The following is a 53,167-nucleotide window of genomic DNA, read 5'->3' as shown; positions in this document are numbered from 1 at the left end:
TCGTCGAGCGAGAGATCCACGCCGATGCGCCCTGCGATGGCCAGCAGGTGAATGACGAGGTTGGTGGAGCCGCCGATGGCCGCATTGACCTTGATGGCGTTCTCGATCGCCTGTCGCGTGAGGATCTTCGACATGTGGAGGTCTTCATGGACCATGTCGACGATGCGCCGGCCGGCCATTCGCGCCAGCACGTTGCGCCGTCCATCCACGGCCGGATAGGTTGCGTTGCCGGGCAGGCCGATGCCCAGCGACTCGACCATGCAGGCCATGGTGCTCGCGGTGCCCATGGTCATGCAGTGGCCGTGGCTGCGGTGCATGCAGCTCTCGGCCTCGAAGAAGTCCTGCAGCTTGAGCGTGCCGGCGCGCACCTGCTCGCTCATCTGCCACACGCCGGTGCCCGAGCCCAGCTCCTGGCCGCGCCACTTGCCCGAAAGCATCGGGCCGCCGGAGACGCCGATGGTCGGCAGGTCGACGCTGGCCGCACCCATCATGAGCGCGGGCGTGGTCTTGTCGCAGCCCATGAGCAGCACCACCCCGTCGAGCGGATTGCCGCGGATGCTTTCTTCCACGTCCATGCTCGCGAGGTTGCGGTACAGCATGGCGGTGGGACGCAGCAGCGTTTCGCCGAGCGACATCACCGGGAATTCGAGCGGGAAGCCGCCCGCTTCATACACGCCGATCTTCACCTGCTCGGCGAGCGTGCGGAAGTGCGAGTTGCAGGGCGTGAGCTCGCTGAAGGTGTTACAGATGCCGATGACCGGACGCCCGTCGAACTGGTCGTGCGGCACACCCTTGCCCTTGACCCAGCTGCGGTAGATGAAGCCGTCGCGGTCATGGCGGCCGAACCATTGCTGGCTGCGCAGGTCTTCGGGTTTTTTCTTGGGGGAATTGCTCATCGGTTTGTCTCCGTTTACGACCGCTTACGGCCCCAAACCTCAGGGTTTGTCCTGCCGATCGGCCATTTCAATCATCATATGATAAGTGCGAACAACATGCCGGACCCTTAGTGTTTTCGAGCGTCGGCATAGCAAATTTCACATCACGCACATGATCAAGAACATCCACGGTCGCACGCTCGAACTGCTCGGCGAAGCTGTCGTGGCCGGCCGCTATGCGATCGGTGCCTCGATCCCGGCCGAACCCATTCTGGGCGAGGAGCTCGGCGTGAGCCGCACCGTGGTGCGGGAAGCCATCAAGTCGCTGGCGGCCAAGGGCCTGATCGTGACGGGGCCCAAGGTGGGCACGCGGGTGCTGCCGCAGGACAAGTGGAACTGGTTCGACCCCGACGTCATCACCTGGCAGTCGCGTGCCGGGCTCACGCCCGAGTTCCTGCGCGACCTGCAGGACCTGCGGCGCGTGGTCGAGCCGGCGGCCGTGCGGCTTGCGGCCGAGCGGGCCAGCCCGCAGGACATCGAGGAAATAGAGCGCGCCTACGCCGGCATGAAGGAAGCCGTGGAGAACGGCGGCGACTACGTCACCTTCGACCTGCGCTTTCATACCGGCCTCTTGAGCGCGGCGCGCAACCGCATGCTCGCGCAGATGAGCAAGGCGCTCAACGCACTGCTTCGCACCAGTTTCGAGATATCGACCAGCAAGCCCGACGGTCCCGCGCTTTCGCTGCCGCTGCATCGCGCGGTGCTCGATGCGGTGATTGCACACGATCCGGCCAAGGCCGAGCAGGCGGTCATCCGCCTCATCGACGGCGCGCGGCAGGACATCGAAGACGTGATCGGCTCGCGCCGCCGGCTGCCGCGGCTCGGCCGTCCGCCGCCGCGGCTGAAGGCCCACTAGCCGGGCCCGGGGCCAGGTGCGAGCCCGCGCAGGTCGCAACAGATTTTTTCACCCACGCTCGTGTTCGAGCATTTCCACCGAAGAAGAAGGAGACACCATGAAAGTCGTCAAGTCGCTGATAGCGCCGACGTTGTTCGCGCTGGGGTTGTTGGCGTCGGCAGGTCCCGCCGCCGCGCAGGAAAAGCTCACCGTCTGGTGGGTGAAGGGCTTCTACAAGGCTGAGGACGATGCGCTGTTCGCCGCCATCAAGAAGTTCGAGGAGAAGAACAAGAACGTGAAGATCGAGCTGTCGCAGTACCCGATCCAGGACATGATCCCCAAGACCGTGTCCGCGCTCGATTCGGGCAGCCCGCCCGACGTGGCCTATGCCGACGTGTACGACTTCCAGGTCACCGGCAAGTGGGCCTTCGACGGCAAGCTCGAAGACCTCGGCAGTGTGCTCACGCCCATCAAGGACCGCTTCGCGCCCAACACGATCGAGACCACCTACCTCTACAACGACCAGACCAAGAGCAAGGCCTACTACGCCTTCCCGATCAAGCAGCAGACGATGCACATCGAGTACTGGCGCGACATGCTGGCGGAGGCGGGCTTCAAGGAGTCGGATATCCCGACCACCTGGAAGGAGTACTGGTCGTTCTGGTGCGAGAAGGCTCAAACCGCCAGCCGCAAGGCAAGCGGCAAGCGCACCTTCGGCATCGGCATGCCGATGGGCGTGGATTCGAGCGACTCGTTCTATTCGTTCCTGACCTTCATGGACGCCTACAACGTCAAGCTGGTGGACGACAACGGCAAGCTGCTGGTCGACGACCCGAAGGTGCGCACCGGCCTGATCGGCGCGCTGACCGACTACACCACGCCCTACACCAAGGGCTGCACGCCGCCGTCGTCGACGAGCTGGAAGGACCCGGACAACAACGTCGCGTTCCACAACAAGACGACCCTGATGACGCACAACGCGACCATCTCCATCGCCGCCAAGTGGCTCGACGATTCGGACAATGCCTCGCTCACGCCCGAGCAGCGCGAGGAAGCGCGCAAGAACTACACCGAGCGCATCCGCACGGCGGGTTTCCCGAGCAAGCCTGACGGCAGCAAGATGGTGTACCGCACGGCCGTGAAGACCGGCGTGGTGTTCAAGGACGCGAAGAACAAGGCGCGCGCCAAGGAGTTCGTCTCCTTCCTGATGCAGGAAGAGAACCTGACGCCGTACGTCGAAGGCTCGCTGGGCCGCTGGTTCCCGGTGACCAAGGCCGCGCAGCAGCGCGATTTCTGGAAGGCCGATCCGCACCGCCTGTCGGTCTACAACCAGTACGCCGCCGGCACCGTGACCTTCGAGTTCACCAAGAACTACAAGTTCACCGTGCTCAACAACGAGAACGTCTGGGCCAAGGCCATGAGCCGCGTCGTCACCGACAAGGTGCCGGTGGACAAGGCCGTGGACGAGATGATCGCGCGCATCAAGACGGTGGCGGCGCAGTAAGCCGCGCACACGCGACACCCGAAACCACCAGCAGCTGCATGCCATGAGCGCCACTGCCACCGCCGCCGCGTCGACCCCGACGCCTGTCGTCAATCCCGGAGCGCGGCATGCGCGCTGGCAGTTCTGGGGCGCGGTCATGGTCGTGCCCTACCTGCTGGTGTTCGTGGTGTTCGTGCTGTACCCGGTGGGCTACGGGCTCTGGCTCGCCCGCCATCCGCAAAGCTACGTGAAGCTGGTCGAGGACCCGATCTTCTTCCGCTCGGTGATCAACACGGCCATCTTCCTGGTCGTGGCGATCAATCTCAAGATGCTCGTGGCCCTGGTGCTCTCGGGCTTCTTCGTGACATCGCGCTGGTGGATCAAGATCGTCTCGGCGATCTTCATCCTGCCATGGGCGATGCCCTCGATTCCCACCATCCTGTCGATCCGCTTCATGCTCAACCCCGAGTGGGGCGTGATCAACAGCACGATCTTCCGCCTGACCGGCGCCGACGGCCCCAACTGGCTCAACGATCCTGCGCTGGCCCTGGCCTTCGCTATGGTGGTCCATGTATGGAAGTCGCTGCCGTTCTGGACCCTGATCCTGGTGGCGGGGCGGCTCGCCATCCCATCCGAACAATACGAGGCGGCCTCCGTGGACGGCGCCTCGTCGTGGCAGAAGTTCCGCTTCGTGAGCTGGCCGGCGCTGAAGACGCTCTACATCACCTCGACCATTCTCTCGATGATCTGGACGCTGGGCGACTTCAACAGCGTCTACCTGCTGACCGGCGGCGGACCCGCGGACTTGACGCATGTGCTCGCCACGCTGGGTATCCGCTATCTGCGCCTCGACCAGGTCGACCTGTCGATGGCGTCCATCGTGGTGGCCTTGCCGCTCGTTCTCCCGCTCGTGTACTTCATGATGAAGAGGCTCTCGAAATGAAGCGCTGGACTCCGAAAGCCGTGCTCACCGAGGCCCGGCTGCTGCTCATCGGCATACCGGTGCTGCTGTGGACGCTGATTCCGGTCTACCACATGGTGCTCTTCGCCATTTCGTCGAAGGACTCCGCGACCTCGGGCCACCTGTGGCCCAAGAATCCGACGCTGGACAACTTCCGCATCGTGTTCCAGCAGAAGCACTTCTACCTCGACCACTTCTGGCTGCAGCTCGGGAACTCGCTGCTGATCGCGCTCACGGTAGGGGCGCTGACGCTCTTCGTCGCCACCACGGCCGCCTTTGCGATCAGCCGGCTGCGCGTGCGGGGCGGCCGCACGGTGATGAACCTGGCGCTGTTCACGTACTTCATTCCCGCGGCCTTCCTGGCCGTGCCCATGTACAAGACCATGGGCAACTACGGCCTGCTCAACAGCCAGTGGGCGCTGATCCTTGCCATGGTGACCATCGCCTCGCCGTACTGCATCTGGGTGCTCAAGCAGGCCTCCGACAAGCTGCCCTACGAGCTCGACGAAGCCGCGCGCATGGACGGCGCTTCGCCGCTGCAGCTGTTCCGGCTGGTGTACCTGCCGCTGATGGTGCCGTCGCTGGTGGCGGTGGGCACCTATTCGCTGCTGCTGGCATGGAACGAATACCTCTACGCCTTCCTGCTGCTGTCGAACGACAGGAGCGTGACGCTGGCGGTGGCGCTCGGCAACTTCCTTTCGGCCGACGATTCGCCGTGGGAACTGCTGATGGCCACCGGCCTCATCTATGCATTGCCGCCCGCGGCGATCTACTACGCCTTCAAGCGCTACATGGTGGGCGGACTCACCGCCGGTGCCGTCAAGAGCTGAGCGAACCCTGGGAACAAAAATGGCATCCGTATCCTTTCGCAATATCCAGAAATCCTTCGGCAAGGTCCAGATCATCCAGGGCCTGAGCTTCGACATCACCGACGGCGAGTTCGTCGTGCTGGTCGGGCCTTCGGGCTGCGGCAAGTCGACCCTGCTGCGCATGCTCGCGGGCCTGGAGGACATCAGCGGCGGCGAGATCATGATCGACAGCCGCGTAGTCAACGACCTCGAGTCGAAGGACCGCGACATCGCCATGGTGTTCCAGAGCTACGCCCTCTATCCGCACATGACGGTGGGCGAGAACATGGGCTTCAGCCTGCGGCTGCGCAATGCCGAGAAGTCGGTGACCGACGAGCGCGTGTCGCGGGCCGCGAAGATCCTCAACCTCGACGCGCTGCTCGGGCGCTATCCGCGCGAGCTGTCGGGCGGCCAGCGCCAGCGCGTGGCCATGGGGCGCGCCATCGTGCGCGACCCCAAGGTGTTCCTGTTCGACGAGCCGCTATCCAACCTGGACGCCAAGCTGCGCGTGGCGATGCGCGCCGAGATCAAGGCGCTGCACCAGCGCCTGAAGACCACCACCGTCTACGTGACGCACGACCAGATCGAGGCCATGACCATGGCCGACCGCATCGTGGTGATGCACGACGGCATCGTCGAGCAGATCGGCACGCCGCTCGACCTGTACGACCGTCCCGACAACCTGTTCGTCGCGCAGTTCATCGGCTCGCCGTCGATGAACGTGATCGAAGGCACGGTGCGGCGCTCGGGCGGCGAATGCCATGTCGAGGCGCATGGCGCGCGCTGGCCCGTGCCGCCGGGCACCTCGGCGCCCGACGGCCAGCCGGTGCACTACGGCATCCGCCCCGGCGACATCACGCTGGGCGGCGGCAGCGGCGTCGATGCGCGGGTGATCGTGGTCGAGCCCACGGGCGCCGAAACCGAACTGCTGGTGCAGGTCGGCGAAGCGAAGCTGGTGCTGGCGGTGCATGGCCGCGTCGACGTGCAGCCCGACCAGACCGTGGGCCTGGCGATCGATGCCGACCGCGTGCACCTGTTCGACCGCCAGAGCGGCCGGCGCATGCCCTGAACCTTGCCCGTCAGCCGGTGCGCAGCCGCAGCAGCGCGCGCACGAAGCCGTGGTCCGAGCGCGAGCGGTCCCGACCTTCGTGCAGGTGGTCGTTGAAGTAGTCGACCCGGCGCACGTCGCCCAGGCTGCGCCGGCTCGTCGCAACGAACTCCTCGCTCACGAAGATCTGGTCGAGCACGGCCGGAAAGCCCTGGTGGATGTGCGAATAGGCCACGTCCTTCTTGAGCGCTGATTCGCCCTGCATCTCGTAGGCGTTGAACAGCGCCACGTCGCGCGCGGCCTTGTCGTAGGCCACTTCGGAGGTGGCGGCCACCAGTTGCGTGGTGACGCTGTGCGGGTCGTCGTTGAAGTCGCCCATCACCACCAGGGGCGTGCTGGTGCCCTGCAGCAGGTCGATCACGATGCAGCGCAGGGCCGCCGCCTCGACGCCGCGCATGACGAGCGAGCGCAGCGAAGCCATCACGCCGACCTTGCGGTCCTCCCGGTCTTCCAGGGCATTGCCCTGCGCGTCCTGCAGGAACTTCGGCCGCTTGGACTTGAGGTGCACCGTGAGCACGTGCACCTGCTGCCCGTGCTTCATGCGCAGCGTGGCCAGAAGGGGCGGGCGCTCGAAGCGCATGTGCGGGCCCAGGCCCGGCACCTCGACCCCGAAGCCAGGCGGAAAATCGACGAAGGAGCGGACCTCGTCCACCTGCAGCCGCGTGGCAATGCCGACCCGCGGCGTGCCCTGCGCGCCGTTGTGCGGCGGCGTGTTCTCCGCGCCGGGAACCGAGACGAAGTCGTAGCGCAGCCCGCTGCGCGCAATGGCGGCCTTCAGCGCGCTTTCGTCCCAGACCTCCTGCACCGCGAGCACGTCGGCATTGAGCGCATGGAAGCGCTCGCCGGTCCAGGCGATCTTGCGTTCGTAGTCGCGTTCGTCGTAGGCGTCCTGGTTCTCGTAATACACCCGGTGCGGGTTCGCGAGATTCAGCAGGTTGCAGGTGGCAACGAAGAGCGTGGCGTAGTTGGGCGGGATGTCTTGCATGGCACGCGATTGTGTCCGCAGCGGGCGGCAGTCGGGAGGCGCCGCGCCGGCGGCGCAAAAGACAAAGGGCACCGAAGTGCCCTTTGTCTTTGTCGCGGGGCAGATGTTCCATCTACCCGCTGCGCCGGTCAGCGCCCGAACGAGCGTCCGCCGCCGCCGGAGCGGTTGCCACCGCCGCCGCCGCCGTAGCCGCCACCACCCGAACGGCCACCACCGCCGGAGCGGTTGCCGCCGTAGCCGCCACCGCCGCCGCCCGGGCGTCCGCGCCCGCGGCCGCCACCCATGTGGTCGACGCTGGTGCGCAGCGGATCCGGCTGGCCGTCGCCGCCGGCGACCGCTTCGGCGCGCAGGTGCGCGACCTGGTTGGCCTGCGTCGGGCTGTGGCTGTTGCCGTGATGGCGCGGCTGGCGCTCGTCATGCGGCAGGTGATTTTGCGGCGCATGGTGCGGCGCGCGTGCCGGGCCTTGCGGTCCGCGGCCTTGTGCCGGGCGGGCGCCCTGGCCGCGCGGGCCCTGGCCCTGTCCCTGGCCGCCGCCGTTGGCATTGCGGCCCTGGCCGCCACCGCCCTGGCCGCCACCGCGGCGCTGGCCGTTGCCGCCACCACCACCGCCTGCGCGTTCGCCGCCGCCCTGGCCGGCCTTGTTCTCGCGGATGCGCTGCAGCATCTCGGTGCGGGCAGCCTTGGCGGCCGCCTGCATCACGTCGCGGCTCGGCGGGCGGCCGGCACCGCCCCAGATCGTCTGGCGACCCATGGCGATCGGCTCGGCGCGTTCGCCTTCCTCGGGGCCGAAGCCTTCGACGAACTGCACCGGAATCGTCTGCTTGGTGAAGCGTTCGATTTCCTGCATGAAGCCTTCTTCGTCCATGCAGACGAAGCTCACGGCCTCGCCGCTCGAACCGGCGCGGCCGGTGCGGCCGATGCGGTGCACGTAGTCTTCGCTGACGTTCGGGATTTCGTAATTGACGACGTGCGGCAGCTCGTCGATGTCGATGCCGCGGGCCGCGATGTCGGTGGCCACCAGGGCGCGGATGTCGCCGCTCTTGAAGCCGGCCAGCGCCTGGGTGCGGGCGCTCTGGCTCTTGTTGCCGTGCAGCGCCATTGCCTCGATGCCGTTCTTGGTGAGGAATTCGGCCACGCTGTTGGCACCGAACTTGGTGCGCGTGAACACGAGCACCTGGCTCCACTTGTTCTCGTTGATGATGTGCGCGAGCAGCGCCTTCTTCTTGCCGCGGCCTACCGGGTGGATCACCTGGGTGATGCGCTGCACGGTGGTGTTGCGCGGCGTGACCTGGATGCTCTGCGGGTTCTTGAGCAGCGTGGCGGCCAGGTCGCGGATCTCGTCGCTGAAGGTGGCCGAGAACAGCAGGCTCTGCTTTTCCCGGGGCACCAGCGCCAGGATCTTCTTCACGTCATGGATGAAGCCCATGTCGAGCATGCGGTCGGCTTCGTCCAGGATCAGCATCTGGACCTGGCTCAGGTCGAGCATGCCCTGCTGCTGCAGGTCGAGCAGGCGGCCGGGGGTGGCCACGAGGATGTCGACGCCCTTCTTGAGCTTGCTGATCTGCGGGTTCATGCCCACGCCGCCGAAGATCACGGTGGAGTCGAGCTCCAGGTACTTGCCGTAGGTGCGCACCGATTCTTCGACCTGGGCCGCGAGTTCGCGCGTGGGCGTGAGCACCAGCGCGCGGATGCCGATGCCGCCGAACTTGTTGGTGGCGCTCGCGCCCACGCTGAGCTTGTGCAGCATGGGCAGCGTGAAGGCAGCGGTCTTGCCGGTGCCGGTCTGGGCGCCGCCCAGGAGGTCGTGGCCTTCGAGGACCGCGGGAATGGCTTGCGCCTGGATGGGGGTGGGGGTGTCGTAACCGTGCTCGTGCACAGCCTTCAAGATGGCGGGAGCCAGCTTCAGTTCGTCAAAATTCATTGGAAACAATAAGCGCCATACACGGCGCAGTGGCATCGGCCCGCTTGGCGTCTTTTGTGACGCCGAGCCAGTCAAGGCTGATGAAGGTCAGGGGTGGGAGCCGGAAAGTCCGCCCTCGCAAGAGGGTTGAAAGGCGCTTTCTTCGTCCCCGGCAGAGAGCCGGTGTTGCGGGCAACTGGACCCGGCAACGGTGCCTATTGTCGCATGAGTCGATAATCCATGGTTTGCCGCGTCCGAAAGCTTCTTCGGGCGCCCGCGCTTTTCCCCCAATTTCCGCTACCCAAGGTAAGTATTCACAGATGGCTCAATACGTCTATTCGATGAACCGCGTCAGCAAGACCGTGCCGCCCAAGCGGCAGCTCTTGAAAGACATTTCGCTCTCTTTCTTCCCCGGCGCCAAGATCGGCGTGCTCGGCCTCAACGGCTCGGGCAAGTCGACGCTGCTCAAGATCATGGCGGGTGTGGACAAGGAGTTCGAGGGCGAGGCGCTGCCCATGCCGGGGATGACGATCGGCTACCTGGAGCAGGAGCCCAAGCTCGACCCCGAGCACACGGTGCGCGAATCGGTCGAAGAGTCCATGGGCGCGGTGTTTGCGGCCAAGGCGCGCCTCGAAGAGGTGTACATCGCCTATGGTGCCGAAGACGCCGACTTCGACGCGCTGGCAGCCGAGCAGGCCCAGCTCGAAGCCATCATCGCCACCGCCGGCACCGATTCCGAACATCAACTGGAAATCGCCGCCGATGCGCTGCGCCTGCCGCCGTGGGACGCGAAGATCGGCCTGCTGTCAGGCGGCGAAAAGCGGCGCGTGGCGCTGTGCCGCCTCTTGCTGTCCAAGCCCGACATGCTGCTGCTCGACGAACCCACCAACCACCTGGACGCTGAATCGGTGGAGTGGCTCGAAGTGTTCCTGCAGCGCTTCACGGGCACCGTGGTGGCCATCACCCACGATCGCTACTTCCTCGACAACGCGGCCGAGTGGATCCTGGAAATGGACCGCGGCCGTGGCATTCCCTGGAAGGGCAACTACAGCACCTGGCTCGAGCAGAAGGGCGAACGCCTGGCGCAGGAGCAGAAGAGCGAGGAAGCCCACGCCAAGGCGCTGAAGAAGGAACTGGAGTGGTCGCGCCAGAACCCGAAGGCGCGCCAGGCCAAGAGCAAATCGCGCCTGGCCCGCTTCGAAGAGCTGAGCGACATGGAATACCAGAAGCGCAACGAGACGCAGGAAATCTTCATTCCGGTGGCGGAGCGGCTGGGCCAGCAGGTGTTCGAGTTCCACAACGTCAGCAAGTCCTTCGGCGACCGCATGCTGATCGACAACCTGAGCTTCACCGTGCCGCCGGGCGCGATCGTCGGCATCATCGGCCCGAACGGCGCCGGCAAGTCGACGCTCTTCAAGCTGCTCGCGGGCAAGGAAAAGCCGGATTCGGGTGAGGTCGTCATCGGCCAGACCGTGAAGATGGCCTTCGTCGACCAGCACCGCGACGAGCTCGCCAACAACAAGACCGTGTGGGAAGACATCTCGAACGGCCTGGACATCATCAACGTCGGCAAGTTCCAGATGGCGAGCCGCGCGTATGCGGGCCGCTTCAACTTCAACGGCGCCGACCAGCAGAAGAAGGTCGGCACGCTGTCGGGCGGCGAGCGCGGCCGGCTGCACCTGGCCAAGACGCTGATTGCGGGCGGCAACGTGCTGCTGCTGGACGAACCGTCGAACGACCTGGACGTGGAAACCCTGCGCGCGCTCGAAGACGCGCTGCTCGAGTTTGCCGGCACCGTGATGGTCATCAGCCACGACCGCTGGTTCCTCGACCGCATCGCCACGCACATCCTCGCGGCCGAAGGCGACAGCCAGTGGACCTTCTTCGACGGCAACTACCAGGAGTACGAAGCCGACAAGAAGAAGCGCCTGGGCGAAGAGGGTGCCAAGCCCAAGCGCATGCGCTACAAGGCGCTGAAATAGGCTGGCCCCCAGTCTTCGCGCACTTCGTGTCGCGCGCGCCTTCCCCCTACCGGGGGCAACACCGGAGGCCCGGCAAAGCCGGTTCCTCGGTGTTTCTGAAAGAGACCTCAGGGTGCCTCGACAAGAGCGCGTGGTTCCGCAAGGGGCGGCGCGCTTTTTTCATGGGGCGGGCAAGCCGGCGTCTCAACGCGGCCGCGCCAGCCGAAAGGCCGCATTCGCTCCCCATGTGGCGACCAGCAGGTTCCCGTCGGGGGTGCGCGCAAGGCCCACCGGGCTGGACAGGCCGTCGGCCAGCACGACGCGGCCTCCTTCGCGGTCGATGCGGCTGACTGTCGTGCCGCCGTAGTCGACCACATAGGCGGCAGTGCCCTCGGGGTCCGCGACGATGCCGGGGCCCGGGCTGCGCAGCCCGTCGTGGATGCTTCGCGCGCGTCCGTCCGGCCCGACCAGCGAGATGCCGCCCGCGATGTTGCTGACCATCAGCTCGCCGCCCGGCAGTTCGACCGCGCCGACCGGCGATTGCAGTCCCTGCGCCGCGACTTCGATCCTGCCGTCGGGATGCGCCGCGAGGATCTCATTGGTTCGGCGGTTGGCGATCAGCAGCCGGCCCTTGCGGTCGAAGCTCAGGCCCGCCGGCGTTGCCAGGCCGCTCACGAACACGCTCTGCCTGCCGCCGGGCGTGAAGCGCCACACCAGGTCCTGGCTGTACGACGCGACGAAGATGTCGCCGGAAGGGCTGATCGCCAGCCCGCTGGGGCCGCTCAAGCCCGATGCGAACACCGAGCGGGCACCGTCGGGCGCAAAGCGCAGCACCGTGCCGGCCGACCAGTTGGCGACATAGAGATGGCCTGCCGCGTCGTAGGCCATGCCGACCGGCGAGGACAGCTCGTCGTGCGCGGGGCGTTTTTCCAGCGTCCAGGCCGGCGGGGCGGGCGTTAGCGCCGAGGTGGTCGCATGGGTCGCGGTCGCAAGCAGCGCGAGGCCGAGCAGAGGCAGGCGGATGCGAAAACTGCGGTGTTTCATACGGGCTCTCCCACCGGGGCGTCGGCAGCAAACACCTCGCGCGCGGCCGCGAGGCCGTTGAGCGCAGCCGGAAAGCCCGCGTACACCGCCATCTGCATGATGGTCTCGACAATCTCGGTGCGCGTGACGCCGACATTGAGCGCGCCCTGGATGTGCACCTTGAGTTGCGGCGCGGCATTGCCCATGGCCGTGAGCGCGGCCACCACCGCGATCTCGCGCGAACGCAGGTCGAGGCCGGGGCGCGAGTAGATGTCGCCGAACGGAAACTCGATCAGGAGGCGCGCGAAATCGGGTGCGATGCCGGCCAGGCTCTCGACCACCTTGACGCCGCCTTCACCGTCGATCTGCTGGAGCTTGGCGAGCCCGCGCTCGTAGCGCAGGTTGTTGTCGTTGTGGCTTGCTTGTGTGTTGGTCATCGCTCGTCTTTCCTTCGGGGGCTGTGCCCGGTGACGAGGGATGCTTCCTGTCGATGGCGCGGTAGTGCGCGATCTTCAGCGACAGCGCCTGCATGGATTGCTGCAGCGCCGCCACCTTGGCCTGGACCTCGGCCAGATGCTGTTCGAGCATCTGCCGCCGCTCTCCGACACTGGCGTCCCCCTGGCTTCGAAGCCTGGCGAAAGCCTGCATGCCCTGGATCGGCATGCCGGTCTCGCGCAGGCGCAACAGGAAGGCCAGCCAATCCATGTCGGCGCTCGCATAGCGGCGCTGGCCGCCCGGTGCACGGGGCACCGCGGCGATCAGTCCGATGCGTTCGTAGTAGCGCAGCGTGTCGGCCGTGAGGCCGGTGCGCCGCGCGACTTCCGCAATGGTCAAGTGGGCTTCCATGGCGGGAATTCTCGAAGTTGGAGCGCGCTCCAAGTCAAGCGCTTTTTGCGGTTTCCGCGGAGGGCGCGGTCCGGGGCGCGAAATCGCCGGGCTGCGGCCAGCGCATCTGCACGCGCTTTTGCACCGTGTGGATGTTGTTGCGCAGCGCATAGAGCTCGTCGGCATACGACAGCGGAACGGCCACCTTGTTGACCACGCGGTCGAGCTCCTCGAGTTCGTCGAGCAATTCGTCGCGCCCGCCCTGGCGTGCATCGACCTTGGCCTCGATGTCGCGCAGCCGCGCATACCAGCGGAACACGCGGCGGCGCACGCGGAACTGGTAGAGCGGCGGCACCACGCGGCTCAGCGGCAGCATCAGCACCAGGAGGCCGCCGAGCACCAGCCACATGCGCTCGATCAGGTTGCTGGCCCAGAACGGCAGGTAGCGCTGCCAGAACGGCGGCGTGCCGTTGATGGCGCGGTCGCCCTCGGGGCTCACGGGCAGTTCGCTGGTGCGTGTGTTGGGAAAATCGCGCGCGCGGTTGAACCAGCCGGCGTCGCTGTGCACGCTTTGCGCGGCCTGCGCGAAGAGCTGGCGCAGCGCGGAGTGGGTCTTGTCGCGCGAAAGCAGCGAGGTGGTGGCCGCGAGCAGCGAGACGTCCGTAGGCGGCAGGTCCTTCGACAGGTCGACCACGCCGCGCGGCAGCGTGACCGCCGAGAGAAACGGAAAACGCCGCGTGTACGCATCGGCCTGGCCGAAGTCCATGAGCTTGATGTCGGGCGCGCGCAGCAGCCGCTGCACCTGCGGCGACTGCGGCGCCGAGGACAGCACGATGGCATCGAGCAGGCCGGCCTGCAGCGCTTCGGCCGCGGCCGCCTGTTCCAGGTTGGAAAGCAGCAGCGCATCGGGCTCGAGGTGGTTGGCCTTGAAGAGCCTTTCCATGATCTCGGGCAGGCCGCTGCCCGCCAGGTCGACGTTCACGCGCAGGCCGCGCAGCTGGGCGAGCGAAGTCAGCGTGGCCGTCTTGCGGTCGATCTTCTGCGCGCTGTCGGCGCGGTAGAAGAGCCAGATCGGCTCGAAGAACAGGCTGCCGAGCGAGGTGAGGCCGGCTTCCTCATCGGCCACCGGGTCGGCGCTGCCGCCGCGCACGAAGCCCACGTCGGCGCCGCCGCTGCGCAGCAGTTCGAGGTTTTCTGAAGAGCCCGTGGTGGCCTTGAGCTCCACCTCGATGCCGCTCGCCTTGAGCAGCTCGGCATAGCGCTTGCCGAACTGCGAATAGGCGCTGCCGGTCGGCCCGGTTGCCAGCGTCACGTGCTTGGGCGGCTGCGGCTGCAGCCACCAGTAGGCGGCAATCAGCAGGCCGATCACGAGGAACACGACGGGGCCGGCCGATGCGATCAGGTCGCGGATCGACAGCAGGATCAGCTTCAGTGTCTTGGGCATGGCCATGGGGTACTCAACCTTTCGTTGCGGCGAAGTCGGCCGCGCATGGCACGTGCAGCTCGCCGACGGTGATGGAGCGCGCCGCCAGCACCGCGCGCAAGGTGGCACGCGCCACCGCCTCGGCGGCCATGGTGCCGAGCACGGTCATGCCGGGCCTGGATTCGGAAGAAGGGCCTTCGAGCGGAATGCGGCCGGTGGCCAGCGCAAACAGCGTGTCGCCGTCGCTCATCGTGTGCACCGGGTTGATGGCGCGTGCCAGGCCGTCGTGCGCCACGCTCGCAAGGCGGTTGGCCTGCACCTTCGTCAGCACCGCGTCGGTCGCGATCACGCCGAGCGTGGTGTTGGTGCCCGCGAGCAGCGGCTGGGGCAGGTCGCCGCGCAGCAGGGCGCGGCGGGTGTCGAGCAGCGCAAGGCCGTCTTCGGTGCGCGCGCCGGCCACCGGCTGCGCGGTGTCGGGGTCGATCACGTCGCCCAGCGCATTGACCGCGATGAGCGCGCCCACCGTCACGCCGCCCACGGTGACCGAGGCGGTGCCGATGCCGCCCTTCATCGCGCGGTGCACGCCGAAGAGCTTGCCCACGAGCGCGCCGCTGCCGGCGCCCACATTGCCTTCTTCCGGCGCATCGCGGGTGGCCGCCTCGCAGGCCGCATAGCCGGCCGCGGCATCGGGGCGGATGCGCGCGTCGCCCATGGGCAGGTCGAACAGCACGGCGGCCGGCACGATCGGCAGGGTGCCGAAGCGCACGTCCATGCCGATGTTGCGTTCCTCGAGCCAGCGCATGGCGCCTTCGGCCGCGGCCAGTCCCCAGGCGCTGCCGCCCGCCAGCATCACGCCGTGCACCTGCTGCACCAGGTTGCCGGGCGAGAGCAGGTCGGTCTCGCGCGTGCCCGGTGCGGCGCCGCGCACGTCGACCCCGGCCACCGCCCCTTCGCGCGCGAGGATCACGGTGCAGCCCGTGGGCCGGCGCGTGTCGGAAAAATGGCCGACTTCGATGCCGGCCACATCGGTGATGGCGCCGGAAGACGAAGCAGGAGAAGAGGAAGCGGATGACGGAGCGGGCATGGCGGCCGATTATGGGACCGCGCCCTCTACGATAGGCCCCCATGACAGTTGCAAGAAGTTTCTCCGCCGAGGGCGCGGGACGCCATGTGGTCGTGATCGGCGCAGGCGCCGTGGGCAGCGCGACCGCCATCGAGGCCTTGCGCGCCGGCCTGCGCGTGACGGTGGTGGAGCCCGGCGAGCCGGGCGGTCCGCAGGCCACGAGCTACGGCAATGCGGGCTGGCTCTCGTCCCATTCCGTGGTGCCGCCCGCGCTGCCCGGTGCCTGGCGCAAGGTGCCGGGCTGGCTGGCCGATCCGCTGGGGCCGCTCGCGCTGCGTTGGCGCCATCTGCCGCGGGCCTTGCCCTGGCTGCTGCGCTACCTGGCCTCGGGCTGGACCGAGGCGCGCGTGCAGCGCACCGCCGACGCATTGCGCACGCTGCTGGCCGATGCCCCGGCCCTGCATGCCCGGCTCGCCGCCGAGGCCGGGGTGCCGCAGCTCATCGAGCAGCGCGGCCTGCTGCATGCCTACCGGTCGCGCGAGGAGTTCGAGGGCGACGCGCTCGGCTGGCGCGTGCGCCGGCGCACCGGTGTGCAGTGGGAGGAGTGGCCGGCGGCTGAATTGCGGCAGCGCGAACCCGACCTCGACGCGCGCTACACGCTCGGCATCTTCGTGCCCGAGGCCGGGCACTGCCGAAATCCGGGGGCCTATGTGGCGGCGCTCGCGCGGCATGCGCAGGAGGCCGGTGCGCAGCGCGTGGCGGCGCGCGCCACCGGTTTTCGCATCGAGGGCGGGCGGCTGCGCGCGGTGCGCACCGAGGCCGGCGAGATCGCCTGCGACGCCGCCGCCATCTGCGCCGGTGCGCGCTCGGGCCCGCTGGCAGCGGCGGCCGGATCGCCGGTGCCGCTCGAATCGGAACGCGGCTACCACGTGGTCGTCGAAGGCGCTTCGGCGGGGCCGCGCACGCCGACGATGGTGGCCGACGGCAAGCTCATCGCGCACTGGATGGACGGTGGCCTGCGCGCGGCCGGCCAGGTCGAGATCGGCGGGCTCGAGGCCGCGCCCGACTGGCGGCGCGCCGAGATCCTGCACCGGCACCTGCGGTCGATGTTTCCGGCGCTTGGCACCCAGCCGCCGGAGGCGGTGGCCGTGAAGCACTGGCTCGGCCACCGGCCCAGCCTGCCCGACGGGCTGCCCTGCATCGGCGCATCCGCGGCCAGCACGGACATCGTGCTGGCCTTCGGGCATGGGCACGTCGGCCTGTGCGGCTCGACGCGCACCGGCAGGCTCGCGGCGCAATTGCTCGCGGGCACCGCGCCCGAGACGGCACTGGCCCCTTTCGATCCCGCCCGCTTCAGCTGACGCGCGGCGCGGTCTTCCTCAGCGGTAGCTCTGGAAGACGCGGCTGCCGCCGTCGGCCAGCACCAGCAGAACGTCGTAGGGATCGTGCCGATCGCCGTAGGCGGCGCCGTCCATGCCCGGCGATCCCACCGGCATGCCGGGCACGGCGAGGCCGATGGCTTTGGGCTTTTCGCGCAACAGCCTGTGCACCTCGCGCGCGGGCACGTGGCCTTCGAGCGCATAGCCGCCGACCAGGCCGGTGTGGCATGAGCCCAGCCTGGCGGGAACGCCGAGCCGGGTGCGCGCGGCGCTGTTGCCAGCGTCGTGCACGCGGGTGGCGAAGCCGTTGGCCTCGAGGTGCCTGACCCAGTCCTGGCAGCACCCGCAGTTCGGGTCCTTCCAGATCTCGACCATTGGCGCGGCGGCCGATGCGGCCAGCGGCCATGCCGCCGTGGATGCGAACGCGAGCAGCGGGGCGGCGCGCAGAAGAAGGGTGCGTCTTTGCATGGTTTGTTTCTCCTCAGGACGCCAGCTGCGCGCGGGCCTTGCCGGCCCACACCTGCAGGTTGTCGAGCAGGTCTTTCTGGCTGAAGGAACAGCTCTCTTCGCTGAACAGCGCGCTCGACTCGAGCCGGTCGAGCAGGTTCAGCAGCACCTCGCCATAGCGCGGCGGCAGCGCCGCGAGCAGTTCGCTGCTTGCACGCGCCTCGTTCGAGAGCGCGGCGACCGATCCGCCGCCGCCTTGCAGCGCCGCGATTCCGCTGCTGACGGCTTCGAGCTGCCGTGCGGCGGTGCTCATAAGGCAACCTCCGCGCTACGCGCTGCGGTGCGAGCCCCCTTCGGAGCGGCCGGGCGGGGGCTCATGACGAAGCCTTTCCAGGTGGCGGCAGCGAGAGGCCGCGTTCGCGCATCAGGTCGCGCAGCACGTCGGGGTAGTCGGTGATGATGCCGTCCACACCCCAGTCCATCAGCCGCAGCATGTCGGCGCGCTGGTTCACGGTCCAGGGCAGCACCTTGAGGCCGAGGCCCTGCGCTTCCTTGATGGCGGGCCGTGTCAGGTCGTTGTAGGCGGGCGACCAGATGACGGGCCCGCCCGCCGTGCCGGCCGCGGCCTTGACCAGCTGCGGCGTCGAGGCGAACTGCGCGGCGTCGAGGCCGGCCGTCCAGCGGCTGTCCTTGAGCGTGCGCGGGGAGCTCAGGTAGGCCCGCGGCAATTGCGGCGCAAGCTGGCCGACCAGCGCGAGCGTGCGCCAGTCGAAGCTCTGGACGGTCACGCGGCCGCCCATCTGCGCCTTGTCGATCTCGGCGAGCAGGGCGCGCACCATCGGCTCGGGCGCGGCGGTCTCGTCGGGCTTGGTGGGATCGATCTTGGTCTCGATGTTGAAGCGCACCGTGGCGGCCGCGGCGCCGCGTGCGCGCACCTGCTCGAACAGTGCGGCCAGGGTCGGAATGCGCTCGCCGTCGCGCGGCAGCTGCAGCGCGAACTGCTTGCCGTAGCTGCTCGCGGGGTTCAGCCGGCCGACGTCGTAGCGCTGCAGTTGCGCCAGCGTGAGAGAACGGAGGGTGGGGCCGGTCTTCGATGCGAGCCAGGCGCCGTTCGCGTCGCGTGTGTGGTCGGCGTTGAGCGCGGTGTCGTGCGAGATCACGACCACGCCGTCGGCCGTAAGCCCGATGTCCAGTTCGAGCGTGCTCACGCCCAGGTCGATGGCGTTGGAGAAGGCCGCCAGCGTGTTCTCCGGCGCGAGCCCGCGCCCGCCGCGGTGCGCCTGCAGGTCGAAGTGCTGCTTGGCCGTGGGGAGAATGGCCGCGCAGCCCGCGATGAGCAATGCGGCGGCAAGCAGTGGGTATTTCATTTCAGCTGCACCTTGATGCCGTCGTCCTGCACCGTGATGTCGCCGATCTCGTAGGTCTTGCGTCCCACCGTGAGCTCGTCGGCCGTGAAGCTGCGCAGCACCTGCCCCTGCAGCAGCTCCTGCGCCACCACCGCGCCCACCTGCTGCAGGCGTTCCGCATCGCGGCCCTGCACGCCCTGCAGCTCGAGGCGCTCGGCCTTGGGCCGGTCCAGGCGCAGCGCGCGCGCTGCGGCGTCGTAGCGCAGCGCGCTGCTGACCGAGACCACGCCCTGCACCGGCGAGGCAGCCAGCAGGGGGCTGGCAATGGTCAGCGTGGCCGTGATGGCCGCGCGGTTGCTGCGCGCGTCCAGGCCCAGCTGCGGATCGCGCAGCCCGACCATGAAGATCTCGGCATAGCGCTCGGCCACCGGAAAGCGCTTGGCGATCTGCGCCTGCAGTTCGTCGCGCGTGGCGGTGTATTCGCTGGTGAAGAAGTTGAAGCCGGCCAGCGCGCAAAGCGGCGCCTGCAGGGCCGCGGCGCCGCACAGCGCGCGCAGCATCCAGCGGCGGGAAGTGGTGAAGGGCAGGGAGCGGATTTGCATACTGCTCGGAGCTTGCCACAGCCCGCGGGGTTCCGGGGAGTCCGGGCCTCCGGCCGGCGCGCCGGGCGCATGCTGCTATGCGGACAGGAAAATCTCCTACGCCACGGCGCCGTTCGGCAGGCCACGTTCGAGGCTCCGGAAAAAAAGACCAACGATGCAGGGCACGACGCGAATCGGGATCTCTGGCTGGCGCTATGCGCCATGGCGCGGCCGCTTCTATCCCAAGGGGCTCCCGCAGCGGCTCGAACTCGACTTTGCCTCCCGCATGCTGCCCACCATCGAGATCAACGGCTCGTTCTATTCGCTGCAGCGCCCGGTGTCGTACCAGGCATGGCACGACGCGACGCCCGACGGTTTCGTGTTTGCGGTGAAGGGGCCGCGCTACATCACCCACAACCTGCGGCTCAAGGAACCGCACGGTGCGCTGGCCAACTTCCTTGCATCGGGCGTGTTCACATTGGGCGCCAAGCTGGGCCCGATTCTCTGGCAGCTGCCGCCGTCGTTGGCCTACGACGCCGGTCGGATCGAGGAATTCCTGGCGCTGCTGCCCAGGGATGGCCGTTCCGCCCTCAAGCTCGCGCGCCAGCACAACGAGAAGCTTGCCGACGACCGCGCGTTGCTGAAGGCACCCGCGAAGCTGCGCATCCGGCATGCGGTGGAAGTGCGCCATGCGAGTTTTGCAAATCCGGACTTCATCGCGATGCTGCGCCGCCATGGCGTCGCGCTGGTGGTTGCCGACACGGCGGGGCGCTGGCCGCTGCTCGAAGACCTGTGCGCCGACTTCGTCTACCTGCGACTGCACGGCGACAAGGAGCTTTACGCGAGCGGCTACGACGATGCCGCGCTCGACCGCTGGGCAGAGCGCATCGATGCCTGGCGCCATGGACGCCAGGTGAAGGACGCAAGGCTGGCCGTACCTTCGCGCCGGTTCTCCGGGCGCAAGGGGCGCGACGTGTTCTGCTATTTCGACAACGACGTCAAGGTGCACGCGCCCTACGATGCCGCGCACCTGGCGGCCCGGCTCGGCGTGGCCACCGGGCTGGGGGCAGGCGACCGCTTCGAACTGCCGCCGGACATGGCGGTGCGAAAGCCGGCGCGCGCGCGGCCGGGCAGGAAGTAGCGCGGCGCTGCGTACCGCCTCAGTCGTGCAGCGACGAAAGGAATTGCTTCAGCTCGGCCGTCTGCGGATTGCCGAACATTTCCGCCGGTGGTCCCATCTCGTGCACGCGGCCCTGGTGCATGAAGATCACGCGGTCGCTCACCTTGCGCGCAAAGCTCATCTCGTGCGTGACCATCAGCAGCGTCATCCCTTCGTCGGCCAGCGACTCCACCACGCGCAGCACCTCGCCCACCAGCTCGGGGTCGAGCGCCGAGGTGATCTCGTCGCAGAGCAGCACGGCCGGTTCCATGGCCAGCGCGCGGGCGATGGCCACGCGCTGCTGCTGGCCGCCCGAGAGCTGCTCGGGCATGGCGTCGAACTTCTCGGCCAGGCCCACGCGTTCGAGCAGCTTGCGCGCCTGCGATGCCGCCTCCATGCTGCTGCGCTTCTTCACCAGCGTGGGTGCGAGCATCACGTTCTTGCCGACCGTGAGATGCGGAAACAGGTTGAAGCTCTGGAAGATCATGCCCACGTGCTGGCGCAGCTCGCGCATCGCCATGGCGCTCTCGTGCAGCAGCGGCTTGCCGTCGACCGTGAGCGAGCCTTCCTGGAACACCTCGAGCCCGTTGATGCAGCGCAGCAGGGTGCTCTTGCCCGAGCCGCTCTTGCCGATGATGGCAATGACCTCGCCGCGCTTCACGTCGAGGTCGATGCCCTTGAGCACCTCGTTGGCGCCGTACGATTTGCGCAGCGCGGTCACGCGCACGATCGGCGCGGCGGAGGTCTGGTGGGATTCAAAGACGGCGGCCATGGGATTTCCTCTCGAGATTCTTGGCGTACAGGCTCACCGGGAAGCACAGTACGAAGTAAAGCAGCGCCACGCAGCTGAACACCACGAAGGGCTTGAAGGTGGCGTTCGAAATCATGCTGCCGGCCTTGGTGAGTTCGACGAAACCGATCACCGAGGCGAGCGCCGTGCCCTTGATCACCTGCACCAGGAAGCCCACCGTCGGCGCGATCGCGATCTTCACCGCCTGCGGCAGGATCACGTGGCGCATCTGCTCGCTGAAGCTCAGCGCCAGGCTGCCCGAGGCTTCCCACTGGCCCTTGGGAATGGAGGCCACGCAGCCACGCCAGATTTCGGTGAGGAAGGCGCTGGTGTAGAGCGTGAGCGCCACGCTGGCCGCGGTCCACGCCGACACGTCGACGCCGAACAGCGCGATGCCGAAGTACGCGAGAAACAGCTGCATCAGCAGCGGCGTGCCCTGGAACAGCTGCACATAGAGGCCGACGGCGCGGCCCATGGCGCTGCCGCCGCGCAGCCGCAGGAACAGCAGCAGGGCGCCCACCAGCCCGCCGCCGATGAAGGCGATGAGCGAGAGCACGACGGTCCAGCGCAGCGCCATCAGCAGGTTGCGCAGGATGTCCCAGAGAGAAAAATCGACCATGGTGGTGGCGTCCTGCGTTCAGCGGCCGAAGAAGAATCTCGGCCCGGCCCAGTTGAGCAGCCTGCGCAGCGCAACGGCCAGTGCCAGGTAGAGCAGCGTGGCGACGATGAAGGCCTCGAAGGCGCGGAAGTTGCGGCTCTGGATGAGGTTGGCGGCATAGCTCAGTTCCTCGGTGGAGATCTGGCCGCACACGGCGGAGCCCAGCATCACGATGATGATCTGGCTCACCATGGCGGGCCACACCTTCTTGAGCGCCGGCGGCAGCACCACGCGGGTGAACACCTGCACCTTGTCGAGCGCCAGGCTCACGGCCGCCTCGATCTGCCCCTTGGGCGTGGCCTCGATGCCGGCGCGGATGATCTCGGTGGCGTAGGCCCCGAGGTTCATCACCATCGCGATCACCGAGGCCACCTCCGGCGTGAGCTTGACGCCCGCCGCAGGCAGCCCGAAGAAGATGAAGAACAGCTGCACGATGAAGGGCGTGTTGCGGATCAGCTCCACATAGCTGCCGACCACCCAGCGCAGCCACACCGGCCCGCTGGCGCGCGCCCAGGCGCAGGCCACGCCCACGGCCATGCCGATGACGGTGGCGATGGCCGTCAGGCCGACCGTCCACGCGATGCCCTTGGCGAGCAGCCGCCAGTCGACGAGAACTGCACCGAAGTCGAATTCCATGGCCGCGCCTTTGTTCGAGGTTCAGCGGCGCTCAGACCGGCAGGTCGCCGGCGGCCTTGCCGAGCCACTTCTTCGACATGGCGTCCAGCGTACCGTCCTTCTTGGCGGTGGCAATGATCTCGTTGACCTTGGTCTTCAAGGCGGTTTCGCCCTTGGCCACGCCGACGAAGCAGGGGCTGTCCTTCAGCAGCAGCTTGAACTCGGCGCTCACCTTCGGATTCTTGGCGAGCATGTCGCCGGCGACCGCCGCGCTGGTGGCGATGGTTTGCGTCTGGCCGGCCACGAAGGCCGCGATGGTTGCGTTGTTGTCCTCGAAGCGGCGGTAATCGACGTTCGGCGGCGCCACCTTGTTCAGCTCCTGGTCCTCCATTGCGCCGCGCGTCACGGCAACGGTCTTGCCGGCCATGTCGGCAAAGCTGGTGAGCTTCATGCTCTTGGCCGCATACACGGCCTGGAAGAAGGGCGCATAGGCCGAGGTGAAGTCGATCACCTTCTCGCGCTCGGCGTTCTTGCCGAGCGTGGAGATCACGAGGTCGGCCTTGCGGGTCTGCAGGTAGGGAATGCGGTTGGCGCTGGTCACGGGCACCAGCTCGACCTTGACGCCCAGCTTGGCGGCGATCAGCTCGGCCATCTCGATGTCGAGGCCTTGCGGCTTCATGTTCTTGTCCACCGAGCCGTAGGGCGGATAGTCGGTGGGCACGGCGATCTTGATGGTCTTGGCCTTCAGCACGTTGTCCAGGGCATTCTGGGCCTGTGCGCCGCCGGCGGCGGCCAGCATGGCGATGGATGCAAGCGCGAGCGAGAGATGGCGTTTGGACGAAGAGAAAGTCATAGCAGGGCTCCTAGGTAAGTCGATGAATCGGTGTCGTCGGGGGAGGGCGTGGCGGCCTTGCGCCGCCTGGGAACGGCCGCGGTTTTCTTCTGCTGCAGCGGCGCCAGCGCGTCGCGCAGCTGCGCCAGCGGATCGGTGGGCGCCTGCACGCGCAGGGCCGACTGCACCGTGCCGATGTGCGCGGCCATCAGCGCCTCGGCGGCGGCATGGTCGCCTCGCTCGAGGGCGGCGACGATCTGCACGTGGTCCTCGCAGGACTGCACGGCGTCGTGCGTGGACTGGTAGAGCATGGCGATCAGCGTGGTGCGCGCGGTGAAGTCGCGCAAGGTGTCGGCCAGCAGCGTGTTGCCCAGGCATTCGGCCAGGCACACGTGGAAGTCGCCGAGCAGGAAGCTGCGGTTGCCGACGTCGCTCTCTTTCAGTGCGGCCTTTTCACGCTGCAGGTGTGCCTTCAGCTGGCGCAGCGCGGCCTTGTCGATCTTGCCGGTGCTGCCCGTACTGCGGATCAGGCCGAGCTCGATGACGCGGCGCGCCTCGAAGGCTTCGCGCGCCTCGTCCTGCGAGGGCTCGATCACGAACCAGCCGCGCCGCGCGCTCACCGTGACGATGCCGCGCGCCGCCAGCCGGGTGAGCGCCTCGCGCACGATCGTGCGACTGCAGTCGAACAGCATGGCGAGCGGCTGCTCGCCCAGGCGCGAGCCCGGTGCGAGCTTCTGCGCCATCACCGCCTCGACGATGCGTGCACTGATTTCGGATGCGGATGTAGACATTGGCATGCATACCAGCAGCTTTTGTGCCAACTGGTATGCAAGATCTGTGCACCGAAATGGGCCGGCGCTGCGTGCCGGTGGTGCGTGGCGCGCGGCTCGGGGCGCTGCTGCTCAGGGCGCGATCCCGCCGATGGGGATATTCGCGCAGGGGAGTACCCGGTGGCCTGTGATCAATCCATCCGCGCGCCCGAAGCCTTCACTGCCTTGTCCCAGCGCGGCGTCTCCGTGGCCAGGAAGCGCGCGAAGTCCTCGCTGCCCAGATAGGCCGGGTCCGCGCCCTGGCTCACCATCCGGTCGCGCACCTCGGCGCTCGTCAGCACCTGCCTGAAGGCGTCGCTGAGTCTGGCGACCACGTCCCTGGGCGTGTCCTTGGGTGCGAAGAAACCGTAGAAGCCCACCACCTCGAAGCCCTTGACGCCCGACTCGATCACCGTCGGCACATCGGGCAGCGCGGGGTTGCGTTCGCGGCTGGTCACGGCCAGCGCGCGCACCTTGCCCTGCTTGTGGTAGTTGGCCGCCTGCGGAATCGATTCGGCCATGAACTGCACCTGCCCGGCCATCAGGTCCGTGAAGGCCGGGGCGCTGCCGCGATAGGGGATGTGCACCATGAAGATGCCGGTCGCGGTCTTGAACATCTCGGGCACCAGGTGGCTGATGCCGCCGTTGCCGGCCGAGCCGTAGTTGACCTGGCCGGGCCGTGCCTTGGCGTAGTCGACGAACTGCCGCAGGTTCTGCACCGGCAGCTTGGGCGTGACCAGCAGGGCGAGCGGCTGCATCGCGGTGCGTGCAATGGGCACGAAGTCGCGCTGCGTGTTGTAGGGCAGCTTGCTGTAGAGCGCGCCGTTGATCACGGCCACGCCGGTGTTGGCCAGCATCAGCGTGTAGCCGTCGGCCGGGCTCTTGGCGACCGCGTCGGCGCCCACCGAGCCGCCCGCGCCGGGCTTGTAGTCGACGATCAGCGGCTGGCCCAGCACCGCCTGCAGCTTGTCGGTCAGAAGGCGCGCATGCTGGTCGAGCGGGCCGCCGGCCGGAAAGCCGATGACGACCTTGATCGGCTTGTCGGGGTAGGCCGCCAGGGCGGCGCCACCGATGCCGAACGAGGCGATTGAAAAAGCCGCCAGGAGGGCGGCGCGCACGGGTCGGGTCATGGATCGTCTCCTCTTTTTCAAGTGGAGACGATCATAAGCAGCGGCTCAGCCCGCGAGCGTGGCCTTCAGCGTGATCTCCGGCACGCTGGCCAGCGCCTTCGACAGCGGGCAGCCGGCCTTGGCGGCGGCCGCGATCTGCTGGAACTTCGCCTCTTCCAGGTTGGGCACGGCGGCGTCGAGCTCGAGTGCGATGCGGTCGATCTTGAAGCCCTCGCCGTCCTTGGCCAGCCGCACCGCGGCCTTGGTGTCGATGCGGGTGGCGGTGAAGCCCTCCTTCTCCAGCGCGAAGGCAAAGGCCATCGTCAGACAGGCCGCATGGGCCGCGCCGACGATCTCCTCGGGGTTGGTGCCGCGCTTGTCGTCCTCGAAGCGGCTGGCGAAGCCGTAGGGGTAGTCCTTGAGGGCGCCGGTCTCGGTACTGACCTGGCCCTTGCCGGTCTTGCCGGCGCCTTCCCAGTGAACGCTTGCGTGCTTGTCTGCTGCCATGAAAACTCTCCTTCATTCGGGTGACGGGTGGTGGGAGACGCAGGTATCGCGCGGAACGCCGCGCTTGTCTGTAGTCGCAGGGCGCGTGCGATGAAGATTGCGCGATGGCGGGCAGGCGTCGCCAAGGTGACGCTCCCGGGGGCTTCCCCGATGGGAGCGGCGCGCGGCTCGGCTTAGGCTGCGGCCTGTCTTCCTTCCCTCTCTCTCCTTCTCCCGCCTGCCTTGACCATGCAACCACGCCCGCACTACAAGTTCTGGCCCAAGCGCCTGCCGCATTCGATCACCGTTCCCGCCACCTCGCTGTGGCACAACCTCGCAACCTCGGCGGCGCGCTATCCGGACAAGGCCGCGCTGGTCTTCTTCGGCCGGGTGCTGAGCTATCGCGATTTCGCCGAGCAGGTCGAGCGCCTGGCCGGCACGCTGCATGCGCTGGGCGTGAAGCGCGGCGACCGCGTGGTGCTGGACATGCAGAACTGCCCGCAGCTCGTGATCGCGCATTTCGCGATCCTGCGCGCCAATGCGGTGGTGGTGCCCGTCAACCCGATGAACCGGGCCGAGGAGCTCAAGCACTACATCGTCGACCCCGACGCCAGGGTGGCCATCACCACCGGCGACCTGGCCGGCGAACTTGCCAAGGCCAGCAACGCGCTGCCGCCCGCGCAGCAGCTGGCCCACATGATCGTGACCCAGTTCACCGACGCCTTCGATGCCGATGCGAGCGGCGACGACGCTCCCGCGCCGGCCTGGAAGGAGTGGCTCGCCACGCGCCATCCGCTGCCCGAACTGGCGGGCGGCAAGGCCATGGCCTGGACCGATGCGCTGGCCGCGGGGCATGCCGCGCCCGAGCACGTGGTGGGCGCCAACGACATGGCGCTGCTGCCCTACACCAGCGGCACCACCGGCCTGCCCAAGGGCTGCGTGCACCACCATTCGAGCCTCATGCACAACGCGGTGGCCAGCCAGCTCTGGGGCCAGGCCACCTCGGAAGCGGTGGTGCTGGCGGTGGTGCCCATGTTCCATATCACGGGCGTGGTGAGCATGATGCACACCTCCATCCTCGCGGCGGCCACGCTGGTCATCATGCCGCGCTGGGACCGCGAGGTGGCGGGCCGGCTCATCTCGCGCTGGAAGGTCACGAGCTGGACCAACATCCCCACCATGGTGATCGACCTCATGGCCAGCCCCAACTTCGCGAGCTACGACCTGTCGAGCATCACGCACATCGGCGGCGGCGGCGCGGCCATGCCGCAGGCCGTGGCGCAGCGCCTCTTCGAGCAGTACGGCCTCAAGTACCAGGAGGGCTACGGCCTCACCGAAACCGCCGCGCCTTCGCACACCAACCCCTCGGACCACCCCAAGCAGCAGTGCCTGGGCATTCCGTTCATGAGCACCGATGCGCGCGTGGTCGACCCCGACACACTGGCCGAAATGCCCATCGGCGAATCGGGCGAGATCATCATTCATGGCCCCGAGGTGTTCCAGGGCTACTGGAAGCGCCCCGACGCCACCCAGGCGGCTTTCGTCGAGTTCGAGGGCAGGCGTTTCTTCCGCTCGGGCGACATGGGCCGCATGGACGAGGACGGCTACTTCTTCATGACCGACCGCCTGAAGCGCATGATCAACGCGAGCGGCTTCAAGGTCTGGCCGGCCGAGGTCGAGCTGCTGATGTTCCGCCATCCCGCCATCCAGGAGGCCTGCGTCATTTCCACCCGGGACGACTACCGCGGCGAATCGGTCAAGGCCGTGGTGGTGCTGCGCGCCACGCACAAGGACACCACCGAGCGGCAGATCATCGACTGGTGCCGCGAGAACATGGCGGTCTACAAGATCCCGCGCAAGGTGCAGTTCGTCGACGCGCTGCCCAAGAGCGGCAGCGGCAAGGTGATGTGGCGGCTGCTGCAGGAAGACGAAAACAAATGATTCAGCCGGGCGGGGCGGGCACTTCGCGCCGAGAATCGACGCTCCTTGCACCCTGTGCGTTCCGTTCCTGCCTGCATGCGCTTTCGCCCGGTTTTTTCTCTTCTTCTTTTTGCATTCGTCTCTCTGCCGCTGCTGGCTCGCGCCGAGCCCCGCAGTTGCCTGGTGGTCGGCATCAGCGACGGCGACACGCTCACCGCGCGCTGCGGGCGCGCCGGCTCCTATGAGCAGATCAAGGTGCGCATCGCCGCGATCGATGCGCCCGAAAGCAGGCAGCCCTATGGCCAGCGCAGCCGGCAGGCGCTGAGCCGGCTCTGCTACGCCGTAGAGGCGCAGATCACGCCGCGCGACACCGACCGCTACGGGCGCACCGTGGCCGACGTGGCTTGCAACGGCGAGGACGCCGCAACCCGCATGGTGTCCGGCGGCTGGGCCTGGGTCTACGACTACGACGGCATCGCGACCAGGCGCGGCGGCGGGCTCTTCAAGCTGCAGGACGCCGCGCGTGCGCAAGGCCTGGGGCTGTGGGCCGATTCGAAGCCGACGCCGCCCTGGGACTGGCGGCGCGAGCGGCGCGAGCACCACTGGAGCGACGCCTTTTTTTGAGCCCCCGGCCGCTGTCATGGCGGATTCATGCGGGCGCGAGACCATCATGGGTTCTCGCAACCCATGACGACAAGAAGATGGCCAAAGATTTCGAGCAAATGGAGGACTCCAATCCCTCCGCCAATCCCACCATCCACGAAGTTTCCGACCCGCAGCGCCGCGTGTTCGTGCGCGGCGGCCTGGCGGCGGCCGTGGCGGGCCTTTTCGGTCCCCTGGCGGCCGGCACGCTGGCCGGCTGCGCCAGCACCGGCCCTTCGGTGAGCACGCTGGGCCGGGCCATCGGCTTCAAGAGCGTGCCCATGGCCGCCGTCGACCGCGTCGTCGTGCCCGAGGGCTACAGCGCGCAGGTGCTCTACCGCTGGGGCGACGCCACCGGCATCGCTGGCCAGATGCCCGCATTCAAGACCGATGGCTCCAACACCGCGGACGAACAGGCCCTGCAGGCCGGCATGCATCACGACGGCATGGCCTTCTTTCCGCAGGGCGGATCGAACCGCGGCCTGCTGGTGCTGAACCACGAATATGTCGACGACGGCCTGCTGCATCCGGACGGCATGAAGACCTGGACGGCCGAGAAGGTGCGCAAGTCGATGAACGCGCATGGCGTCTCGGTGATCGAGCTGCAGCGCGAAGGCACGAAGTGGACGCAGGTGCTGCCGTCGCGCTTCGCGCGCCGCATCACCGCGCTCACGCCGATGACGCTCACCGGCCCCGCCGCCGGCCACCCCATGCTGCGCACCGCGGCCGACCCCACGGGCACGCAGGTGCTCGGCACCTACAACAACTGCTCGAACGGCCAGACGCCCTGGGGTACCTACCTGACCTGCGAGGAAAACTTCGCGGATTACTTCGAAGGCACCGACACGCCCGACGCGCACCAGAAGCGCTGGGGCATCAAGAAGGGCAACGGCGCCAAGTACCGCTGGCACGAGCACGACGCGCGCTTCGACGTGGCGAAGCACCCGAACGAATCCAACCGCTACGGCTGGGTGGTCGAGATCGACCCGCAGGACCCGGCCTCGACGCCGCGCAAGCGCACCGCGCTCGGCCGCGCCGCGCACGAAGGCGCCGCCACCGCGCTCACCAACGACGGCCGCGCGGTCATCTACATGGGCGAGGACTCGCGCTTCGAATACATCTACAAGTTCGTGAGCCGCGACAGGGTGCAGCCCGGCGGCGCGGCCGCCAACCGCGACCTGCTCGACCACGGCACGCTGTACGTCGCCCGCTTCGACGTGGACGGCACCGGCGAGTGGCTGCCGCTGGTGCAGGGCAGGAACGGGCTCGTCGCCGACAAGGGCTTCGCGACCCAGGGCGACGTGCTCATCAAGGCGCGCCAAGCCAGCGACCTGCTGGGCGCCACCAGGATGGACCGTCCCGAATGGACCACCGTCGATCCGCTGACGAAGGAGGTCTATTGCACCCTCACCAACAACAGCAACCGCGGTGCGCCGGGCCAGCCCTTCATGGACGCGGCCAATCCGCGCTCCAACAACACGATGGGCCAGATCATCCGCTGGAAGGAAAGCGGCGACCTCGATGCGACGAAGTTCGCCTGGGACCATCTCGTGCTTGCGGGCGATCCGAAGCAGCCGCGCTACGAAGCGCAGGGCAACATCAAGGGCGACGCCTTCGGCAGCCCCGACGGCCTGATGGTCGATGCACGCGGCGTGCTGTGGATCGAGACCGACGTCTCGACCTCCACGCTCGGCAAGGGCGAATACGCCAACCTGCCGAACAACCAGATGCTGGCCTGCGACCCGACGAAGGGCGAAATCCGCCGCTTCCTGCTCGGGCCGGCCGGCTGCGAGATCACAGGCCTCACGGCCACGCCCGATCTGCGCACGCTCTTCATCAACATCCAGCATCCGGGTGAGCCGGCCAACGAGCGCAGCGACCCGGAACGTCCGCTCGCCGTGTCGAAGTGGCCGGACGGCGCCGGGCGCCCGCGCTCGGCAACGGTCGCCATCACGAAGAACGATGGCGGTGTGATCGGAACCTGAGGCGGGAAGGGGCAGGGCGCGCCGCTAGGACTCGCTCCTGCCCTGCACGTCCGCCACCACGCGCGCATTGCGCTGGAAGCTCCAGTAGGCGCTGGCCCAGTCCATCATCACCACGATGCGGTTGCGGAATCCGATCAGGAAGTACGCATGCGCGAACAGCCAGAACAGCCATGCGAGCCGGCCGCTGAAGCGCAGCGGGCCGAGGGGCGTTTCCAGGTCCACCACCGCCGAGTTGCGGCCGATGGTGGCCAGGTTGCCGTAGTCCCGGTAGCGGAAAGGCACCGTCGGCTCGCCCGCGATGCGGCGAAGAATGTTGGCGGCCGCCGCGCGGCCCATCTGCTTGGCGCCGGGCGACACGCCGGGCACCGGTTTGGGCGGCTTGCCGGGCGCGTAGCTCAGGGCCGCGGCCAGGTCGCCCACCACGCTGATCTCGGGATGGCCCGGCAGGCTCAGGTCGGACTCGACCTTGACGCGGCCGGCGCGGTCGCATTCGGCGCCGGTCGCCTCGCCCAGCATGCGCCCCAGCGGCGAAGCTGCGACGCCTGCCGCCCACACCACGCAGCTGGTGTCGATGCGGTAGCCGGTGGCGGGTGCGCCGTCGGCGCCACCGCCGGACTGCACTTCGAGCCCGCCGGCGTCGATGGCGGTCACGCGCGCATTGAGCCGCACTTCGACGCCGAGTTTTTCCAGTTGTTCGAGCGCCTTCTGGCTGAGGTTCTCGGGCATGGCCTGCAGCACGCGCGGTCCGCCTTCGATCAGCAGCACCTGCGCGCTCCCGGGGTCGATGTGGCGGAACTCGCCGGCGAGCGTGTGCTTGGCAATCTCGGCCAGCGTGCCTGCCATTTCGACCCCCGTCGGGCCGGCGCCGATCACCGCGAAGGTGAGCAGGGCGCGGCGGCGCTCCGGGTCGGTTGCGGTTTCGGCCGCCTCGAACGACATCAGCACGCGGCGGCGGATCTCGAAGGCGTCGGCCAGCGTCTTCAGGCCGGGCGCGACGGGCGCCCATTCGTCATGGCCGAAATAGCTGTGCGTGGCGCCGGCCGCGACGACCAGATGGTCGTAGCTCACCAGGCTGCCGTTGGCCAGCCGGACCGCGCGCGCGGCCGGATCGATGGCACTCACTTCGCCGAGCAGCGTGGTGATGCGCGGCTGCCGGCGGAACAGGGCCCGCACCGGCGCCGCGATCGACGGCGCAGCCAGGCCGGCGGTCGCCACCTGGTAGAGCAGGGGCTGGAACAGGTGGTGGTTGGTCTTCTCGATCACCGTCACGTCCACGTCGGCGCTTTCGAGCCGGCGCGCGGCTTCGAGTCCACCGAATCCGCAGCCGACGATGACGACATGGGGGCGGGCGGAGGCGTTGGTCGTTTGCATCGAACAGATGATACGCAGCCGCCCTGCACGCCGGCCGATCTTGTGCCAAAGTGGCTCCCCCCACCGATGCCTGCATTGCGGCGCGGCGTGACACGGCGCTTCAAGGGCGCGAACTTGTCCTACGCGCTGCTGCAACGGCCATCGGCTACAAATTGCGGTTGACCCGACTGGAGACACCATGACGCTTTCCCGGCCGATCACCCAGGCGGCAAGCGCGCTGCGCGGCAAGTTCCGCGAAGTGCGCGCCGCCAGCCTGGCACTCGCCGCGCCGCTCTCCGCCGAAGACCAGTGCATCCAGTCGATGCCCGACGCGAGCCCGACCAAATGGCATCTCGCGCACACGACCTGGTTCTTCGAGACCGTGCTGCTCCAGCCGCATGCGGCGGGCTACCGGCCTTTCGACGAGCGGTTCCATTACCTCTTCAACTCGTACTACGAAGCGCTCGGCCCGCGCCATCCGCGCCCGCAGCGGGGGCTGCTCACGCGCCCTTCCGTGGACGAGGTGCATGCCTATCGCACCCATGTCGACGAGGCGGTGCTCGCGCTGCTCGACGCCGGCGCCGGCGAGCGCGACTGGGCGGCCATCGAACCCATCGTCACGCTCGGGCTGCACCACGAACAGCAGCACCAGGAGCTGCTGCTCACCGACATCCTGCATGCCTTGTCGTGCAATCCGCTGTTGCCCGCCTACCGGCCCGCGACAGGGCCCGCGCTGCGGTTGGCTGCCGTGCCGCCGGCCATGCGCTGGCTACCGCAGCCCGGCGGCCTGGTGCAGGTGGGCCATGAAGGGCCGCAGCGGGGCTTTGCCTTCGACAACGAGACGCCGCGCCACGCGGCCCTGCTGCAGCCCTATGCCATTGCCGACCGGCTGGTGAGCTGCGGCGACTATGCGCAGTTCATTGCCGACGGCGGCTACCAGCGCCCCGAGCTCTGGCTCTCCGACGGCTGGGCGGCGGTGCAGGCGCAGGGCTGGCGCCATCCGGCCTATTGGCTGGCCGCCGACGATCCCCGGCTGCAAGCCCAGCAGCCGCAGGGCGGATGGCAGGTGTTCGGCCTGCATGGCGTGCGGCCGATGGAGGCCGATGCGCCCGTGTCGCAGCTGAGCTTCTACGAGGCCGCAGCCTATGCCGAATGGGCCGGTGCGCGCCTGCCGACCGAATTCGAATGGGAAGCGGCCTTCAATGCGCCTGGCATCTCGCAAATGACGGGCCACGTCTGGCAGTGGACGCGCTCCTCCTACGACCCGTATCCCGGATTCAGGCCCATGCCCGGCATCGCGGCCGAATACAACGGCAAGTTCATGGTGGGCCAGCTGGTGCTGCGTGGCGGCAGCGTGGCCACGCCGGCCGGGCACACGCGGCCCAGCTACCGCAATTTCTTTCCGCCGGCGGCGCGCTGGCAGTTCTCGGGGCTGCGGCTCGCGAAAGACATCTGAATCATGCGCAATCCAAGCTCCTCGTCCTCCCTGTCGTTTGCCGCCGCCCAACAGCAGCAGCGCCAGCCTGTCGCACCCGCCGCCCCGGAAAGTGCGGCGCTCTCCGAGTTCGGCCGCGAGATGCGGGCGGGCCTTGCGCGCAGGCCGCGCAGCATTTCGCCCAAGTATTTTTATGACGCCGCGGGGTCGCAGCTGTTCGACCGCATTTGCGAACTGCCCGAGTACTACCCCACGCGCACCGAGCTGCGCATCCTCGGCGAATGCGCGGGCGAGATCGCCGCGCAGGTGGGGCCGGGCGCCGAGATCGTCGAGTTCGGCGCCGGCTCGCTCACCAAGGTGCGGCTGTTGCTCGATGCGCTCGAGGCGCCCCGGCGCTACCTGCCGATCGACATCTCGGGCGAGCACCTGGCGGCCGCGGCCGAGCGGCTCAAGGCCGACTATCCGGAGCTGGCGGTGCAGCCGATTGCGGCGGACTACACCATGCCGCTGGTGCTGCCCGCGCCGCTCGCGGGTGCGGGCAAGCGGGTGGGCTTTTTCCCCGGCTCGACGATCGGGAATTTCGAGCCCGACGAGGCGCTGGCCTTCCTGCAGCTCGCGGCGCGCATGCTGCGCGGCGGCGGGCTGCTGATCGGCGTCGACCTGGTGAAGGACCCGGGCCGCCTGCATGCGGCCTACAACGATGCGCAGGGCGTGACCGCCGCGTTCAACCTCAATTTGTTGCGGCGCGCCAATACCGAGCTCGATGCGAACTTCGACCTCGACGGCTTTGCGCACGCGGCGTTCTACAACGCGCCGAAGCAGCGCATCGAGATGCACCTGGTGAGCCGGCGGGACCAGATCGTCTCGCTGAACGGCGAGCGCTTTGCGTTCGAGGAAGGGGAGACCATCCACACCGAGTACTCGCACAAGTTCACCGTGGAAGGGCTGCGGGCTTTGGCGGTGAAGGCGGGGTTCCGGCCGGGGGCGGTGTGGACGGATCCGGAGAGGCTCTTCAGCGTGCATTGGCTTTCGGCCTGATTTTGGTTCCGGGGCCGGGGCGAGTCCCGGCCCCGAACCTCAACCGGCATAACCCAGGCCGGAATCGTCCGCCAAACGCAACGGGCACAATACCCCTTCCCCGCGCGGCCCCGCACCCGCCAAGTGCGCCCCCCGCCACCCCCGTTGGAGTGCAAAGACCATGAAAGCAACCTGGAACGGCGTCACCATCGCCGAAAGCGACGACACCGTGCTTGTTGAAGGCAACCACTATTTCCCGATGAGCTCGCTCAATCGCGACCATGTGACCTTCAGCAACCACAAGACCACCTGCGCCTGGAAGGGCACGGCCAGCTACTACTCGCTGCTGGTCAATGGCGAGCTCCACACCGACGCCGCCTGGTACTACGCCGACCCGAAGCCCGAAGCCGAGGAAATCCGCGATCGCGTGGCGTTCTGGAAGGACGTGAAGGTCACCGCGTCGTGACCACGGCCGCATTCGCCCCACCATTCATCCGGCCCGCCGAGCTGCAGGCCGCGCTGCGCGAGCAAGGCTATGCCGTGTTGAGCCCGCAAGGCGTGAGCGACTGGCTGGGCGTGCCGCTTGCGCAGCTCGAGGCGCTGCATGCCGACTGGAACGATCTCCCGCCGGATGAATACCTGAAGGACGGCGGGCGCTATCGCACGCGGCGCCACGCCTGCTTCACGGTCGAAGGCGATTCGGTCGCGCAGGCGCCGCACCGCGCGCACTGGCAGCCGGTCGAATACAACGCGCTGCATGGCGGCATGCAGCGATGGTTCGCGCCTATGCATGAAGCCACCGTGGCGCAGCCGGCCTGGCAGCGCCTGCTGCAGCGCCTGGGCGAAGCCGCGAGCGGCATGCGCGGCGCAGCGGCGGCGCAGCCCTGGTTCGTCGAGGCGCACCAGTTCCGCATCGACACCGCGGGCGGCATCGGACGGCCCACGCCCGAAGGCGCGCACCGCGATGGCGTCGACCTGGTGGCGGTGGCACTGGTCGGGCGCAGCGGCATCAAGGGCGGTGAAACGCGCGTGTTCGAAGCCAGCGGCCGCCGCGGCGAGCGCTTCACCATGACCGAGCCCTGGACGCTGCTCCTGCTCGACGACGCGCGCGTAATCCACGAGTCCACGCCGATCCAGCCGCTCGAGGAGGGCGGCGCAGGCTGGCGCGACACGCTGGTCGTCACCTGCCGCGCCGGAGGTTTCCAGGGGGATTGATCCCGCTGGCTTGAGTCCTACAGCCATCGCCCGGCGCAGAGGTTAAATTCGGGGCCCGGCCCGGTTGCGAGCCGCGCCTGTCCGCGAACGAAAAAGTGAGGTCCGCCATGTTCAATCACATCCTGGTTCCGATCGACGGCTCCGAAACTTCCATGCTCGCGGTCAGCAAGGCCAGCGGCCTGGCGCTGGCGTTCGGAAGCCGCATCACGTTGATCCACGTGATCGACAACTATCCCTTCATCGGCGTGGGTGCGGACTATGCGCTGGGCCAGAACGAATACCTGGCCGCAGCCACCGCGAGCGCGAATGCGGCGCTCGCGCGCGGCGTGGCGGCGCTCGCCGCCGAAGGCCTGCACAGCGACCAGCGCGTGATCGACGGCCACGTGGTGCACGAAGGCATCGTCGACACCGCCATCGCCATCGCGGCTGACCTGATCGTGATGGGCTCGCACGGGCGCAGCGGCATCGAGAAGCTGCTGCTGGGCAGCGTCACGCAGCGCGTGCTGCAGGACGCGCCGATGCCGGTGCTCGTGGTCAAGGGCGGGCTGTAGGAAAAGAGGCGCCGAAGAAGTCCGGCGGGCTCTGCAGGCACAAGGCCTGCTGCGTGACCGGATGCACGAAGCCCAGCTCGCTGGCGTGCAACAGCAGGCGCGGCGCACGCGCCTGGACGTCGGCATTGCCGTAGAGCGCATCCCCCAGGATCGGATGGCCGATCGACAGCAGGTGCACGCGCAATTGATGCGAGCGCCCCGTGAGCGGCTCCAGCAGCAGGTGCGTGGCCTCGGTCTTTCCATCCGGCGCTGAAGACGAAGACAGCGCACGCCAGCGCGTGAGGCTGGGCTTGCCGGCCGGGTCCACCTTCTGCAGCGGACGGTTGGGCCAGTCGGCCATCAGCGGCGCATCGATGACCGACCATTCCTCCTGCACCGGCAGCGCGCCGTCCACGATGGCCTCGTAGCGCTTGTGCACGCGGCGCTCGGCAAAGGCGTCACCGAGCGCCCGCTGCATGGCGGCGCCGCGCGCCATCAGCACCAGGCCGCTGGTCGCCATGTCGAGCCGGTGCACGACCAGCGCGTCGGGCCAGCGCCGCATGGCGCGCGCGCTCAGGCAGTCCTGCTTGTCTTCGCCGCGCCCGGGCACGCAGAGCAGGCCGGCGGGCTTGTTCAGCACCAGCAGGTGGGCGTCTTCGTGGATGAGGTCGATGTCCGGCATAGGTAGACGGGAGTGTAGGGAGCAGAGCCCGCGTTCACTGCTGCACCTTGGCGCTGCGCTCATGCGAAGCTCATGAAGCCTCGGCTATCCTCGAGCAGATGTCCGGCCCTGCCTCCCCCGTTCCCGCTCCCGTTTCCCCGGGCTTCACCGAACTCCGGCGCGAGCGCGCGTTCATGCAGATGTGGGTGGCGCGGCTGTTCGGCACGGCGGCCTCGCAAATGCTGCTGGTGGCCATCGGCTGGCACATGTACGAGCTCACCGGCAGCGCCTGGGACCTCGGGCTCGTGGGCCTCTACCAGTTCGTGCCTGCCTTGCTGCTCGCGCTGCTGGCCGGCCATGTGGTCGACCGCCACCATCGCGGCCGCATCGTGGCGGCCTGTTTTGCGGTGCAGGGGCTGGTGGCGCTGGTGCTGCTGCTCGCGGTGGTGCAGCGCTTCGACACGCGCGGCCTGCTGCTGGGGCTGTCGCTGGTGCTGGGCGCGGTGCGGGCCTTCCAGATGCCGGCGCAGCAGGCGCTGACGCCATTGCTGGTGCCGCCCGCCATGCTGCCGCGCGCCATGGCTTTCAGTTCGGCCGGCATGCAGGGCGCGATCATCGGCGGGCCGGCGCTCGGCGGCCTGCTGTTCGTGGCCGGCATGGCGGTGGTGTATGGCGCCAGCGTGCTGTGCTTCGCGGTGGCCTGCGCGCTGGTGCTGCGGCTGCGCTATGCCTACACGCCGGCCGCGCGCGAGCCGGTCACGCTGGCCACGGTGTTCGCGGGCGTCGATTTCATCTGGAAGCGCAAGCCGGTGCTCGGCGCCGTCTCGCTCGATCTTTTCGCGGTGCTGCTGGGCGGCGCGGTGGCGCTGCTGCCGATCTACGCCAAGGACATCCTGCACACAGGGCCCTGGGGGCTCGGCCTGCTGCGCGGTGCGCCGGCCGTGGGCGCGCTGGCGATGTCGATCGCCCTCACGCGCCGGCCCATCGAGCGCAACATCGGCCGCACGCTGCTGATGGCCGTCGGGCTCTTCGGGCTCTGCATGGTGGTGTTCGGCATTTCGCGCAGCTTCATCGTTTCCCTGGTTGCGCTGGCGGTGTCCGGCGGGGCCGACATGGTCAACGTGGTAATCCGCCAGACCCTGGTCCAGCTCGAGACGCCCGATGCGATGCGCGGGCGGGTGAGCGCGGTCAATTCGATCTTCATCGGCGCGAGCAACCAGCTGGGCGAATTCGAGTCGGGCGCCACGGCGGCGCTGCTCGGCCCGGTGGGCTCGGTGGTGGTGGGCGGCGTCGGAACCATGATGGTGGCGCTGGGCTGGTTCAAGCTGTTTCCATCGCTGGCGCAGCGGGACCGGCTGGTGGTCGCGATGCCCGCGGCGGCCAAGTAGAGCGCCGCGCCGCGGCGGTCAGAAGACCGAAAACGCCAGGGGCGCATCGATCGTGAGGTCGCTCTGCGCCTCGGCCACGCAGGGCAGGATCCAGCCCTCGGCCTTTTCCTCGGCGCTCAGGCCGGGCCATTCGATGATGTGGCGGATGGATCCCGACACCAGCTGGCAGATGCAGGTGCGGCAGGTGCCGTTGCGGCAGGAGCTCGGCATCTCGATGCCGGCCGCCTCGGCCGATTTCAGCAGCGTGGTGCCGGCCTCGGCGTCGAAGCCGAGGCCCGACGGTTCGAGCCGGACCCTCATCGCTGCGGAGGCTGTGGTTGCTGCTGCTGCTCGCGGCGCTGTTCGCGCAGCATGAAGAGATAGAGGCTTTCGACCTTCTCGCGCGCCCATGGCGTCTTGCGCAGGAACTTGAGGCTGGAGCCCACGCTCGGGTCGATGGCGAAGCAGCGGATCGGAACGAGTTCGCCGAGCCGCTCCCAGCCGTAGTGATCGGCCAGCGCCGTGACGATGGCCTCGAGCGTGAGCCCGTGCAGCGGATTGCGGGGCTGGGCCGGCTTGGCGGGCGCCGAGGCCGGCCCGGCGGGGGCCTCGTCGGTCACTTGTTCTTGAGCTTGCCGCGCGGGATCACCGCCGTGGTGATCGTGCGCACGGGTTCGATGCCGCCGGTGCCCACCGGCTTGGGCGGCGAAGTGTCCTTCTTCGGTTTCTTGGCTTCCTTGTTTGCGCGCTGTTGACCCTTGGCCATATCGACTCCTTTTGATGCTGCGTATGCGGCGTAGTAGCGGGCAGTTTAGCGGTGCGGCGACAATACGCAGTTCCTTTTGATTTCCCCGCATCCATGTCAGATCACGAAGTTCGCCCCGCCACCATGCGCGACGCCAAGGCCGTCGCCGAAGTCCATGCCCTGGCCGCCAAGGCTGCCTACGAAGGCATCCTGCCCGAAGAAGAGCTGCGCGTGCTGGCGCCCACCTCGCGCGAAGCCAAATGGCGCGAAGCCATCGAGTTCAGCGAGCCGCAGGTGCAGGTGGCGGTGCAGGACGGAGAAATCGTCGGCTTTGTCGGCTTCGACCGCTCGCGCGATCCCAAGACACCGTCCACCACGGGCGAGATCTGGGCCCTGTACGTCAAGCCCGAGCATTGGGGCCAGGGCATCGGCGTCGCCCTCTGGGACGCCGCGCGCGAAGGCCTCGAGGAAGAGGGCTGCACCACGGTCACGGCCTGGGTGCCCATCCGCAATGACCGCGCCATGCGCTTCTTCGAACTCGCCGGCTTCAAGCGCGAAATGAAGACCGCCAAGACCACCGCGCTGGGCACCGTGCGGGTCGAAGAGATCCGCCTCAAGCGAAGCGTCGCCTGAAGCCTGACGCCCGACGGCCGCCCGTGTACGGGTATTGCCGGCGCGCGCCGCGGTTGCGGCTAAGCTCGCCGCTTCTTTTTTCCCCACACCGACCCTTGCCATGGCCACCAGCCTGCTTCTGCTGCTCGACGACATCGCCACCGTCCTGGACGACGTCTCGGTCCTCACCAAGGTGGCCGCCAAGAAGACGGCCGGCGTGCTCGGCGACGACCTTGCGCTCAATGCGCAGCAGGTCTCGGGCGTCAAGGCCGACCGTGAGCTGCCGGTGGTCTGGGCGGTGTGCAAGGGCTCGTTCGTCAACAAGCTTATCCTGGTGCCCGCGGCGTTGGCCATCGGCACCTGGCTGCCCTGGCTGGTCACGCCGCTGCTGATGGTGGGCGGTGCCTTTCTTTGCTTCGAGGGTTTCGAGAAGCTCGCCCACAAGTTCCTGCACAAGCAGGAGCACGAGGCCGACACCGCGCGCCATGAGCGCGCCGTGGCCGACGAGGCCGTCGACGTGGTGGCGGCCGAGAAGGACAAGATCAAGGGCGCGGTGCGCACCGACTTCATTCTGTCGGCCGAGATCATCGCCATCACGCTGGGCACCGTGCAGGGCCAGTCCTTTGTCACGCAGTTCACCGTGCTCGCGGGCATTGCGCTGGTCATGACCATCGGCGTCTACGGCCTGGTGGCCGGCATCGTGAAGCTCGACGACGCGGGCCTCTACCTGAGCCGGCAGGCGGGCAAGGCCGCGCAGGCCCTGGGCCGCGGCATTCTCGCGGCCGCGCCCTGGCTCATGAAGGCGCTGTCGGTGGCCGGCACCGCGGCCATGTTCCTGGTGGGCGGCGGCATCCTGGTGCACGGCGTGCCGGCCCTCGGCCATGCCGTGGAAGACTGGGCCAAGGCCACCGGCGGCGTGTTCGGCGCGCTCGGGTCGATGGGGGTGAATGCGGGCATCGGCATCGTGGCGGGCGCCATCGTGCTGGCGTGCGTGGAACTCGCCGGCAAGCTGCGCGGCAAGAAGGGCTGAGCCCCGCCGGCTGCAGGGCCGGCCCATTGCCGCTCTATTTGCCGCGCTGGAACAGCCCGACCGCCACCAGCGCCACGCCCAGCACCAGCGCGAACCAGCCGACCAGGTACGCACCGGCCACCATCTCGAACCAGCGCGTGCCCTGCAGGAAGCGCGGCGCCAGCAGGACGGCGGCGCCGATCACGAGGCAGAGAATGCCGCGCTCGAGCGTGCGGAGTTGTCGTTTGGGTTGCGCCATGGCTTCTTCGCTTGGGGATGGTGGGTTGCGTCAGTGCGACATTGTCCCGCGCATTGCGGCCGGATGGCCCTGCAGCGGGAACGACTTGCCCGTGGGCACCAGCGTGTCGCCGTCCACGCGCAGGATCGTGATGTCCTGGTCGATGAAGTTGCCCACGTAGAGGTACTTGCCGTCGGCGCTCCACACGGCGCCTTCGGGCAGGCCGCGCACCACCACCTCGTTGGCGCGCGTGACCTTCTTGCCATCGATCTTCAGCAGCACCACCGAGCCGTTGCGGTTGTAGAAGTAGGCGTTCTTCGCCGAGTTGCTGCCGCGCAGGATCACGACCACCGCATGCTTGCCGGTCGGGCTCACGGCCAGGCCCTCGGGCCCGTCGCCGACCACCACCTTGTCGACCACGCGCGGCGGCGCCGCTTCGAGGTCGATCACGCTGACCGTGTCGACCTGCCCGTCGGAGGCGCCCGAGCTGCCGTTGTCGGCCGTGAGCGCGAGCTTGCCGTCGGGCGTCACGTCGACGTTGTAGGGCCAGAGGCCGGCCGCGAGGTCGACCTTGTTGTAGCTGACCTTCTCGCCGTTCACCTCGAGCAGCGCGATCTTGTGGCTGGTGAACTTGGCCGCCAGCGCGCGCTTGCCGTCGGGCGTGAAGCGCACGTGCGCCACCGAATCGCCCATGGCGACGGTGTCGATCAGCGTCACCTGCTTGCCCGCGATGCGCAGCACGCTGACCGAGTTGTCGGCGCGGTTGGCCACCAGCGCGAGGTTGCCGGCGCGGTTGATCGACAGGCCCGAGGGCTGCTTGCCCACGGTGAGCGTGTCGAGCAGCCTGGGCGGGGTGGTGCTCAGGTCGAGCACGAAGAGGCGGTTGTCAGGCACCTGCCTGCGGATGCCGTTCTCTTCCACCACGTTGAGCGAATTGGCCACCAGCGCCAGCGTTTCGCCGGGGGTGATCGCGAGGTTGACGGGCGGGCCGGCGATGGTGTTGTCCAGCTGCAGGCTGCCGACCAGCCTGGGCGCCAGCGGATCGGTGCCGATGTCCAGCACCTGCACCGTGTCGCGCCCCATCGGCGCGAGGATCACGGCGCCGGCGTCGCTCCACGACTGCTTCTCGTCGTTGGCCACCAGCATCAGCTGGCGCTGGGGCACGGTGGGGGTCAGGTTCGTGCAGCCCGTGAGGGCGGCCAGGGCAAGCGCGGCCAGTCCGGCTGGATGGAATTTCATGAGGCGGTCTCCGTGTTGTAGGTCTTTGTGCGGCGGGCCGCAGGCGCCCGCAGCGCATGGTAGCGGCACAATCGATCGATCCACCATCGAGAGCGGCACGCATGACCATCGAGATCTCCAAGGAAGCCCGCCAGCAGGCGATCGCGTCGATCGAGCGCTACTTCAACGAGAACATGGAAGAAAAGATCGGCAACATCGCGGCCGGCGCGCTGCTCGGCTTCTTTCTTGAAGAGGTCGGCCCCATCGTCTACAACAAGGCCGTGGCCGACGTGCAGGAGCGGCTGCAGTCGCGCATCTCGGAGGTCGATCTCGAAGTGCACGAGGACGAGTTCCAGTACTGGCGCAAGTTCGAACGGCAGAAAAAGAGCCGGTAGCCTGCGCCGGGCGTCGTGCGCACGCATCGTCCGGCGTTCAAAGATGCTTCCAAACGTTGCAGAATCCCAAGCCATGCAACCACACCGTCCCATTTCGCGTTTTGCGCCTTCTTCGCTGCTGCGCACCCTTGCCGCCTTGCCGCTCGTCCTGGCCGCTTCCCTCGCGGCTGCCCAGCAGGATCCGGCGTCGTTCCCACTGGATTCGGTCGGCTACCTGAACGAGGAGCTGCCGCGCATGGAGGCTGCCATCGCCGCCAGGGACCGCAGCTTCTTCCACGGCGCGATGGCCCGCACGGTGGAGTTCTCCGAGCGCTGGGGCTTCAAGGCGCAGGCCAATCCCGACCTGGCCAAATATCCGATGTGCACCGAGGCGGTGATGGACTATGTGGTCGTCGGCATGTGCAGGCTCAATCCCGCGAGCGATGGGTGCGAGCCCGGACTGGCGCCGCGTTTCGAGGCGAATGTGCAGCGCTGCCGCGAGGTGGCGGCGCGAAAATAGGCGTCCCGTCCTTCGACGCCAAAGAAAGTCCCCGCATGCGATGCGGGGCGGAGACACCATGGACTACTCCCGCTACCAGACCCTTGCCATCACGCGCCGCGGCGCCCATGGCGCGGTGCTCGACATCCAGATGCGCGCGGCCAACGGCAAGCTGCCCACGGCCGGCCACGACGGCCATCGCGAACTGGCCGAGATCTGGCGCGACGTGGCGGCCGACGACACGGTGCGCTGCGCGGTGCTGAGGGGCGAGGGGCTGGGCTTCTCGGGCGGCGGCGACCTGGCCATGGTGCAGGACATGACCACCGACGACGCGGTGCGCCAGCGCGTCTGGAAAGAAGCCCGCGACCTGGTCTACAACATCATCAACTGCGACAAGCCCATCGTGAGCGCAATGCACGGCCCGGCCGTGGGCGCGGGCCTGGTGGCGGGGCTGCTGGCCGACATTTCCATCGCGAGCAAGGACGCGAAGATCGTCGACGGCCACACGCGCCTGGGCGTGGCGGCGGGCGACCACGCAGCCATCGTCTGGCCGCTCCTGTGCGGCATGGCCAAGGCCAAGTACCACCTGCTGCTGTGCGAACCGGTGAGCGGCGCGGAGGCCGAGCGCATCGGCCTGGTGTCGCTCGCGGTGGACGAGGCCGAGCTGCTGCCGCGCGCCTACGAAGTAGCCGACCGGCTCGCGGCCGGCAGCCAGAGTGCGATCCGCCTGACCAAGTACGCGCTCAACAACTGGCTGCGCCAGGCCGGCCCGACCTTCGACGCCTCGCTGGCGCTCGAATTCATGGGCTTCACGGGCGCCGACGTGCGCGAGGGCGTGGCCTCGCTGCGCGAGCGGCGCGCGCCGAACTTCGGCTGATCGGTCAAGCCTTGCGCAGGCCCTGCAGCGTCTGCAGCAGCACGACGCGCGTCTGCCCCAGCACCATGCCCTTCCATTCGTCGTTGTCGCAGTAGAACGCGTCGCGCAGCTGCTGGCGGATTTCGCGCTTCTGCGCCTCGGGCGCCTGGGGGTGGCGGCGCAGCCAGGTGTCGGCGCGCAGGCGGGTCAGCACTTCGCCGTCGGGCAGCGTGCCGAACTCCAGGCCCATGGGCGCGATGCTGGCGTTGGGGCACTCGTCGTAGGCGATGGAGACCACCGGTCCCGACACGTCGGCCGAGGCCGAATCGCCGGCAAAGGGCGCGAATACGTCGGCGCCCCACCAGGCTTGCGCCTGTGCAAGATCGGCCGGCGCATTGCGGCCCGGGTAGATCTTCTCGCCGTGGCCGTAGGGACCGAGGCCGGTATGGACGTCGATCCAGCCGATGTGCGTGGCCGACGCGGCGTAGCTGCGGAGAATGGCGCGCATCGTGCGGTTGCTCCACGAAGGCGCGGTGCCGCCGTAGAACAGGCCATCGGGCGAGCTGTATTGGCCCCGGGTGACGGCTGCGCGGAAAGCGCGCACGCCGTGCTTCTCGACATAGGCGGCCATGGCGGCATCGTCGGCGGGCGTCGGCGGCCAGGTGGCGGGCAGCACCAGCGGCTCGACCTCGGCGTACTCCGCATTCACCGGCAGCGGCGCGCCGAAGTCGATGTGGTTGCGGTTCAGGTCGATGTTGTCCTCGTTGGTGCGGTGCAGGTGCGAAAAGCCGTGCGGGTTGACCGCATGCACCAGCAGCAGCGCCACGCCCGCCTGTTCGAGCCGGCCCAGCAGGTCGGCGTCGTGCAGCGTGGCGAGCTGCGCGCCCGAGCCGCAGAAGCCCTCGGGGCCGTGCGTGCCCGAGGTGACGAGCAGCAGCTTCTTCGCGTTCCTGGTGCCGATCAGCGCCACGTCGGTCGCCAGTTCCTCGCCGAGCGCGCCGCGATGCGTCGGCAGCACGAAGGATTCGACCGCGGCGCCGCGCATTGCCGCGGCATCGAGAAACTTGGCGCGCGCTTCGGCGTAGGTGCCCGAGAAATGGCGGGTGGCGGCAGTGGAGGGGGTGTGCATGGGGGCTCCTGTGCGTGGATGTCGTGAGTGTTGTTCGTCAGGCGGCTGCGTGGGCACCGGCCGCATCGATGTCGCGGCCCGTGTGGTCGCGCAGCCAGACGAGGCCGAGCAGCGACACCACCGTCATCGCCACAAGGTACCAGGCCGGCGCGAGCTTGCTGCCGGTGGCATTGAGCAGCCAGGTGCTGATGAAGGGCGCAAAGCCGCCGAACAGCGCCACGCCCACGCTGTAGACCAGCGACATGCCGCTCGCGCGCACCGCCTTCGGGAACATCTCCGGCAGCATCGTGATGCCCGGCACCGTCTGGACCACGAGGCCGACGCTCAAGACGCCGAGCACGATGAACAGCACGGCAGGTGTCGGCGAGGCGTTGAGCCACAGGAAGCCCGGATAGATCAGCACCGCCAACGCCATGCGGCTCCAGAGGATCAGCGGCTTGCGCCCGACCACGTCCGACAGCCGCCCCACCAGTGGCGCCAGCGCGAACGAGATCAGGCCCGTGAGCGCAGCGCCGAACAGCGCCACCGAGGGCGTGAGCCCGAGTTCGCGCACCGCATAGGTCGGCATGTAGAAGGTCACCACATAGGCGGCCGTGGTGCCGCCGACCAGCGAGAGAATCGCGGCCAGCACCGTCCGGCCGTGCCGCGTGCAGACGATCTTCAGGCTGCTTTCGCGCGGCGCGACGGCCGCCTCCGGCGAGATGTGCAGCGACTCCTCGAGGTGGCGGCGGATGTACATGCCCACGGGTGCGATCAGCATGCCCAGCACAAAGGGCACGCGCCAGCCCCAGCTCTGCATGGCCTCTGGCGTGAGCGAGAAGCTCAGGCCGCCCACCACCACGGCGCCGAGCATCACACCCAGGCCCTGGCTCGCGAACTGCCAGCTGGCCATGTAGCCGCGGTTGGCCGGCGTGGCGTGCTCGACCAGCAGGGTGGTCGATGCGCCCACCTCTCCGCCGGCCGAGAAGCCCTGGATCAGCCGCGCCAGCACGATGACGATGGGCGCGGCTACGCCGATGGCCGCATAGGTGGGCGTGAAGGCGATCAGCGCGCAGCCCAGTGCCATCAGGAAAATGGTGAGCGTCATGGCCTTCTTGCGGCCCGCTCGGTCGGCGTACGCGCCAATCACGATGCCGCCCAGCGGCCGCATGATGAAACCCACGCCGAAGCTCGCCACTGTGAGCAGCAGCTGGCCGTAGGAATCGAAGGTCGGGAAGAACAGCTTGCCGATCACCAGCGCGAGAAAGCCGTAGACAGTGAAGTCGAAGAACTCCAGGCCGTTGCCGATGGTGGTGGCGACGATGGTGCGGCGCCGGCTGGTGCTCGTGGCGGCGGGGATCGCGGAGTTCGCGGGGAAAAGGGCGCTCATGTCTCTCCAGTGTCTTGTTGCAATGGCAGGCCGGGGGAAGTGCCTGATCGGCGTCGGATGCTAAAGAGTGGGTCCGCTGCTGAAAAGACAATAATTGGGCGATGACGATAACTTTTGGTTGTCATTCCCTCCGATGAAACCCAATCAGCTGCATGCCTTCGTGGCCATGGTCGAGCAGATGAGCATCCGCGCTGCGGCGCGCGTGCTGGGGCTTTCGCAGCCCGCGGTGACCAAGATCGTTCGCGAGCTGGAGCGCGAGGTGGGCGCGCCGCTGGTGGAGCGCAGCGTCAAGGGCGTGCGGCTCACCGAATACGGCGAGGCCTTTGCGCCGCGCGCGCGGCTGCTCCTGGCCGACATGCGGCGCGCACGCGACGAGATCGCGCAGATCCGCGACGGCGTCAAGGGCACGGTATCGATGGCCGTGAGCGCCTCGTTCGCGCTCACGGTGCTGCCCGTGGCGTTCAAGGATTTCCACACACGCCTGCCCGCGGTCCATGTGCAGTTCAGTGAGGCCGTGCTGCCGATGATGCTGTCGCGGCTGCGCGAGGGCTACCTGGACTTTGCGGTGGCCCATGTGGTGCCCGGCACGCTCGACGCGGAGTTCGAGGCGCTCGAGCTCTTTCCGGTGCAGCTGGTGATCGGCATGCGCGAGCGGCATCCGCTGCGTGCGAGCCGGTCGCTGCGCGAGCTGTACACGGCCGAATGGATACTGCCCGGCGACGGCGACCACTTCAGCGGCCGCGACACGATCTCGCCGCTGCTGCCGCTCGGCCTGCCACCGCCAGCACGCGTGATCCAGGGGCAGTCGGTCACCGTGGCGCTGGCACTGGTGGGCACCATGGACCTGATCGGCATGTTCGTGGAGCCGCTGGTGCGCCTGACCTTCAAGCGCCACGGCATCCGCCGGGTCGAGGTGGAGGAACCGCTGCCCGTGCTCAGCGTGTGCGTGATACGCCGGCGCGGCCAGCTGCTGACGCCGGCCGCGCAGCACTTCGTCGAGTGCATCCAGCGCGCTTCCTTGGCTGCGATGAATGCCTGATCAGGCCGGTGGGTAGGCGGCACCCGCTTCGCCCGGAACCCAGGGCGCGTACTTGTGCATCGCACGCTCGAACAGCGGCGAGGCGGTCCAGCCCGCGAGCCAGGCGCGCAGCAGCGGCCAGGGCTGGCTTTCGAACCACGCGGGCTCGACCATCGCGAACTGCCGCACGAAGGGCATGACGGCGGCATCGGCCAGCGCCGCCCGCGCGCCGAAGAGCTGCGGCCCGGCACTGGCGAGCCGAGCTTCCAACTGCAGCAGGAACTGCGCACCCAGCTCGCGCGCGCCGCCGGCGGGCGCGTCCGCGAAGCGGCCCGGGTATTTGTAGCGGTCCAGCTGCGGCTTGAAGTGCTTGTCGCATGCGGCGACGAGCACGAGCATGCCGTCGAGCGTGCCCGCCTCGGGCGCGAGCCAGCGCAGCGGATCGTTGCGGCGCAGCGTCCACAGCATGATGTCGAGGCTCTGCTCCAGCACGGTGGCGTCGGGCAGCACGAGCACCGGCACCGTGCCCTTGGGCGAGGCGGCGAGCATTTCTTGCGGCTTGTTCTTCAGCACCACTTCGCGCAGCTCGCAGCGCTCGCCGCTGGCGGCCAAGGCCAGCCGGGCGCGCATCGCGTAGGGGCAGCGGCGAAAGCTGTAGAGGATGGGCAGGCGAGGGTCTTGCATCGAGCGCAGGAGTCTATGCGCGCGGCAGCGCCGGTGGAAGACCGGTCGTACTCAAACGCAACTGTGTTGCGATGGTTCATATAATGCAATTCTGTTGCATATAGGGCCATCCCCATGACCGACCGCCTCCCCGTCACCGTGCTGTCCGGCTTTCTCGGCGCCGGCAAGACCACGCTGCTCAACCACATCCTGCACAACCGCGAGGGCCGCCGCGTGGCGGTCATCGTCAACGACATGAGCGAGGTCAACATCGACGCGGCGCTGGTGCGGAACGGCGGCGCCGAGCTCTCGCGCACCGACGAGAAGCTGGTCGAGATGAGCAACGGCTGCATCTGCTGCACGCTGCGCGAAGACCTGCTGCTCGAAGTGGGCCGGCTCGCGAGGGAAGGGCGCTTCGACCAGCTGGTGATCGAATCGACCGGCATCTCCGAGCCGCTGCCGGTGGCCGAGACCTTCACCTTTGCCGGCGAGGACGGCAAGAGCCTGGCCGACGTGGCGCGCCTGGACACCATGGTGACGGTGGTCGATGCCTTCAACTTCCTGCGCGACTACGGCTCGCCCGACAGCCTGGGCCAGCGCGGCCAGTCGCTGGGCGACGAGGACACGCGCACCGTGGTCGACCTGCTGATCGAGCAGATCGAGTTCTGCGACGTGCTGGTGGTCAACAAGGCCGACCTCGTGAGCGCCGAGGAGCGCGCGCGCCTGGTGGCCATTTTGCGCAGCCTCAATCCGCGTGCGCGCATCGAAATTGCGGCGTTCGGCCGCGTCGGGCTCGACCGCGTGCTGGACACCGGCCTGTTCGACTTCGAGCAGGCCGAACGCGCACCCGGCTGGCTGGCCGAACTGCGCGGCGAGCACCCGCCCGAGAGCGAGGCCTACGGCATCCGCAGCTTCGTCTATCGCGCGCGCCTGCCGTTCCATCCCCAGCGCTTCTGGGAACTGGTGCAAGGCGAGTGGGAGGGCGTGGTGCGCTCCAAGGGGTTTTTCTGGCTGGCGAGCCGCGCCACGCGGGCCGGTTCATGGTCGCAGGCGGGCGGTGCCTGCCGCTATGGCGTCGCAGGCCTGTGGTGGGCCGCCGTGCCGCGCGAACACTGGCCGGCCGACGAGGAAGCGCTGGAAACCATCCGCAGGAACTGGGACCCGGCCACCGGCGATGCCCGCCAGGAGCTGGTGCTGATCGGCATCGGCATGGACGAGGCCGCCCTGCGTGCGCGGCTCGATGCCTGCCTGCTGACCGAAAGCGAAATGCGCCACGGCGCTTCGTCGTGGGCGAATCTGCCCGATCCTTTTCCGTCCTGGAACCTGTAGCCGGTCCGGGGCTCAGCCCCTGCATTCCCCGCAGGTGCCGTGCAGCGTGAGCGCGGTGTGGCGGGTGTCGATGCCCTGCTTGCGCAGCTCGCGGCCGAGCCGGCTCATCACCTTGGGCAGCTCGGGATCGGAGGGCAGCGCGAGCACCTTGTGGCACTGGTCGCATTCGAAAGTGTTGCCCGAAGCGGCTTCCACGTGGCGCGAAAAGCGGTTGACGCGGTCCGCGCCCACGCGCCGGTCGCACAGGCCGGCGTCGACCAGGCGGTCGAGCACGCGGTACACCGTGACGCGGTCGGGCGCCTCGCCGGCGGCGGCGGTGTAGGCGGCCACCACATCGTCGTGTGTGAGCGGCTGCGAGGCGTGCTCCAGCAATTCGAGCACGGTCTGCGCGGCGCGCGTCACGCGCAGCCCGCTGCTGCGCAGCAGGGCTTCGCTGGCGGACGCCGTCGCGGCGATGGAGGGCTTCGGATGCGGGCTCATTGGTTTTCCTGGAACCGACATTGTGTTGCATTCCGTGAGCCCGCGCCCTGGGCGGCCCGAATGCGCTAAGGTCTGGTTTTTCGCGTTCCTGAATACCTTCTACCGACCATGTCCAGATCCCCGATCGAAATCGAGACCGCTCCGAATCCCACCGCCACGGTGATCGTGATGCACGGCCTGGGCGCCGACGGGAACGATTTCGTGCCGATTGCCAACGAGCTCGACCTTTCGAGTGTGGGCCCGGTGCGCTTCGTTTTTCCCAATGCACCGGTGATCCCCGTCACCATCAACGGCGGCTACCGCATGCCGGCCTGGTACGACATTGCCGTGGCCGACCTGGCGGCGCGCGAGGACGAGGCCGGCCTGCGCCGCTCGCAGGCCACCATCGAGGCCTTGATCGCCAACGAGAAAGCCCGCGGCATCGCGGCCAACCGCATCGTGGTGGCGGGCTTCTCGCAGGGCTGCGCCATGGCGCTCCTGACCGGGCTGCGCCACACCGAGCGGCTGGCCGGCATCGTCGGCCTCTCGGGCTACCTGCCGATTGCCGCCACCACCGCGGCCGAGCGGCATGCGGCCAACCACGACACCCCGGTTTTCCTGGCCCACGGCCGGCAGGACCCGGTGGTGCCGCTCGAACGGGCCCTGCAGTCGCGCGACGCGCTCACCGCGCTGGGCCATCCCGTCGAGTGGCACGAATACACGATGGCGCACTCGGTCTGCATGGAAGAAATTGCCGACCTGAACCGGTTTCTTCTGCGCGTGCTGGAGACAAGAAAATGATCCTCGTCATCGGACACGCCATGGCGAAACCCGAAACCCTGCAGGCGATGCTGGCCATCAGCGTGGAGCACGTGCTGCGCTCGCGCACCGAGCCCGGCTGCATCTCGCACGAGGTCAGCGCCGACGTGCAGCAGCCGCTGCGGCTCAGCTTCGTGGAGCGCTGGAGCGACATGGCGGCGCTGAAGGCGCATTTCCGCGTCGAGGCGTCGCGCGCCTTCGGCAAGGCGCTGGCCGCCATGGCCGACGGCACGCCGCAGATCTCCATCTACCAGTCGGAAGAGATCGAGCCCGCATGAGCCAAGCTATCAAAACAATAGCGGCGCGCAGCATAGCGGAAGGCGGGATTCCCTGCACGAGCAGCGCCCGCGCGGCCGTGCTACCTTCCAGCCCCTCAGAGATTGACGGGTCATAACAATATGAGCAGCAGATTGCAGGAGAGGCTGGGTGCGCTCTCAGCCGCGCGGTTGAAGGGCATGCGGCGCGGCATCGAGAAGGAAAGCCTGCGCGCGCTGCCGGACGGCAAGCTCGCGCTCACGCCGCACCCGCTGGCCCTGGGATCGGCGCTGACCCATCCGCACATCACCACCGACTTCAGCGAATCGCAGCTCGAGCTCATCACCGGCGTGCATGCCAGCGCCGAGTCGGCGCTGGAGGAGCTCACGCGCGTGCACCAGTTCACCTACCGCGTGCTCGCCTCGCTCGGCGACGAGCGCCTCTGGGTGTCGAGCATGCCCTGCGGCCTGCCGACCGACGAGACCATTCCCATCGGCCGCTACGGCTCCTCGAACGTCGGGCGTGCCAAGAGCGTCTACCGCATGGGCCTGAGCCACCGCTACGGGCGGCGCATGCAGACCATCTCGGGCATCCACTACAACTGGTCGCTGCCCGACGTCTCCAGCGAACAGTATTTCGCGCTCATCCGCAATTTCCGGCGCCATGCCTTCCTGCTGCTGTACCTGTTCGGCGCTTCGCCCGCGCTGTGCTCGAGCTTTGTCGCGGGGCGCCCGCACGAGCTGCAGCCACTGGGCGACGGCAGCATGTTCATGCCGCATGGCACGTCGCTGCGCATGGGGCGCCTGGGCTACCAGAGCGACGCCCAGGCCTCGCTGGCCGTGAGCTACAACAGCCTCGAGGGCTACGCTGCCTCGCTGCAGGACGCGCTCACGCGGCCCTGGCCGGCCTACGAGGCCATCGGCATCCGCAATCTCGGCGGCGACTACAACCAGCTGGCCACCAGCCTGCTGCAGATCGAGAACGAGTTCTACGGCACGATCCGGCCCAAGCGCGTGATCCACCCCGGCGAGCGCCCGCTGCATGCGCTGCGCGAGCGCGGCGTCGAGTACGTCGAGGTGCGGCTGATGGACCTCGATCCCTTCGAGCCGGTGGGCATCAACGCGCAGACCATGCGCTTTCTCGACGTGTTCCTGCTGCAGTGCCTTCTGAGCGACAGCCCGGCTGATACGCCCCAGGAAATCGCCGAGCTGGCCCACAACCAGCACCTCACGGCGGCGCGCGGACGCGAACCGGGCCTGCAATTGCTGCGCGGCGGGCGCGAGGTGGGGCTGGCCGACTGGGGCATCGAGCTGGTCGAGCAGTGCCGGCCCATCGCCGCCGCGCTCGACGCCGCGAGCGGCGGCACGCAGCATGCCGACGCGGTGCGCGCCGCGCTGGCCGCCCTGCAGAATCCCGGCAGCCTGCCTTCGGCGCGCGTGCTGGCGGCGGTCGAAGAGCGGCACGGCAATTCCTTCATCGGCTTCGTGCGCGCGCAGGCGGAGCAGACCCGCGCCACGCTGCTGGCGCTGCCGTTCTCGGCCGAGCAGCAGGCCGAATTCGAGCGCATGACCGAGGAATCGATCCAGGAGCAGAAGCGCATCGAAGCCGCCGACACCATGCCGTTCGAGATCTACCGGGAGCAGTACGTGTCCCCCGCGCGCCTGGGGCTGGGCCGCGGGCGGGTGGCCGTCGCGGCCTGACCGTCCAGCGCGTCCCACTGCCACACGGCCCGCCTGACGACAGGCGCGAGGCGCGATGGCCTACAGGCATTGGCCGGCATCGCCCACCGTGCGCGCTGCCACCGCGGCGACCATGGGTGGCATGCATTCCGAACGCTTCAGATTTTCACTCCGGCCCGTGGCTCGGCCGGAGATTGCGGCATGACTTTCAAGGCCTACCTTGTCGAGGACAGCCCGCTGATTCGCGAAAACCTCGTCGGCTTTCTGCACGACGTGGCCGACGCGGACGTGGTGGCCTGCGCCAGCAGCGAGGAAGAGGCCGTGCGCTGGCTCGACAATCACCGCGACGACTGGGACCTGACCATCGTCGATCTTTTCCTGCAACGCGGCAATGGCCTGGGCGTGGTCAGGGCCTGCCGCGGCCGCGCGGCCAAGCAGAAGGTCGTGGTGCTGAGCAACTACGCCACTTCCGAAATGCGCCAGCGCTCCGCGCAACTGGGCGCCGATGCCTTCTTCGACAAGTCGGCCGAGCTCGACCAGCTGGTGGCCTACTGCGAAACGCTGCGTCACGCGCGCGACTGAGCCCGCTTCCGGGCGGCCCCGCCGGGACGCCTTTCTGGGGTAAAACGCCACGCGGCCGTCGTGGCGGCCTTCGGCACACCCATTCCCAAGGAAAGAAAGCAGCGAGATGAGCAACAGCACCATCGACTTCAAGGGCCGCGTGGCCATCGTGACCGGCGCGGGCGGCGGCCTGGGCCGCCAGCATGCGCTGGCCCTGGCGGCGCGCGGTGCCAAGGTGCTGGTCAACGACCTGGGCGGTGCCCGCGATGGCTCCGGCGCCTCGGTGAGCGCGGCGCAGGCCGTGGTCGACGAGATCGAGGCCGCAGGCGGCCAGGCCATGGCCAACGGCGCCTCCGTCACCGATTTCGAGGCGGTGCAGGCCATGGTGAAGCAGGCGGTCGACGCCTGGGGCCGGGTCGACATCCTGGTCAACAACGCCGGCATCCTGCGCGACAAGAGCTTTGCCAAGATGGAGCTCGCCGATTTCAAGCTGGTGGTCGACGTGCACCTGATGGGCGCGGTGAACTGCACCAAGGCCGTCTGGGCGCTCATGAATGAGCAGAAGTACGGCCGCATCGTCATGACCACCTCGTCTTCCGGCCTCTACGGCAACTTCGGCCAGAGCAACTATGGCGCCGCCAAGCTCGCGCT

The 53,167-nt window shown here is 68.3% G+C and carries 59 protein-coding genes (2 of these 59 only partly in view); 29 read left to right on the top strand and 30 right to left on the bottom strand.

Going from position 1 to position 53,167, the window contains the following annotated elements:
• Positions 1–896, bottom strand: the 5' portion of a protein-coding gene (locus tag IB278_RS12995; RefSeq protein ID WP_192323613.1) for an IlvD/Edd family dehydratase. It extends 841 nt beyond the left edge of the window; 896 of the gene's 1,737 nt are visible here — the first part of the coding sequence; its start codon is at positions 894–896; its stop codon lies off the left edge, out of view.
• Between the two features lie 151 nt (positions 897–1,047).
• Here IB278_RS12995 and IB278_RS12990 point away from each other — a divergent pair, with 151 nt between their 5' ends.
• The 5 genes from IB278_RS12990 to IB278_RS12970 all read left to right on the top strand — a co-directional run bounded on the left by IB278_RS12990 (position 1,048) and on the right by IB278_RS12970 (position 6,131).
• Positions 1,048–1,791, top strand: coding sequence for a FadR/GntR family transcriptional regulator (locus tag IB278_RS12990; RefSeq protein WP_145746115.1), 744 nt, complete (start codon positions 1,048–1,050; stop codon positions 1,789–1,791).
• Between the two features lie 97 nt (positions 1,792–1,888).
• Positions 1,889–3,274, top strand: a complete 1,386-nt coding sequence (locus IB278_RS12985) for an ABC transporter substrate-binding protein (RefSeq protein ID WP_145746116.1) — start codon at positions 1,889–1,891, stop codon at positions 3,272–3,274.
• 43 nt (positions 3,275–3,317) lie between these two features.
• Positions 3,318–4,196, top strand: coding sequence for a carbohydrate ABC transporter permease (locus IB278_RS12980; protein ID WP_145746117.1), 879 nt, complete (start codon positions 3,318–3,320; stop codon positions 4,194–4,196).
• A complete protein-coding gene (locus IB278_RS12975) occupies positions 4,193–5,044 on the top strand; it encodes a carbohydrate ABC transporter permease (RefSeq protein ID WP_145746118.1) in 852 nt (283 codons plus the stop codon). The genes IB278_RS12980 and IB278_RS12975 overlap by 4 nt, the downstream gene beginning before the upstream one ends.
• A 19-nt stretch (positions 5,045–5,063) precedes the next feature.
• On the top strand, positions 5,064–6,131 hold the full coding sequence (locus tag IB278_RS12970; RefSeq protein WP_145746119.1) for an ABC transporter ATP-binding protein: 1,068 nt from the start codon (positions 5,064–5,066) through the stop codon (positions 6,129–6,131).
• A gap of 10 nt (positions 6,132–6,141) precedes the next feature.
• Here IB278_RS12970 and IB278_RS12965 read toward each other — a convergent pair whose 3' ends face one another.
• Both IB278_RS12965 and IB278_RS12960 read right to left on the bottom strand, forming a co-directional pair.
• On the bottom strand, positions 6,142–7,155 hold the full coding sequence (locus IB278_RS12965; RefSeq protein WP_145746120.1) for an endonuclease/exonuclease/phosphatase family protein: 1,014 nt from the start codon (positions 7,153–7,155) through the stop codon (positions 6,142–6,144).
• A gap of 128 nt (positions 7,156–7,283) precedes the next feature.
• Positions 7,284–9,077: a DEAD/DEAH box helicase gene (locus IB278_RS12960; RefSeq protein WP_145746121.1), complete on the bottom strand. Its 1,794-nt coding sequence runs from the start codon at positions 9,075–9,077 to the stop codon at positions 7,284–7,286.
• 299 nt (positions 9,078–9,376) lie between these two features.
• On the opposite strand from IB278_RS12960, the gene ettA reads away from it, so the two are divergent.
• Complete coding sequence (gene ettA / locus IB278_RS12955; RefSeq protein WP_015866459.1) at positions 9,377–11,038, top strand: energy-dependent translational throttle protein EttA; 1,662 nt, start codon at positions 9,377–9,379, stop codon at positions 11,036–11,038.
• 183 nt (positions 11,039–11,221) lie between these two features.
• Here ettA and IB278_RS12950 read toward each other — a convergent pair whose 3' ends face one another.
• The 5 genes from IB278_RS12950 to IB278_RS12930 are packed head-to-tail and all read right to left on the bottom strand — an operon-like array spanning position 11,222 to position 15,372.
• On the bottom strand, positions 11,222–12,061 hold the full coding sequence (locus IB278_RS12950) for an NHL repeat-containing protein (RefSeq protein WP_192323612.1): 840 nt from the start codon (positions 12,059–12,061) through the stop codon (positions 11,222–11,224).
• Positions 12,058–12,477: a carboxymuconolactone decarboxylase family protein gene (locus tag IB278_RS12945; RefSeq protein ID WP_145746123.1), complete on the bottom strand. Its 420-nt coding sequence runs from the start codon at positions 12,475–12,477 to the stop codon at positions 12,058–12,060. The genes IB278_RS12950 and IB278_RS12945 overlap by 4 nt, the downstream gene beginning before the upstream one ends.
• Positions 12,395–12,886 (bottom strand): MerR family transcriptional regulator, encoded by a 492-nt coding sequence (locus tag IB278_RS12940; RefSeq protein WP_192323611.1) that lies wholly within the window; start codon positions 12,884–12,886, stop codon positions 12,395–12,397. The genes IB278_RS12945 and IB278_RS12940 overlap by 83 nt, the downstream gene beginning before the upstream one ends.
• Positions 12,887–12,920: 34 nt before the next feature.
• Positions 12,921–14,315: a TAXI family TRAP transporter solute-binding subunit gene (locus IB278_RS12935; RefSeq protein ID WP_145746125.1), complete on the bottom strand. Its 1,395-nt coding sequence runs from the start codon at positions 14,313–14,315 to the stop codon at positions 12,921–12,923.
• A 7-nt stretch (positions 14,316–14,322) separates the two neighbouring features.
• On the bottom strand, positions 14,323–15,372 hold the full coding sequence (locus IB278_RS12930) for a P1 family peptidase (protein WP_192323610.1): 1,050 nt from the start codon (positions 15,370–15,372) through the stop codon (positions 14,323–14,325).
• Positions 15,373–15,413: 41 nt separating this feature from the next.
• Here IB278_RS12930 and IB278_RS12925 point away from each other — a divergent pair, with 41 nt between their 5' ends.
• Complete coding sequence (locus IB278_RS12925; RefSeq protein WP_192323609.1) at positions 15,414–16,712, top strand: NAD(P)/FAD-dependent oxidoreductase; 1,299 nt, start codon at positions 15,414–15,416, stop codon at positions 16,710–16,712.
• Positions 16,713–16,730: 18 nt separating this feature from the next.
• On the opposite strand, the gene IB278_RS12920 is transcribed toward IB278_RS12925, so the two are convergent.
• The 4 genes from IB278_RS12920 to IB278_RS12905 form a co-directional block, all read right to left on the bottom strand.
• Positions 16,731–17,198, bottom strand: a complete 468-nt coding sequence (locus tag IB278_RS12920; protein WP_145746128.1) for a DUF411 domain-containing protein — start codon at positions 17,196–17,198, stop codon at positions 16,731–16,733.
• A 13-nt stretch (positions 17,199–17,211) separates the two neighbouring features.
• Complete coding sequence (locus IB278_RS12915; protein WP_192323608.1) at positions 17,212–17,490, bottom strand: hypothetical protein; 279 nt, start codon at positions 17,488–17,490, stop codon at positions 17,212–17,214.
• 61 nt (positions 17,491–17,551) lie between these two features.
• Positions 17,552–18,544, bottom strand: a complete 993-nt coding sequence (locus IB278_RS12910) for a glycerophosphodiester phosphodiesterase (protein WP_192323607.1) — start codon at positions 18,542–18,544, stop codon at positions 17,552–17,554.
• Entirely contained in the window at positions 18,541–19,125 is a 585-nt protein-coding gene (locus IB278_RS12905; RefSeq protein ID WP_145746131.1) for a DUF1439 domain-containing protein, read from the bottom strand. The genes IB278_RS12910 and IB278_RS12905 overlap by 4 nt, the downstream gene beginning before the upstream one ends.
• A 154-nt stretch (positions 19,126–19,279) precedes the next feature.
• Here IB278_RS12905 and IB278_RS12900 point away from each other — a divergent pair, with 154 nt between their 5' ends.
• A complete protein-coding gene (locus IB278_RS12900; protein WP_192323606.1) occupies positions 19,280–20,245 on the top strand; it encodes a DUF72 domain-containing protein in 966 nt (321 codons plus the stop codon).
• Positions 20,246–20,264: 19 nt separating this feature from the next.
• Here IB278_RS12900 and IB278_RS12895 read toward each other — a convergent pair whose 3' ends face one another.
• The 7 genes from IB278_RS12895 to IB278_RS12865 all read right to left on the bottom strand — a co-directional run bounded on the left by IB278_RS12895 (position 20,265) and on the right by IB278_RS12865 (position 25,583).
• Complete coding sequence (locus IB278_RS12895) at positions 20,265–21,035, bottom strand: amino acid ABC transporter ATP-binding protein (RefSeq protein ID WP_145746133.1); 771 nt, start codon at positions 21,033–21,035, stop codon at positions 20,265–20,267.
• Positions 21,019–21,672, bottom strand: coding sequence for an amino acid ABC transporter permease (locus IB278_RS12890; RefSeq protein WP_145746134.1), 654 nt, complete (start codon positions 21,670–21,672; stop codon positions 21,019–21,021). Before IB278_RS12890 ends, IB278_RS12895 begins: the two co-directional genes overlap by 17 nt.
• An 18-nt stretch (positions 21,673–21,690) precedes the next feature.
• Complete coding sequence (locus tag IB278_RS12885; protein ID WP_145746135.1) at positions 21,691–22,347, bottom strand: amino acid ABC transporter permease; 657 nt, start codon at positions 22,345–22,347, stop codon at positions 21,691–21,693.
• 31 nt (positions 22,348–22,378) lie between these two features.
• Positions 22,379–23,179: a transporter substrate-binding domain-containing protein gene (locus IB278_RS12880; RefSeq protein WP_145746136.1), complete on the bottom strand. Its 801-nt coding sequence runs from the start codon at positions 23,177–23,179 to the stop codon at positions 22,379–22,381.
• Entirely contained in the window at positions 23,176–23,949 is a 774-nt protein-coding gene (locus IB278_RS12875; protein ID WP_145746137.1) for a GntR family transcriptional regulator, read from the bottom strand. The genes IB278_RS12880 and IB278_RS12875 overlap by 4 nt, the downstream gene beginning before the upstream one ends.
• Before the next feature lie 170 nt (positions 23,950–24,119).
• On the bottom strand, positions 24,120–25,097 hold the full coding sequence (locus tag IB278_RS12870) for a Bug family tripartite tricarboxylate transporter substrate binding protein (RefSeq protein WP_145746138.1): 978 nt from the start codon (positions 25,095–25,097) through the stop codon (positions 24,120–24,122).
• Positions 25,098–25,142: 45 nt separating this feature from the next.
• Positions 25,143–25,583 carry an OsmC family protein gene (locus IB278_RS12865; protein WP_028256202.1) on the bottom strand — a complete coding sequence of 147 codons (441 nt, stop codon included), beginning with the start codon at positions 25,581–25,583 and terminating at the stop codon, positions 25,143–25,145.
• Between the two features lie 228 nt (positions 25,584–25,811).
• On the opposite strand from IB278_RS12865, the gene IB278_RS12860 reads away from it, so the two are divergent.
• From IB278_RS12860 to IB278_RS12850, 3 genes are all read left to right on the top strand, one after another.
• The gene (locus IB278_RS12860) at positions 25,812–27,503 is read left to right on the top strand and encodes a long-chain fatty acid--CoA ligase (protein ID WP_145746140.1); all 1,692 of its coding nucleotides are present in this window, start codon (positions 25,812–25,814) and stop codon (positions 27,501–27,503) included.
• A 75-nt stretch (positions 27,504–27,578) separates the two neighbouring features.
• Entirely contained in the window at positions 27,579–28,106 is a 528-nt protein-coding gene (locus IB278_RS12855; RefSeq protein WP_145746141.1) for a thermonuclease family protein, read from the top strand.
• A 77-nt stretch (positions 28,107–28,183) separates the two neighbouring features.
• A complete protein-coding gene (locus tag IB278_RS12850) occupies positions 28,184–30,109 on the top strand; it encodes a PhoX family protein (protein WP_192323605.1) in 1,926 nt (641 codons plus the stop codon).
• A gap of 24 nt (positions 30,110–30,133) precedes the next feature.
• On the opposite strand, the gene IB278_RS12845 is transcribed toward IB278_RS12850, so the two are convergent.
• A complete protein-coding gene (locus IB278_RS12845) occupies positions 30,134–31,480 on the bottom strand; it encodes an NAD(P)/FAD-dependent oxidoreductase (protein ID WP_145746143.1) in 1,347 nt (448 codons plus the stop codon).
• Between the two features lie 178 nt (positions 31,481–31,658).
• On the opposite strand from IB278_RS12845, the gene egtB reads away from it, so the two are divergent.
• From egtB to IB278_RS12820, 5 genes are all read left to right on the top strand, one after another.
• On the top strand, positions 31,659–32,915 hold the full coding sequence (egtB, locus tag IB278_RS12840) for an ergothioneine biosynthesis protein EgtB (protein ID WP_192323604.1): 1,257 nt from the start codon (positions 31,659–31,661) through the stop codon (positions 32,913–32,915).
• A gap of 3 nt (positions 32,916–32,918) precedes the next feature.
• On the top strand, positions 32,919–33,932 hold the full coding sequence (egtD, locus tag IB278_RS12835) for an L-histidine N(alpha)-methyltransferase (RefSeq protein WP_192323603.1): 1,014 nt from the start codon (positions 32,919–32,921) through the stop codon (positions 33,930–33,932).
• A gap of 160 nt (positions 33,933–34,092) precedes the next feature.
• Positions 34,093–34,377, top strand: a complete 285-nt coding sequence (locus tag IB278_RS12830; RefSeq protein ID WP_145746146.1) for a DUF427 domain-containing protein — start codon at positions 34,093–34,095, stop codon at positions 34,375–34,377.
• Positions 34,374–35,126 carry a 2OG-Fe dioxygenase family protein gene (locus tag IB278_RS12825; RefSeq protein WP_145746147.1) on the top strand — a complete coding sequence of 251 codons (753 nt, stop codon included), beginning with the start codon at positions 34,374–34,376 and terminating at the stop codon, positions 35,124–35,126. The genes IB278_RS12830 and IB278_RS12825 overlap by 4 nt, the downstream gene beginning before the upstream one ends.
• Positions 35,127–35,233: 107 nt before the next feature.
• Complete coding sequence (locus IB278_RS12820) at positions 35,234–35,677, top strand: universal stress protein (protein WP_015866434.1); 444 nt, start codon at positions 35,234–35,236, stop codon at positions 35,675–35,677.
• Here IB278_RS12820 and IB278_RS12815 read toward each other — a convergent pair.
• On the bottom strand, positions 35,661–36,338 hold the full coding sequence (locus IB278_RS12815; protein WP_145746148.1) for an RluA family pseudouridine synthase: 678 nt from the start codon (positions 36,336–36,338) through the stop codon (positions 35,661–35,663). The two genes, IB278_RS12820 and IB278_RS12815, sit on opposite strands and share 17 nt — an antisense overlap.
• Before the next feature lie 173 nt (positions 36,339–36,511).
• On the opposite strand from IB278_RS12815, the gene IB278_RS12810 reads away from it, so the two are divergent.
• Positions 36,512–37,705 carry an MFS transporter gene (locus IB278_RS12810; protein WP_145746264.1) on the top strand — a complete coding sequence of 398 codons (1,194 nt, stop codon included), beginning with the start codon at positions 36,512–36,514 and terminating at the stop codon, positions 37,703–37,705.
• An 18-nt stretch (positions 37,706–37,723) separates the two neighbouring features.
• On the opposite strand, the gene IB278_RS12805 is transcribed toward IB278_RS12810, so the two are convergent.
• Genes IB278_RS12805 through IB278_RS12795 form a run of 3 tightly spaced genes read right to left on the bottom strand, consistent with a single transcriptional unit; the run spans position 37,724 to position 38,450 of the window.
• A complete protein-coding gene (locus IB278_RS12805) occupies positions 37,724–38,005 on the bottom strand; it encodes a 2Fe-2S iron-sulfur cluster-binding protein (RefSeq protein WP_145746149.1) in 282 nt (93 codons plus the stop codon).
• Positions 38,002–38,304 carry a VF530 family DNA-binding protein gene (locus tag IB278_RS12800; protein WP_192323602.1) on the bottom strand — a complete coding sequence of 101 codons (303 nt, stop codon included), beginning with the start codon at positions 38,302–38,304 and terminating at the stop codon, positions 38,002–38,004. Before IB278_RS12800 ends, IB278_RS12805 begins: the two co-directional genes overlap by 4 nt.
• On the bottom strand, positions 38,301–38,450 hold the full coding sequence (locus tag IB278_RS12795; RefSeq protein ID WP_015866429.1) for a hypothetical protein: 150 nt from the start codon (positions 38,448–38,450) through the stop codon (positions 38,301–38,303). Before IB278_RS12795 ends, IB278_RS12800 begins: the two co-directional genes overlap by 4 nt.
• 93 nt (positions 38,451–38,543) lie before the next feature.
• Between IB278_RS12795 and IB278_RS12790 the strand changes: the two genes are divergently transcribed.
• Together IB278_RS12790 and IB278_RS12785 are read left to right on the top strand one after the other, a co-directional pair.
• Positions 38,544–39,062 (top strand): GNAT family N-acetyltransferase, encoded by a 519-nt coding sequence (locus IB278_RS12790; protein WP_145746151.1) that lies wholly within the window; start codon positions 38,544–38,546, stop codon positions 39,060–39,062.
• A gap of 100 nt (positions 39,063–39,162) precedes the next feature.
• Positions 39,163–40,071, top strand: a complete 909-nt coding sequence (locus tag IB278_RS12785; RefSeq protein WP_192323601.1) for a DUF808 domain-containing protein — start codon at positions 39,163–39,165, stop codon at positions 40,069–40,071.
• A 34-nt stretch (positions 40,072–40,105) separates the two neighbouring features.
• On the opposite strand, the gene IB278_RS12780 is transcribed toward IB278_RS12785, so the two are convergent.
• The gene (locus IB278_RS12780; protein ID WP_145746153.1) at positions 40,106–40,309 is read right to left on the bottom strand and encodes a hypothetical protein; all 204 of its coding nucleotides are present in this window, start codon (positions 40,307–40,309) and stop codon (positions 40,106–40,108) included.
• Between the two features lie 30 nt (positions 40,310–40,339).
• Complete coding sequence (locus IB278_RS12775; protein ID WP_145746154.1) at positions 40,340–41,527, bottom strand: YncE family protein; 1,188 nt, start codon at positions 41,525–41,527, stop codon at positions 40,340–40,342.
• 101 nt (positions 41,528–41,628) lie between these two features.
• Between IB278_RS12775 and IB278_RS12770 the strand changes: the two genes are divergently transcribed.
• From IB278_RS12770 to IB278_RS12760, 3 genes are all read left to right on the top strand, one after another.
• Positions 41,629–41,901, top strand: a complete 273-nt coding sequence (locus IB278_RS12770) for a DUF2164 domain-containing protein (RefSeq protein WP_145746155.1) — start codon at positions 41,629–41,631, stop codon at positions 41,899–41,901.
• Positions 41,902–41,974: 73 nt separating this feature from the next.
• On the top strand, positions 41,975–42,400 hold the full coding sequence (locus IB278_RS12765; RefSeq protein WP_145746156.1) for a hypothetical protein: 426 nt from the start codon (positions 41,975–41,977) through the stop codon (positions 42,398–42,400).
• A 58-nt stretch (positions 42,401–42,458) separates the two neighbouring features.
• Positions 42,459–43,256, top strand: coding sequence for an enoyl-CoA hydratase/isomerase family protein (locus IB278_RS12760; RefSeq protein WP_192323600.1), 798 nt, complete (start codon positions 42,459–42,461; stop codon positions 43,254–43,256).
• Positions 43,257–43,260: 4 nt separating this feature from the next.
• Here IB278_RS12760 and IB278_RS12755 read toward each other — a convergent pair whose 3' ends face one another.
• Positions 43,261–44,364, bottom strand: a complete 1,104-nt coding sequence (locus tag IB278_RS12755) for a M14 family metallopeptidase (protein ID WP_192323599.1) — start codon at positions 44,362–44,364, stop codon at positions 43,261–43,263.
• A 37-nt stretch (positions 44,365–44,401) separates the two neighbouring features.
• The gene (locus IB278_RS12750) at positions 44,402–45,733 is read right to left on the bottom strand and encodes an MFS transporter (protein ID WP_192323598.1); all 1,332 of its coding nucleotides are present in this window, start codon (positions 45,731–45,733) and stop codon (positions 44,402–44,404) included.
• Positions 45,734–45,866: 133 nt separating this feature from the next.
• Between IB278_RS12750 and IB278_RS12745 the strand changes: the two genes are divergently transcribed.
• A complete protein-coding gene (locus tag IB278_RS12745) occupies positions 45,867–46,772 on the top strand; it encodes a LysR substrate-binding domain-containing protein (RefSeq protein ID WP_192323597.1) in 906 nt (301 codons plus the stop codon).
• Here the strand turns inward: IB278_RS12745 and IB278_RS12740 are convergent, their stop codons facing one another.
• The gene (locus IB278_RS12740; RefSeq protein WP_192323596.1) at positions 46,773–47,435 is read right to left on the bottom strand and encodes a glutathione S-transferase; all 663 of its coding nucleotides are present in this window, start codon (positions 47,433–47,435) and stop codon (positions 46,773–46,775) included.
• A 114-nt stretch (positions 47,436–47,549) separates the two neighbouring features.
• Here IB278_RS12740 and zigA point away from each other — a divergent pair, with 114 nt between their 5' ends.
• Positions 47,550–48,743 carry a zinc metallochaperone GTPase ZigA gene (gene zigA / locus IB278_RS12735; RefSeq protein ID WP_192323595.1) on the top strand — a complete coding sequence of 398 codons (1,194 nt, stop codon included), beginning with the start codon at positions 47,550–47,552 and terminating at the stop codon, positions 48,741–48,743.
• Between the two features lie 12 nt (positions 48,744–48,755).
• On the opposite strand, the gene IB278_RS12730 is transcribed toward zigA, so the two are convergent.
• A complete protein-coding gene (locus IB278_RS12730; protein ID WP_145746163.1) occupies positions 48,756–49,223 on the bottom strand; it encodes a Fur family transcriptional regulator in 468 nt (155 codons plus the stop codon).
• Positions 49,224–49,331: 108 nt separating this feature from the next.
• Between IB278_RS12730 and IB278_RS12725 the strand changes: the two genes are divergently transcribed.
• The 5 genes from IB278_RS12725 to IB278_RS12705 all read left to right on the top strand — a co-directional run.
• A complete protein-coding gene (locus tag IB278_RS12725; protein ID WP_145746164.1) occupies positions 49,332–50,003 on the top strand; it encodes an alpha/beta hydrolase in 672 nt (223 codons plus the stop codon).
• Positions 50,000–50,299 (top strand): putative quinol monooxygenase, encoded by a 300-nt coding sequence (locus tag IB278_RS12720; RefSeq protein ID WP_015866417.1) that lies wholly within the window; start codon positions 50,000–50,002, stop codon positions 50,297–50,299. The genes IB278_RS12725 and IB278_RS12720 overlap by 4 nt, the downstream gene beginning before the upstream one ends.
• Before the next feature lie 120 nt (positions 50,300–50,419).
• Complete coding sequence (gene gshA / locus IB278_RS12715; RefSeq protein WP_192323594.1) at positions 50,420–51,976, top strand: glutamate--cysteine ligase; 1,557 nt, start codon at positions 50,420–50,422, stop codon at positions 51,974–51,976.
• 180 nt (positions 51,977–52,156) lie between these two features.
• On the top strand, positions 52,157–52,537 hold the full coding sequence (locus tag IB278_RS12710; RefSeq protein WP_145746166.1) for a response regulator transcription factor: 381 nt from the start codon (positions 52,157–52,159) through the stop codon (positions 52,535–52,537).
• Positions 52,538–52,643: 106 nt separating this feature from the next.
• Positions 52,644–53,167: the 5' portion of an SDR family NAD(P)-dependent oxidoreductase gene (locus IB278_RS12705; RefSeq protein ID WP_192323593.1), read on the top strand. Its footprint extends 400 nt past the window's final position; only the first 524 of its 924 coding nucleotides appear in the window; it begins with the start codon at positions 52,644–52,646; the stop codon falls past the right edge of the window.

Origin of the sequence: Variovorax sp. VRV01 (assembly GCF_014852545.1) — a bacterium.
Taxonomy (GTDB): Bacteria; Pseudomonadota; Gammaproteobacteria; order Burkholderiales; family Burkholderiaceae_C; genus Variovorax; species Variovorax beijingensis_A.
The sequence above is the reverse complement of the archived record's forward strand: the minus strand, read 5'-3'. Positions and strand labels throughout refer to the sequence as shown.

Coding starts and splice junctions, on each gene's coding strand:
- IB278_RS12910 (WP_192323607.1), bottom strand. CDS start 18,544: ATGAAATACCCACTGCTTGCCGCCGCATTGCTCATCGCGGGCTGCGCG.
- IB278_RS12730 (WP_145746163.1), bottom strand. CDS start 49,223: ATGAGCCCGCATCCGAAGCCCTCCATCGCCGCGACGGCGTCCGCCAGC.
- IB278_RS12740 (WP_192323596.1), bottom strand. CDS start 47,435: ATGCAAGACCCTCGCCTGCCCATCCTCTACAGCTTTCGCCGCTGCCCC.
- IB278_RS12950 (WP_192323612.1), bottom strand. CDS start 12,061: ATGAAACACCGCAGTTTTCGCATCCGCCTGCCTCTGCTCGGCCTCGCG.
- IB278_RS12960 (WP_145746121.1), bottom strand. CDS start 9,077: ATGAATTTTGACGAACTGAAGCTGGCTCCCGCCATCTTGAAGGCTGTG.
- IB278_RS12905 (WP_145746131.1), bottom strand. CDS start 19,125: ATGCAAATCCGCTCCCTGCCCTTCACCACTTCCCGCCGCTGGATGCTG.
- IB278_RS12855 (WP_145746141.1), top strand. CDS start 27,579: ATGCGCTTTCGCCCGGTTTTTTCTCTTCTTCTTTTTGCATTCGTCTCT.
- IB278_RS12990 (WP_145746115.1), top strand. CDS start 1,048: ATGATCAAGAACATCCACGGTCGCACGCTCGAACTGCTCGGCGAAGCT.
- IB278_RS12815 (WP_145746148.1), bottom strand. CDS start 36,338: ATGCCGGACATCGACCTCATCCACGAAGACGCCCACCTGCTGGTGCTG.
- IB278_RS12750 (WP_192323598.1), bottom strand. CDS start 45,733: ATGAGCGCCCTTTTCCCCGCGAACTCCGCGATCCCCGCCGCCACGAGC.
- IB278_RS12795 (WP_015866429.1), bottom strand. CDS start 38,450: ATGGCCAAGGGTCAACAGCGCGCAAACAAGGAAGCCAAGAAACCGAAG.
- IB278_RS12785 (WP_192323601.1), top strand. CDS start 39,163: ATGGCCACCAGCCTGCTTCTGCTGCTCGACGACATCGCCACCGTCCTG.
- IB278_RS12870 (WP_145746138.1), bottom strand. CDS start 25,097: ATGACCCGACCCGTGCGCGCCGCCCTCCTGGCGGCTTTTTCAATCGCC.
- IB278_RS12745 (WP_192323597.1), top strand. CDS start 45,867: ATGAAACCCAATCAGCTGCATGCCTTCGTGGCCATGGTCGAGCAGATG.
- IB278_RS12710 (WP_145746166.1), top strand. CDS start 52,157: ATGACTTTCAAGGCCTACCTTGTCGAGGACAGCCCGCTGATTCGCGAA.
- IB278_RS12885 (WP_145746135.1), bottom strand. CDS start 22,347: ATGGAATTCGACTTCGGTGCAGTTCTCGTCGACTGGCGGCTGCTCGCC.
- IB278_RS12780 (WP_145746153.1), bottom strand. CDS start 40,309: ATGGCGCAACCCAAACGACAACTCCGCACGCTCGAGCGCGGCATTCTC.
- IB278_RS12980 (WP_145746117.1), top strand. CDS start 3,318: ATGAGCGCCACTGCCACCGCCGCCGCGTCGACCCCGACGCCTGTCGTC.
- gshA (WP_192323594.1), top strand. CDS start 50,420: ATGAGCAGCAGATTGCAGGAGAGGCTGGGTGCGCTCTCAGCCGCGCGG.
- IB278_RS12775 (WP_145746154.1), bottom strand. CDS start 41,527: ATGAAATTCCATCCAGCCGGACTGGCCGCGCTTGCCCTGGCCGCCCTC.
- IB278_RS12755 (WP_192323599.1), bottom strand. CDS start 44,364: ATGCACACCCCCTCCACTGCCGCCACCCGCCATTTCTCGGGCACCTAC.
- IB278_RS12770 (WP_145746155.1), top strand. CDS start 41,629: ATGACCATCGAGATCTCCAAGGAAGCCCGCCAGCAGGCGATCGCGTCG.
- IB278_RS12725 (WP_145746164.1), top strand. CDS start 49,332: ATGTCCAGATCCCCGATCGAAATCGAGACCGCTCCGAATCCCACCGCC.
- IB278_RS12760 (WP_192323600.1), top strand. CDS start 42,459: ATGGACTACTCCCGCTACCAGACCCTTGCCATCACGCGCCGCGGCGCC.
- IB278_RS12925 (WP_192323609.1), top strand. CDS start 15,414: ATGACAGTTGCAAGAAGTTTCTCCGCCGAGGGCGCGGGACGCCATGTG.
- egtD (WP_192323603.1), top strand. CDS start 32,919: ATGCGCAATCCAAGCTCCTCGTCCTCCCTGTCGTTTGCCGCCGCCCAA.
- IB278_RS12805 (WP_145746149.1), bottom strand. CDS start 38,005: ATGAGGGTCCGGCTCGAACCGTCGGGCCTCGGCTTCGACGCCGAGGCC.
- egtB (WP_192323604.1), top strand. CDS start 31,659: ATGACGCTTTCCCGGCCGATCACCCAGGCGGCAAGCGCGCTGCGCGGC.
- IB278_RS12920 (WP_145746128.1), bottom strand. CDS start 17,198: ATGCAAAGACGCACCCTTCTTCTGCGCGCCGCCCCGCTGCTCGCGTTC.
- IB278_RS12720 (WP_015866417.1), top strand. CDS start 50,000: ATGATCCTCGTCATCGGACACGCCATGGCGAAACCCGAAACCCTGCAG.
- IB278_RS12935 (WP_145746125.1), bottom strand. CDS start 14,315: ATGGCCATGCCCAAGACACTGAAGCTGATCCTGCTGTCGATCCGCGAC.
- IB278_RS12875 (WP_145746137.1), bottom strand. CDS start 23,949: ATGTCTACATCCGCATCCGAAATCAGTGCACGCATCGTCGAGGCGGTG.
- IB278_RS12985 (WP_145746116.1), top strand. CDS start 1,889: ATGAAAGTCGTCAAGTCGCTGATAGCGCCGACGTTGTTCGCGCTGGGG.
- IB278_RS12930 (WP_192323610.1), bottom strand. CDS start 15,372: ATGCCCGCTCCGTCATCCGCTTCCTCTTCTCCTGCTTCGTCTTCCGGC.
- IB278_RS12860 (WP_145746140.1), top strand. CDS start 25,812: ATGCAACCACGCCCGCACTACAAGTTCTGGCCCAAGCGCCTGCCGCAT.
- IB278_RS12880 (WP_145746136.1), bottom strand. CDS start 23,179: ATGACTTTCTCTTCGTCCAAACGCCATCTCTCGCTCGCGCTTGCATCC.
- IB278_RS12845 (WP_145746143.1), bottom strand. CDS start 31,480: ATGCAAACGACCAACGCCTCCGCCCGCCCCCATGTCGTCATCGTCGGC.
- IB278_RS12820 (WP_015866434.1), top strand. CDS start 35,234: ATGTTCAATCACATCCTGGTTCCGATCGACGGCTCCGAAACTTCCATG.
- IB278_RS12895 (WP_145746133.1), bottom strand. CDS start 21,035: ATGGCCGCCGTCTTTGAATCCCACCAGACCTCCGCCGCGCCGATCGTG.
- ettA (WP_015866459.1), top strand. CDS start 9,377: ATGGCTCAATACGTCTATTCGATGAACCGCGTCAGCAAGACCGTGCCG.
- IB278_RS12900 (WP_192323606.1), top strand. CDS start 19,280: ATGCAGGGCACGACGCGAATCGGGATCTCTGGCTGGCGCTATGCGCCA.
- IB278_RS12940 (WP_192323611.1), bottom strand. CDS start 12,886: ATGGAAGCCCACTTGACCATTGCGGAAGTCGCGCGGCGCACCGGCCTC.
- IB278_RS12890 (WP_145746134.1), bottom strand. CDS start 21,672: ATGGTCGATTTTTCTCTCTGGGACATCCTGCGCAACCTGCTGATGGCG.
- IB278_RS12915 (WP_192323608.1), bottom strand. CDS start 17,490: ATGAGCACCGCCGCACGGCAGCTCGAAGCCGTCAGCAGCGGAATCGCG.
- IB278_RS12790 (WP_145746151.1), top strand. CDS start 38,544: ATGTCAGATCACGAAGTTCGCCCCGCCACCATGCGCGACGCCAAGGCC.
- IB278_RS12865 (WP_028256202.1), bottom strand. CDS start 25,583: ATGGCAGCAGACAAGCACGCAAGCGTTCACTGGGAAGGCGCCGGCAAG.
- IB278_RS12850 (WP_192323605.1), top strand. CDS start 28,184: ATGGCCAAAGATTTCGAGCAAATGGAGGACTCCAATCCCTCCGCCAAT.
- zigA (WP_192323595.1), top strand. CDS start 47,550: ATGACCGACCGCCTCCCCGTCACCGTGCTGTCCGGCTTTCTCGGCGCC.
- IB278_RS12810 (WP_145746264.1), top strand. CDS start 36,512: ATGCAGATGTGGGTGGCGCGGCTGTTCGGCACGGCGGCCTCGCAAATG.
- IB278_RS12765 (WP_145746156.1), top strand. CDS start 41,975: ATGCAACCACACCGTCCCATTTCGCGTTTTGCGCCTTCTTCGCTGCTG.
- IB278_RS12965 (WP_145746120.1), bottom strand. CDS start 7,155: ATGCAAGACATCCCGCCCAACTACGCCACGCTCTTCGTTGCCACCTGC.
- IB278_RS12945 (WP_145746123.1), bottom strand. CDS start 12,477: ATGACCAACACACAAGCAAGCCACAACGACAACAACCTGCGCTACGAG.
- IB278_RS12830 (WP_145746146.1), top strand. CDS start 34,093: ATGAAAGCAACCTGGAACGGCGTCACCATCGCCGAAAGCGACGACACC.
- IB278_RS12975 (WP_145746118.1), top strand. CDS start 4,193: ATGAAGCGCTGGACTCCGAAAGCCGTGCTCACCGAGGCCCGGCTGCTG.
- IB278_RS12970 (WP_145746119.1), top strand. CDS start 5,064: ATGGCATCCGTATCCTTTCGCAATATCCAGAAATCCTTCGGCAAGGTC.